Raw genomic sequence first — 57,671 nt, 5'->3', positions numbered from 1 at the left:
CTCGGGAGTATCACGATCGACCAGAGTGACACTTTTGCCGGCGCGCAGCAGTTCTAATGAGGTAACAATTCCGGCGATACCACCGCCGACCACTAACACGTCTGAGGTCAGAACATTGGAGGAGGGCACGTTAGCCATAATGACAGTCCTTGCGGTTATTCTTATTGCTTCACAGCTTACGGCAGGGTACCAGAGAAAGATTGACCAGAGGGGACGGAAGTTTTGACTCTGGGGGACGGTGTGTTTTGTCGCTTTTGGTTAGCCAATAAAAAAAAACCGACGTTTTCACGTCGAGGGTTCTTTGTGTGGTGGGATGGGGGGGGAACCCGTTTCTATGTGTTTCTATGTGGCGAAAAGTGCAAGAAGCCCAGCAATCATGAGGGTTTGAGCCACTTTTTTGCACATTGATTCACTGTTATGTAGTCACTTCGTAGACAATATGGATAGGCCTTCAAACTATATTGAATGAAATTAGTAATGGGGTATCTACAGTGAACTCAAGTAAGTTTTCATCCGATTGTCTGCCCAAGAAAAATACTTTCAGCCTCTTCTCCCCTTCGGAATCGATGACATTTCTGCGTGCTTTGTTGTAATCGTGCATAAAAGCTTCTTTAACAGTGTCTTTCCAACCTTTGGTATTGATGACTAAGAATAGGTTGCGCTTGCTCTTACTTTCATCAAGCGTGTACGCGTCAAAAAGAATTGTTATTGTGTCGGTGTTAACTTCTGGCTTGGCCCATTTCGCATTTGCAAAATAGATCTTGTTCTTCGGCTTTCTTAATGGGTTGTCAGAGTTTGTAAAAAGAGACTTAAAACAAGTCCAGTAGTTGTATCCATCAATGGACTCGGCAGTTAAAGGTAAAGATCTGTCATTAGGGTAATTTAGGTAGTGATTAACCAACAGTCTAAATGAAGAGGTTTTGTAGGGCCGGTCGTATTTTGCCTGTCTGCTTGAGTCAGAGTCCCCAGATACTCTTGGCCCATTATGTTTTTTGTCTAGAAGAGAGTTGGTTCTGGGCAAACCACTTGATGCTGGCAAGAGCTTAGGTAGTGCAAATTCACGAGGGTAATGACCTGGCTTCCCATCTTCGCTTCTTACCGTTGTACTTTTCTTACCTTTGCGGTTTAGATATGCCTCTGAAAGATAGAAGCACTCTTTATGCTCTGCTTGCTTTCGAAAATACGGTCTCCGTTTATTCACATCTTTATCATATGAGCAAGGTGACAAGCCGACGCCACACGAAATGCATTGATAGCTATAAGCTTCAACATCATCTATATACCATAGGTCTTCAGCGGTGATATTCTGATCTGATCCGCTAATTCTTGCGTCTTCCATTGTCATCCTCTCATCAAAATTACTGATTTGATGCTACTATTCTCCCCGTCAAATCCAAGAAGTTTATTTGGAAAAGTAGAGATAATTCAAAGATCCGTTTCGCACGCGAAACTACATAGTCGACCTACAGTTTTACTGCAACAACAATCACCCCTGATGTATATCCATAGCCGTATAAATGACAGGCTAAATAATACGTGAAAACCGAGTTTGGCAATCATGGGGTGTTACCACCCCCATACCGGAGCAAGCTCCGCCCCCAAGAGTTGTCTTGGTTAACTACCGACCAGATCCAGCATTTGCTGAAAGTAATTGCTCAATTCAGTCAAAATCCACACGTTCTTTCGTTAACTAAAATTTGTCTGGCAACTGGTGCGCGGTGGAGTGAGGTAGAAGGACTCAAATTACGGCATGTTCGAGACGGAAAGGTAAGCTTTCACGGGACAAAAAGCGGTAAGTCTCGGAGTATTTCCATTGCTGATGATTTATTTCAAGAAGTTAGCCAGCATTTAAAAGAATATAATGACTTCAGTTTTTCTTTGAGTGCTTTTCGTAGGGCGTTGGATGAATCAAAAGTTGAGCTGCCAAAAGGGCAGGCAGCTCATGTTTTACGTCATACGTTCGCAAGCCATTTTATGATGAATGGTGGAAATATTCTTACACTTCAAAAGATATTAGGGCACTCTAGCATCACCGTGACAATGAGATATGCTCACTTATCTCCAGATCACTTGAATGATGCTAAGCGATTTAATCCTTTAAGGTTATATCATTAAGAAACTATTTTACGAGCCTTAGGTTTGCCTTAGATTTGCTAGAGTGTTTAGAATTTTCTGAACTTAAAGAGGCAACACCAAAAAGAAGATTTGATACTTCTGATATTGGTAAGTTGAGATCGTCAGCAATAAACTTAATGTCAGAGCTAGCAGAGCCTTGTAAATCTTTCATAATGACTGGTATCAGCCCAGATTTTTCGTGCTCAATTCCATCGATTTCTTTTTTTCTTAATCCTAATTTACTAGCTTCAATTATTAAGTTTCGATACTGCCATTCTGATAAAATACCTACATTTTTTGAGTGAACTATTAATCCCATAGCAGAAACTTTCCATCGTGATTTGTATTCTATAATTTCATTAATGGAAAATATTTTCCCCCGGAAAGGCAGTATTGTAGATCTTGGCATTAAAAAGTTAGCAGCAAATTCGTCAGCTTCTTTCTCAGCATCACGACCTTGGGGCGAACCGTGTTTGTGTAGTAGTAAATGTCCCAGTTCATGTGCAGCATCAAATCGACTGCGTTCCCCAGATTTTTGGGTGTTTAAGAAAACATATGGAGTGTTTTCATTCCAAAACGAAAAAGCGTCAACGCTGACGGTATTTTCAGCTAATGTCAGTACTCTAACCCCATTCCTCTCAAGTAGGTGAATAACATTTGTTATGCTTAGAGAGCCAATATCCCAGAATTCTCTTATGAATTGTGCTGCTGATTGTGGTGACATTCCACGTAAATCGGGAATATTCGGTGTTGGTATAAAGTTGACTTTGGACTCGAAATATTCATAAAGCATTACGCCTAAGCTACCAGCAGAAATTGCAGCTTGCTCATCTTTAGCCCTCATACTCTTTAATGACCGAAAGGAAACTGAATCAGATGAGATTTGCTCGACATACTCTCGATCAGTTAAAAAAGATACTGGATAATTCAGAGCGTCTGATAGTGCTTTTAATGTTTCTGCTTTTGGAACGTAGTCGCAACTGTCATTCTCATAGGAGGAGATAATTCTCGTTGTCAGATTTGTTTTCTCTGATAACGCCTTAAGAGTCATTTTTCTTCGTGTTCGTGCAATCTTAAGGCGATTTGAGTTTATCTTGATAACCATGTTAACTGTACTACTCGTTTTTTATCAGGCTGTTAAAGTCAAAATCTTCTGAAAAGTGATTGTCTGGAGTGATCGGCATTTTTTCCGATATTGTGCCAGAATAATCTATGGGTGGAAGGATAATTCTTTTTTCCCATTCATCAATTGTCAGTTTCCCCTCGCTTTGGTGCATTCCTTTAGGAAGAGAGAGTTCAGAACGAATTTCGTGCTTTTGCTTGTTTATATAATACAAGAACACCCATGTTTCGTTTGGATCCGATTTTATTAAATCTTGGGTTTTAATATCAAAAGTAGGTTCTTCATCTAAGAAAAGGTCAGGAGTTGAGTTTCTTCCTACGTAGTCTAATGTTGACGACCCTTTTGCATTTTTAGTTTTGACTTTTCCTGTTGGCTCGCTAATCCCTGTGAAGCGGTTTCCAGTAGTAACGACTATGGAAATGCCGGATTCGGGGTGCATGGTTATTGAGAGTCCCTTTTCATGTTTGAACTGCCAACTACTATCTTCCGGAGACACAAGCTCTTCCCTGAGGCCTGCAACTGCCTCTTCCCAGAACCTAGATCCAGCAGTTGTAACGGGATGAAAGTGAGTCGTTCTTTTATACATATACAAACCAGCTTGAATAGCAGACTCGAATACATGCTGTGTTAGACCAAGTTGCTCAAGTTGAGATGCCACTTCGTCGAAAGTTGATACAGGAGAAAGGGTTTTTAGTAGAGCCATGGATGCGATGCGCCTCGTGTTGTGATGCTTCCTATTTTAACCTCAGTATTGAGGTTAAAACAAGAAGTGATTGGGCGAGTGAAATAGTCGTAGACACTGTGTAGACATTTCTCCTGATATTTTTCGGAGGCATAAAAAAACCCTAAGCAAATCAATTGCTTAGGGTTCTTTGTGTGGTGGGATGGGGGGATTTGAACCCGTGTCTATGTGTTTGTATGTGGCTGTATGTGGTTAAAGTCCTTATTTTTCAATAGGTTGAACCACAGAGAGCCACACTCAAACACAATGATATGGACACTATATGGACGTAACATCTCCTTAGACTAATCAGCTTGGATCAAGGTTTCAGATCATTAGATACCGTTTTTTGAGAAACGCCAAGCTGGCTTGCAATCTGATCCTGAGTCATGCCTTCATCACGAAGCTGCCTAGCAACCTTTTTTCTTTCTTCAATTGAAAGCTGATCGCATACGGTCATACTTTGCCTGCGGAAACCAGTTGATCGTTCAGACTGGCCGATATGAGTAGTCATCGTAACCTTGCGGCCTTGGTCGTCATATCCTTCGACTGTCCTCTTACCATTACGAATTGAGACAGATACATTATTAGGATCGAGAATACTTTCTTCATTCGCCGTCAAACCTGTTGACGGTAGAGATGTTTGTTTTGGAACTAATGCCATTAGTTGTTTCCTCTAGGTTCTTAATTTGGAAACAGGATACTAGTATTACTAGAACTACTAGTCAATGGTTTTGCAGATATCATCAAACAATTGATGCGATCACTATAACTCCGGATGTATATCCATACCCATAGCCGTATCCAACACCATTCTTGTAATTGTTGCCACCAGAGGTGACTGGCATCACCTGAGTGATTTGATAGCCTGAATCAACCAAACCGTTACATACAGTTTCAATTTGACGGGCTAATGCAGCTCCATCAACTTCATCTGTGGGCTTCTCTTTACCAAACATTCCTGACTTTGACTCTTGAGAAGAAGGAATGAAGACAGTTTTAACGTTCTCAGACATACACATATCCTTATAAATGACAGGCCAAATAATAACGTGAAAACCGAGTTTGGCAATCATGGGGCGTTACCACCCCCATACCGGAGCAAGCTCCGCCCCCGGTAGGCGCTCAATCGCCGCTTGGCTGGTTAATCAGGGAGTAAGTGTTCAATGTTTCGCGTGCGAAACAAGCGGCATATGGATAGCTTCTGGCTACCTGAAAGCAAGTTTCGCATGAGAAACTGGAATACAACGATAAAGAGGTGAGTTTAGGTAAGGTGGGTTTCGCGTGCGAAACAGATACTTGTAATACTTGGTGAGTGAGAAGTTTCGCATGAGAAACAGCGCCATGTAGACGCTATTCGCTACGCTCATTGCTTTCTACATTGGCTCTGTTTGAGCAGTGCTTGTAACCATTCCTTCGATCCAGCCTTGCTTACGTTCATCTGGCTTACACATGGCAAAACCTATCCAATCTGCTCCCTCGATTTTAACAAGGCACTGATTGATAGGAGTAAGGGCATACTGTAACCGAGCAAGTTCAGTGCTGGTCAGAACAGTTTTCATATCATCGAACTCAACTTGAAATTGATATTCAATTCTTGGATATCTGCCATTGTTGAATGAAATTGAGATCGAGTCAGCTCTGGCTAAGAACTCAACAGATGGCTTCCTTGGTGTAGCTGCTATAACCTCCTGAGGCCTCTTCTGGTGAGTAGATACAGGATCAGCCTGTTCGTTTGCAGCAAGGTCTTCTGTACCGCCACCGTAATATGAGGATAAGCTCCCCGCACCAAAATAGAGAGCAACTAAGCAGCCAAAAAAAACAGCGAACCCCAGTTTTATCTTTAAACCACCGAGTGCGTTAAAACGATTGTCAATGCGAGTCTCATTACCAGCTTCGCCAGTCACACTTTTAGTATGGCTCTGATAAAGCGCATAGGTGCTCTTTTTAAAAGATCCGTGTATCTCCCTATCTCTTTTTGAAATGGGCGGAGAAACACCAGTAACGGGGCCAAAATAAACGTCAACACGAAAACGTTTATTCATGCCAACTTTAGACAACTTAGTAACACGAAAGGTCGTTTCAACTAATGAGCGCGCAAAGTTTGCTATCTGGCTCAAATCTTGAGTAACGAAAATAACTTCTGTCGAGCGTCCATTTTCTCCAACTAGGTGTCGGTGTTCTGCTAAGAATGCTTTATCTTGATCCCGAGCATTTTTAGCGTTGAGACCTGAAGGCCACAGACGCCAAAGTTCATCGATAACAATGACAGCACCAGGGCTGAATACTTCAGACCACCAGTTCGGGTTTTCAATAATGTCTTCAGTTCTGAAAGGTGTGACCGTCATTCCGAATTGCTTAATGCACTCTTCTGATTGCATTGGAATATTGGTAAAGACTTCACGCTTATCTTTAAGAGCTGGCTTGATAACATTTTCAACCACTCCGTAGCTCTTGCCATGACCCGGTAGGCCTGTATATGCAGCAATTGTCATGTGTCACCCAATGATTGGAATACGGCGTAATATAAATCGTGCGATATAAGCTGATACGATAATTCCAGCGCCTATATCTAACTGAAAGGCACTTGCCGCCCAGCTAACTGATGGGGGAATGCTGTAAGCCTCTGCACTGGTTAAAAACTCTGGTGCCGGTATAGATTCAAAGATACCTGCGGCTGCACTGAGGGTAGAGTCTAAAACCCATACGCCAAATGCTTGTAATTCATCTCTAATCCACTCAAGAGAACATGATGGATCATACCAGTTACAATTGTTTGTTGTTTCACTCATAACTAAGAACTCGCAAAGACTCTAAAACCAACCCAGACGTAAACAACGAGCATTACGGAGCTAATGATTGGCTTTAATATCTCCATTATTTCGCAGTGTATTTGAGTCGATAAGACTTTATTGATAGGGGTTCCACGCAAGTCCATAGAAAATGTTGGGCATTGTGAGTTTTCACCATTAAATAGACTTTTCACTGAAGAAAATGACCTGACAATTTCTGAACTCTCTATCCGAGTATTAAAATTTTTAAAGGCTGCTTCAACTGTCTCAGCTCCTCCAGTTGTGCTATGGCTGGGGAGGTTGCTTGTTGGTGTGTTTAAACACTGATAATAGTCAGGCGAGTTAGGGTCACACGCTCCCGAATTTAGCGAACCATTGATTGCATCAAGCTTCTCACCAATGACGTCCATTTTGGCCGTTACGGAATTAGTATTATTTTCTGCTGAACTTATGCTTTCCTGTACGGATTTTTTGGTTGCATTTATCGCAGTTTCAAGTGTTTCGGTATTCACTTTGCTTTGGTCAATATCGTCACGAACGGCTCTCTCGACATTGCTGAAGTCATCAGATAATTTTTTGTCAATTAGATCTGCAAGAGAGTGGGGGTCAATGTTGCCGGTGCTTGGGCTAGAGCCATCGCCCTGAGATGGAGTATTAGGATCGTTATATGGGTTTCCATCTTCATTGCCACCGTTACCAGCATGGTCCGGGCTGTCAGGATCAATTTGAGTGCAGGTGAAATCATAATTTTCAGGGTCGGTATAATTAAACTCAAAGTAACTTGCACCAGCACAGCTTGAGTCACCCAAAGCATGATCGTAGCAGCTTGTGAAATCATTACACGCAGTAGTACAGATCCCCGTATCTGCTCTTACATAACTTCCGTCAGCACACTGTCGTAAATCTGGCCGGTCACAGTTCGTGTAACCTCCAGCCTCAATAGGGAATCCATCTTGACAAAGACCTGGGGGAGTATCGTCAAGACAGGCTTCTAAGTCGGTTATGTCGCATAACCCTGTTGTGATATTTAACTCATACCATTTGGGGCAAGTTTTAAGTAGGTAATCACCGTACATGCATTCAGTGCCCGTACCATAAGGCTCTAATAATCGGCAAGTTATTGGTGAAAGTCCCTCTTTGGATTTATTGATGGTAGGCTCTAAAGTCGTTACTTTTTCAACCTTCCAGTAAGACAAATATAACCCGTCTGATGGATTTGGATTCCCCTGATATTGATACACGCCATCGCCTTTAGCAGACAAAAAATCATTAGGGTTTGGCAGAGGCTCTGTAGGGTTTTCTTCAGTGTTTTTGATGGGTGGGCATTCGTTACTATAAGAGTAATTAATTTGTAGGAGCAAAAAAATAAGAAAAACTATTTTCATGCGATCACCAATTTGAAAAGCAAGAAAAGGATGTGGCGAAACCAGCGATAGAGAACGTCCAGTAATAGAGATCAAGCATATGAGGATATTCCCTTAATAAAAAATTGGGGGCATTTAGCCCCCGTGAAGTTGCTCGTATTAGCTACGAACCATGCCGAGAAGCATTCGAGCACCACGTGTTGCGACATAAATGAGACCAACCGCTGCTGCGACGGTACCAATGCCAGTTTGAATAGTGCTGAAATCAACAGCGCTAGTGATGGTTGCTACAGTTGCTGCATCCATAGTTATTACCTCAATAATTTAAACATTTGTGATATTCCCCAGGCGGATGTCCAGGGAACAATAAATAGGGCAAAACCTGCCCCAAACATAGCCGTTGCAACCTCTGGGTTGATTTGGCTAATGTCAAACGGAGCTGTTGATTGTTGAACCAACCACCCCGAAGGACAACGTGCGGTGCCATTGCTCGCTAAATTAACAGCACCATTGCATACGATTTGGTAAGCCATTTATTAGCTTGCCTTTGCAACATTTTTTGCTGCTGGAATCAGCTTTAATTCAAACGGATTCAATTCCAGATTTTTAAAACGACCAACTTGGAACGTTGAAATGTCAAGATCGTAATCGCCGATAGGCTTTCCTTCTGTTGGTGACTTAATAGGAATTTCTATTTGCTGAGGGAAAGCCCCGCCTAAATGTGCATATGCCTCTTGGTAGTAGCGAACACCGTTTTTTGTTTGGCGTTGTTGGACTAAGTGATGGCCTTCAATGATTGATATTTTTAACATAACTATCTCCGTTTATTAGCTAACTAATGAAAGTTTCGGGCGGCTCAAGCCAGACTCCGGTTCTTGGTAAGTAGCAGGGTGCTGTTTTCCATAATCCATTTTGATCAATTGAATGACCGGGACTACGTTTGACTTGATCTTGTGTAAGTTCTGTAAGTTGGCCAGAGGAATTCCAGCTTTCTTTAAATGGCCTATTTGTCTATAAAAAGTGCTACTTGGTGTTGTTGCATGTATCTCGTCATACCCCTCGCTTGCAATGGATCGGTAAAACCGGAATGCACGTAGAGCTACAGAGTGATTGAGAGAGCCATTTTTATTGATTTTTGAATGTTTTGATTTTAGTAAATCAAGAACGTGTTCGTCCGAATAATCCATGATCTGTCCACCTTCGAATGTTTTAAATAAATCTCGGAAGGCATCTTCATGTATTTGCTTCCAGATAGATCTTTTGTTTTCTTCAAAATAAGACTTTGCATATTTCCCTAATTTGAAAACTCCGACTGGTATTGCTCTTTCCATTAACCAGCGCTTCTTTATTGTGGCTTCAAATCTAATTAAACCGAGTGTGTAATCCAGTAAATCATTCGATGAATTTATTTTTATGGCTTCATCGTAGCTTCCATCTGAATTTTTCTTCTTGAGCTCTGATACGTAATTTTTCAGCTCGTAATGTTTGAGATAAATTTTTAATTTTTTATGTCGCGAATCTCTTTTTCCAAAATAAACCGTGGTCGGATACTGCTCTCGTGATTTAGTTTGCCCGGATCTCAGAGACGAACAGTATTTTATGAAGTGATCGGCGATTTGTTGGGTTGGTGCTTTTACCGAATAAGTAACGTCAAAACTTGAGATATGTCCCGACTCAACATTGAGCATTTGATTCAATTTGGGAAAAGAGACTGCAAGAAGCCCCAGCATCTCAAAAAGACATTTTTTATAATCTTCTGTGCCATAGACATTGTGGCCTTGAAGTAACTTTGCAGGACTTGCCTTCAGCTCCACATAAGGCCATGCATTTACTGGGCGGGTAAAAGACTTCACGGCCATACCTGACGCCCACGAGGGGATTGACTCGTATGGGTGATAGAGGTCTTCGACTTTGACTTCTCCTGAGGAGGTTCTATTGACGTTACGGCCGCCGATTGTTGCTTCTGTATTTAAGAGATGTGCAACATCCATAATTCCAGTGTCGTCGGAATCGCCATTGACGACGAACTTATCCTGAAATGGGATATGAATGACAAGGCGATCAATCATGCGTTATTCCCAATATGGGACAAGAGTCCACTATTAAAGTGTGTGGACACGCCGCTAGCGCGGCTTATTGCTAATGAGTGCATTAGAACTCCTCCTCAAGACATTGCTGAGTTAGAAGCGCAAGATTAATAAGACGTTGGCGACCCAGTTTGACTGTGGGAAGTAAACCTCTGTCGATCATTCCGCGAACGTGATCAGGAGTAAGGCCAGACATTTGAGCAAACAAAAATCGTGTCACAAGAGGGCCGAGCGGTTGAACCGCCGGAGCGTGAGAAACTAGCTTTGCCTCATGCATACAAAAATCCTGATAGACTGAGATTGGTTATGTATATCTTTACTCCCAAAGGAGTAGGTGTGAGTTTTAAAGGAGTATTTTCTTTATGTCAAATCTTTTGCCGGAAAAAATTCGATTGATAAGGGATTCGAACGGTATGAGTCGTCAGGCTTTTGCTGACGAAATAGGCGTTTCTGCAAGAACAATCGAAGGGATTGAAAATAAGGGGAAGACTCCTGGGGGGGATGTCTTACTTAAAGTAGCGAAGCGATGGCCAATGTATGCCCTGTGGTTATTGACTGATTCGGTGGAGCCGCCTTCTCAAGTGAAGCCGTTGATGGATGAGTTCAAAGTTATAAGGATCTGTGATCGCTTATGCCGCCCAAGGCCAGAAGAAACAAATTTCATGGTTAGCCCTGATTGGTTTGAAAAGGTTTTGTTTGTTCAAAGTATCTCTGATGCTTCGAGAATGGGGTGTCTGATTCTTCTTAAAACGGAGCCTCTACCAATGCTCAGGCAGGCTTTGATTGTTGATGATGACATGACTTGGCCAGATCAAGGGTCAGGAAGAAATGGGCTTAAACGGTTTGCAGGGTATCTTTCACATGTCGGGCGAAGTGATCTAGTAAGAACCAGTGAGCTAAAGGTCGTAGAGGATAAGTCCATTGATTTGATGTTTGAGAAGAGTGAAATCAGTGAACAAAAGTTGTATACGCCAGATATCGGAGAGTCGGCAGTTTTGAGAAAGATTTATCACAATTTCTCCGCGTGGAGACACCAAGGGGAAGACTATGAACCCAAATATGTCTGGCCGGATTTTAAATAATGGCTGTCAGAAAAACAGATGATAGCCGTTGGGTTGTCGATCTGCGGCCAAATGGTGTTGGTGGTAGACGTATTCGGAAGTTATTTGACACAAAAGCTGAGGCGAATCGATACGAAAAACTGGTTTTATCAAAGGTTTCAGGTGGTCAAGAGTGGAATGGTGGCAGGCGCAAAGACAGTCGTCATTTGTCGGATTTAATAGAGCTGTGGTGGCAAATTAAAGGCATTTATCTGAAAGATGGGCCAAAAAGGAGGCGATACCTTGGATATATTTGTGACTCACTCAATGACCCTGTTGCAGTAGAAATGAGACCTGCTTCTTTTGCTGACTATCGCGCCAGTAGGCTGGAAGGTGGTACGTCTGAAAAGACGCTAAACAACGAGCTTGGGTATCTGAAAGCTGTTTTTAATCAATTGGTGAAGGTTGGGGAGATTGAGTATCCAAATCCCATAGCTGGTGTCGATGCTATTCGGATAGACGAACAAGAGCTGGCTTGGTTGACGCATGACCAAATACGGCACTTATTAGATGTGCTTGATGGCTCGGACAACCCACATGTAAAGCTCCTTACAGAAATATGTTTATCGACGGGGGCTAGGTGGGGAGAGGCAGAGTCATTAAAACTTCGTCATGTGCGTGACGGAAAAGTGAGTTTTCATGGAACTAAGTCAGGTAAAAGCCGTAGTGTGCCTATATCCGATGGTTTGTTTTCACGCCTTCATAGTCATCTTAGTGAACATAAAGAATTTACCTTTTCACGAAGTGCATTCTCAAGAGCGCTAGATCGTTCGGAAATAGAATTGCCGAAAGGGCAGGCCGCGCATGTTTTACGCCATACTTTTGCAAGCCATTTCGTAATGAATGGCGGCAATATTTTAACTCTTCAAAAGATACTGGGTCATTCGTCTCTAACGATGACAATGCGCTATGCACACCTTTCGCCAGACCATTTACTGGATGCGGTCACTTTGAACCCTTTGAGCAAAGTTGCAGAGGGGTAGGTAGAAGTGGTGGACGATAAGTGGACGTTTTGAATTTTCTAGATATTTAAAAGTAAAAAACCCTAAGCAAATCAATCGCTTAGGGTTTTTTGTGTGGTGGGATGGGGTCGCTTGAACTAATTTTTTAAATATCTGATTTTATTGAATTAATTCGATTTTGATTTGGTTGGTGTTACTACCGGTGTTACTAAAAAGGATACTTAAAAGGGATATGATTCCCCGTCGGGTAGTACAAAAATTGAGCTTCCCATCATTCCTGCCGGGCTAGCTAATTTGCATCTGGCAGCCATGTGTCGAGGTAAAGCGCTATGTGTAATATAGCTTCTCAGTCGTTATTCTACTCGGATTGTAGTCTTTTCTTTCTTTGAATGCGTGGGCGTTTATTGGGAGTGTAGGGAGTATCATGCCGTGTGGGAGACGTGCGTTTATACTCCTCGGTTATCAGGTCTTCAATCAGTCTGTATTGGGGGGTTTTTCGTTCTTTTGAAATCTCACTGAGCATCTTCTTGGCCTCTGGCGATAGCTTCTTGCTTGGTCGTGCCTTTTTGGCCTTCTTTGACCGAGATTTTCTTACAGCTAAGTTGTTTTTGAAGATGTCGTTGAATTTTGCCCTTTGATCATCAGTGCAATCCCACAGGTAGAGCATTACTTCTAGAGCAGCCCTTGATGATTTTGTTTTTCGAGCGACCAGTTCATATGCGATCAGTATGCTGAGTTGGCATTCCCCAACCTCGCTAAATATGAAGTCTATTAGAAAACCAGCGGACCAAAGTTGCTCAGTGTGAGTTTTTGGGACAAGTTCGAAGCTATTTAGCCCTGTTCTTGGCTTAACTGCTTTTAAGCCTCTATTCCTTCTGGCTCTAGAGAATATCGATTGCTCTTTCTTCAGGAACTCCATGTGAAGGTGATGCAAGAGCTCTTTTTTAAATAGCCATTCCACTGGCAATTTATCAAGTGCAGTTAGCACATCTGTGGACTTGCTATCCAAACGAATATCCAGCCCACAGGCCATATCGGCGTCTGTAGGGTCCACCAGATATCTTTGGTAGTTTTGGAAAAAGTTTCTGGGTAATGGAAGGGTTTGGTCTTGATTTCGCTTGGATAAGACAACATTTCGATCAGTTTTGAACGTTCGTTCTCTGTAATCTGACCTGCGTTTGTAGAAATAAAATATGTCTTTGAGGTTCTCTAGGAGCTCAATATCTAAGCTATTTAACATACATATAACAAATGTTCTTTTAATCAGGCTATCTTCTAGCCAAGCGAAATCTTCTATGTTCCCAGAATTTCTTAGCTCGTTTGCAATAATTCTAGATGCAAAATATTCCCATTCAGGGTGAAATCTTGGATCAAAATCTGAGCCCATGTCGCAATCTTTGACAAGAATGCCGATCGCAGCTTCAGTGATTCTCTCCTTCCTTCTTTTATCCATAAAAAGTGCGTAATAATTAGTTAATTATAGAGGGGCTAATGTAGCATGATTGCGGGCTTTCTGTGCTATTTAACGGTGTATAACTCCAGAGCAGCATTCTGCTGCTCTGGAGTCGGAGCAAGGCCGCTGGTAGTGGGCTGTAAATTGGTCGAATTTGGCATAATTGATGTCGGTTATAACTAGTATTACTAGCTGACTTATACATAGCTGTTGAGGAGTAGGAGAGAGAAGAAATACACATTGGGTTGATGCCTTGTACTAGCACAACAAGGTAACTACCAATGACGAAACAATACGATTTATCAACCCCCTTCACTTCAGACAGCAGGCCGCCGGTTATGCAGAACCATGGTCCTATGAATGAACGCTATCTCGGCCAGGTCGAACGAACCATTGAGAAAGCGGTTAAATGCCACCCTCGCACAATGGCGGTAAGAGTGGATCTTAGGTTTCCAGCTTGTGCAGCCAGAACAGACGATGCGGTGATTTCGCGTTTTGTGGATTCACTGAAGGCGCAGATCAAAGCTGACCTTAAAACTAAAGGGAGAGCCGGTAAGCGGGTACATCCCTGCCACCTGCGTTACATATGGGTTAGAGAGCAGGATTCTGGAGCTCACCAGCACTATCACGTTCTTTTGTTGTTGAATCGCGACGCTTATCACTGCTTAGGACGCTACGATGCCGATGGAGGAAACCTGGCCCATCGAATCCGCTCTGCATGGGCGAGTGCCATTGATGTTCCGCTATGTAGGCTTGGTGGAGCAGTCCATATCCCGGTTAACCCGATCTATCACCTTAATATCAACTCTTCTGACTTCGGCGATAGTTTTGACGAGTTGTATTATCGAACCAGTTATTTTGCAAAACAGAAGACTAAGCAGTACGGGACGGGCACAAGGCACTTTGGCTGCAGTTTGAGATGAGGTTTTGAGATGAGGTTTTGAGATGAGGTTTTGAGATGAGGTTTTGAGTGGGGTGCCTTGCGAAGGCGGATGAAACATCGACGTTTATTACTAACTGACCAGATCGCATGTGTTAAGCCTACTAAGACTAAAAACCATGAAGATCTTAAAACTCAAAGAAGTAATGGACCGTACCGCACTGGGTCGCTCAACTATCTACAAGTACATAGCTGAAGATACTTTCCCTAAGCCTATACCGCTAGGCTCTCGTTCGGTGGGTTGGCTGGAGAGTGAGGTGGATGAATGGATTCTTGCCAGGATAGCGGAGAGGGATGAGGTAGCCTGATGTGAGAACACTATTTTGGCTACCGCAGAGAGGCATGTGAGGTTTCTTTGTAATAACACTGTTATCTATTTTGTAAATAATGGATAATCCTCACTATTCATCAGGAAATGCAGTGGAAGCTGAATCGAAGTTATGGAAGTGATTCGCTATTCAAATCAAGATTACTCTGAATGGGTAATCAGAAATGCTCTCTATTGGATGGGAGCTCATACAGAATGGAAGCTTGAGAAAGAAGGCCGTGAATGGGTAATTCACTTTGTCAAAAGAGACGAGTCTTTGCATTGTGAGTTCGACCGGCTTTTGAACGACTATGTGCTTCGAGAGAAGTTAATGAAGTCTACTCAAGCTGCTAGGGATGAAATAGCTCATGCCGTATTGAAAGGGATAGCCGATAGGTTATCTGCATGAAGTTATTGCCGTTCAATTTTGTGCCGGTGGATGACGAAGCCGTGTTTATTAGTAACACTGGTGGCTTCTCTGAATATCTAAGCAGGGATTCATTCTTGGAGTTTGTGGAAGATCGTAGCATCAAGGATGAAACCTTGAAGCAGGTGCTTACGTCCAAGTTATTCGTCTCCGATGACGAGAATTACTCTACGGCTAAAATTGCTTTGGCTTCGAGTACCAGTAAGAGGCTCACTTCAGAGCTCAGATTTAACCCAATCTTTATGATTGTTCCAACACTTCGCTGTGATCATACCTGTACCTACTGCCAAGTAAGTAGAGCAAATGTAGGGGCTTCTGAATTTGACTTGGATTCATCATTAGTCCCAAAGATTGTCTCCACAATTCGTGACCTGGGAACTGCTCCTTACAAAATAGAAATCCAAGGGGGAGAGCCGCTTCTCCGATTTGACATCATTCAAGACATCTATGGATCGGCATTACAGATCTTGGGAAGTGATTCCTTCGAACTAGTAATTGCTACTAGCTTATCGCTACTTAATGAAGAGATCTTAGAGTGGGCTAATAGTCGTCATGTGCACTTTTCTACATCTTTAGATGGAACTAAAGAAATTCATGATAAGAACAGAATTTTACCTAAGGAAAGCTCGTATTCGCAGCTGAAGCGTGGTGTGGAAGCCATTCAATCACGTTTGGGTAATGACAAAGTCTCTGCTGTAACGACGGTTACAGATAGCCTACTGAGTATGCCTGATAAGCTAATTGAGGCACACCTCGATTTGGGGTTGAAAGACCTGTTTGTTCGACCAATTAGTCCCTACGGCTTTGCAAATAAAGGGCAACTCAATAATTACTCTACTTCGGAGTATATGAGATTTTATGAAAAACTCTTCGATGAGTTGCTTATACAATGGAGCCGGGGGAATACTCTTATTGAGCACTCTGCCTCTATTCACCTAAAGAGAATCTTTACACCTGGCTTTAATAGTTACGCTGACTTGAAGTCTCCCAGCGGGGTTCTGCTAAATAGCTTGCTATTTAATTATGACGGGAGAATTTATGGTAGTGATGAACTAAGGATGTTGCAGAGAATCCACGGAGACCAGGACTTCTCTTTAGGGCATGTGAACGCACCTGATTTTGTATCCTCTGAACTTTACGGTCAAATAATCTCCAGTTCGTTCAATAGTGTTCTCCCAGGATGTAATACATGTGCTTATCAGCCATTTTGTGGAGCAGACCCATGCAATGAAATCAGCATACAAGGTGAATATATAGGGGATAAGACTCGTTCAAGATTTTGTGGTTACCACAAAGGCATGTTCGACTTTCTTGTTAAGCGTTGGTTCGAGTGCAGTGATAGCCGCTCAATGCTTGAGGAGTGGGTAAATGCATAATGCGATCAGAAAAGATAAGTTCGAAATTAGCGAACTTAGGGGTCTTCCTTCTGGATATTATATTTTGCGAAAACAAGGAAGTTACCTACAGAGTCGAGGATTGCTTGAGACGTTAACTATTACTGATATACCTCTCCACGCTGAGTCATCGTCTCTGACTTTTTTCCACCCTGAAGCTATGAAATTCTTTGAATGTGGAGATATCGCCTTCGTTTCGCCTAAAGGCGTGCTTCGCGTGGTCTTATCGAAGCTTGCTAATCACAACACCTTATTGGTTACTGAGAGATGCGATAACTTATGTTTATTCTGCTCTCAGCCTCCGAAGGATAATGATGATAGCTGGCTATTAAGTCAGGCTGCTATGGCTGCCATCGAGTTTGATTCAAATGAAAGCCTTGGGATTAGTGGTGGGGAGCCTCTTATTTATGGCCAGTCTTTCATAAAATTTTTAGACACATTAATAGATTATAAATGTGATAAGTCATTGCACATATTGAGTAATGGCAGAAAATTTTCTGACACTAAATTTACGCTTGAGCTGGCTAAGAGAAGGAAGGATATCGACTTAACATTTGGTATACCCCTTTACTCTTCAGTTCCTCATATTCACGACATGCTTGTCGGCTCCATTGGAGCGTTTAGAGATACCATGCAAGGGTTAATCAATGCAGGAAATGCTGGCATTAAGATTGAGCTGAGGATCATCCCAACGAAGGAAAACATTGACACGCTTTCCCAAACAGTCGAATTAGTTAGTCGAAGTATTTCAAACGTAGTTCAGTTTTCCATTATGAATATGGAAGCAACAGGTTGGGCGAGAAAAAACTGGAAGCAACTTTATATCGATCCAATAAAGTATGCTGAAGAACTGGAAAAATCAGTTTTGGTCGCACATAGCGCTGGATTACCAGCTTTTCTATTTAACTACCCTCTGTGTCACATAAAGGCTGAACTTGAGCCATTAGCATTAAAATCAATTTCAGATTGGAAAAATTTTTATCCCGAAGAATGTAGTGACTGTTCAAAAAAATATCAGTGTTCAGGCTTTTTCACTTCATCTAAAGGGATTTTTCATGAAGCTCCAAGGAGGATTGTATGAAGAAGAAATTTAGTTTGGCCGCTCTTTTGCCAGGCTTTTTGTCTCTCAACAGTACAGAGGCTGTAACCACTGCTGAGCAGGCTAAAACGCCGACAGAGTTAGATGATGTTGTTATTGCACCACTGAATGCGGCAACTCCGCTGTACTTAGCTGGTCATCGGAGTCACGCTTCCCATAGTAGCCATAGCTCCCATAGATCGAGTTCCGGTGGTGGAGGGTACTCTCGCTCGTATCCAACTTACACTCCTCCTGCTCGGAAATCTCAACCACTTAGTCAGCCGTCGAATCCAAGTTATACAGCGCCCGCTAAGCAAGAAGATAAGCAGAAGGACAAATACAATCGCGAAACAACGATAATGAGGGTTCAGCTAGCTCTCAAAATTGAAGGTTATTACAACGATGCTATCGATGGGAAAATGGGCCCTAATACTCGTAAAGCAATAAAGCAGTACAGGAAGGATCATTTTTTGCCATCTGCCGAGAATATCGATGTTCGGCTTTTGAATGCACTTGGGATTGCTGCTCCATGATTGTTATTGTATATCGAAGCATCGTTACTTTGTTTTGTATTTTATGGATTGGGAAACAGGTTGTATTGCCAGGGTATGGTTATCTGGCATACAAAGATACTTTCATGGACCTCTCTTCAAAATGTGGAACTGCAATGGATGAATCCTGGTTTATCTCTAATTCTGGCAGTAAAAAGCTAGATAAATCGGCTGATGTTCACCTCTTGGTTTGCCATGACTATGACAAGGTAAGAAAAATAATGCTTGCTTTTGGTGTGCCTGAGAATGCTTTGTCCTTTCTGGGATTGGAATCATTAGAAATTCATCAAAGAACAGTTTCAGAAATCGCAGATCCACATCGTTTTACAGAGCGGTAAAAATTTCAGACGGCGAAGTATTAATGAAATACCTTTTATCTCTAATGTTACTTGGGTCTATGCAGGTTGCTGCGCTTAATTTAGATGAAAAGCTTGCCCTGATATTAGATTTGTATGCTCTCTCTCCTAAATCATGCTCTCAGTCTGGCGATTCATCTTTGGCGGCCTTCAGAGACGCTGGAGACATATTGTTCAATAGCTCTGTGCTTAGTGGAGATAGTGATACTTCATGTTCAGTTTGTCATCTCGACGATAAGCACTTGGCAGATGGATTGCCTATCGCTGCGGGAATTGGTCGAAATCCTGAACTTGAAAATGCAATAACAGAAGATACCGTTCTAGTTCCTAGGAATGCGTTCACACTCTTTGGAAGATCAGACCCGGAATATAAAGTCTTTTTTTGGGATGGGAAGGTTGTCGAGAAAGAAGGACAGATATTCTCGCCTATGGGCAATGGGTATGCCTTAGGTTTTAAGTCACCATTAGCGGTTGCAGCGGTATTGCCTTTGCTTGCACGAGATGAGTTTTTGGGGCGGCACAGCTACTTCGACTCAACTGAACACTTCGATACAATTAATACGCAGCACTACAGGGCAAAATATGACGCTGCGAATAAAGTGATAGCATCGGTTCTTAAAAAAGCCAACTCTTCTGATGCAAAAAAGCTTAAGCAAGCTTTTATAAAGGCTGGAGTTAAGAATCCAACTCTTGCAGATGTCGGGAATGCACTTGCTTCGTTTATTGATGAATTAAATGAAAGGTGTATTAGCTCTGCTTGGGATGAGTATCTTAAAGGTAATACAGCTGCTTTGACTGAGCAGCAGAAGGAAGGGGCAGTATTGTTCTATGGCAAAGGGCGATGCGCTGGTTGCCATTCAGGGAGCTTATTTAGCGACTTTGAATATCATTCACTGGCCGTACCGCAGGGGAATTTTGGAACATATATTCACAGTCAGGATATCGGGCGAGCTTCTGTAACGTACCAAGATAACGATCGTTATCAGTTTAGAACTCCATCGTTAATAGGTGTATCCAAGACAGAGCCATACGGGCATAACGGAGTGTTTCCCAATATCGATAGCGTCGTTAGATTTCATCTGAACCCAATTCCATTCCTAAGTGGATACAAGTGGACTAGTGAAAGAGAAAGGCTTACCTACGGTAAAACTCTGAATTCTAGAAGTGAGTTGCTAGGTTATATCACAATTGAGACCGAGGAAGAATTGACCGCCCTTATATCTTTTTTAGATGTTTTATAGCTGAAAAAATTAATCAAGATGTACCTGGTAGGTATCAGCTGAAAATAGGCGAACGCCATGAACCATTATAATTGATGTAAATTCCCCCTCACTACTTTTGTAGTGAGGGGGGCGCTTTATAAATTTTGATGGCTTGAATACCACTTTGAGCCACGCTGGATAAAGAACAGTCTGCCCTCTACTAGCTGTGGAGCATATATGTCACGGCCAAAGTATTCTTTGAACCCCTTTGCTTCAAACTTTGCTACATCTTCATCGCTTAGATAATAGGTGATAGCGTATTCGATGACGGTGTACTCCTCGTTTTCGATATCCTGGCTGTATTCATTGGTTACTTCCCATTTGTCTACAACATACCCTTGATCCATTTTCTTGGATTTGCTGAGCATATGGGTTTCTAAAACTTCGTTTGGAATACTGCTACCACAGGCTGCCATGAGTGCAGATAAAAATAGGGCGGAGATTACTTTTAGTACCATTGGTGGCTTGTTCATTTGATGTCTGTCCTTAAGTTGGATGAGATGTAATACCTGGCCAGTCGTCTTTTTAGGTCGACTCCCTATAGATATTCGCATCATTATGTTGATTTTAGTTGTTTGATTCAACAGATCTGTTCGTTTTTGATGGTGACTCCCGGACTTATATTGCGAGTATGGAAACTCTCAATGACAGTACCGACGACAAACGACTTCGAAACCAGGCTTTTGGGAAGCGCCTTAAGGCGCTACGCCAGGCCTCTGGATTCACTCAGGATCAACTTGCAGAGCAGGTTGGCAAGTCATCTGAAACTATTAGCAAACTTGAACGTGGGCTGATTTACCCTGGCGTTGATATGCTGATCTTGTTAGCAGAGAAACTAGATAGTTCGTTAGATGAGCTGGTGGGGGTGACCCAGAGCCGAGGGCTTTCCGGCAAGCAAGTTACTCTGCTATCTGAAGCACATATCGCGTTAAAGCAGATGGATGAAGAGTTGCTTAGTGTTGCACTCAAGCAATTGCAGGCGTTGAATTCTTTAAGTACGCGTTGAATGAATCTGGTTCGTCAGGCCACCAGCGCAAGTGCTGCATCGAGTGCCTTTTTCTTCGTGGTTGCTCCATGTCCGAACCAGGCTGAGTCAATACGGTGTTCCGCACTGATAGCTCGCTTCTCGTGATCAACGAACTCCGTAATGGAATTCAGCAACCCGTAAGCGGTATGGCGTGCAGATTCTAGTTGTGAGCCTCTGCCGTTACCTTCAAACAAGTTGATGGCTTTTGCGATAGAGTGTTTTCCAGCTGATTCTACTCCTGCATATTGAGGTGGAATAAGAACCTTATGGTAGAAATCCCTTGCCTCTTTTAAAGAAACCTTTCGCTCGCTCAGCGTTTTCATTTCATACATAAAGTTATCCCAGGCAGAGACCGATATTCCTAGCTGCTTCTTCACAGCTTCTGGATCGAATTTTGTACTGTGGGGAATTTTGACTGCGCTTTCTTTATCTTGAGATAGAGAAATTGCCAGTGTGTTGTTACATACAACTCGAACGCTGGTGAATTGAGCTGTGGTGGCCATCGTACCGTCGCACGCAGTAGCTAATAGAACATAGCCATTGGTAATGTCATTGCCCTTTAGGCTGGTGGATTGCCCTGTACGAGCTAATGCCCAGATTTTCTTTCCTCCTTTGAGTACTCCGGCTGTTTCCAACTCAAAGCCAGAAACTTCTGTTAGATCCCTATAAAACTCCAGAATTTCTTGTGGTTGTACGACGTTATACCGTTGTCCTACGACTGATAGAGCTTCGCCTGTATCAGAGCGGTATAAAACCGATTTATCTTCGAATGGCGAGGGTGTGTTTCCGTTTCCTGTGTCGAACAGTACAGGGCTACGATTAATTTCCCAGTCTAACCCGGCTTTGTTTGCCCATATTTCAATCGGCATTCCCTTCTCCAGGCGCGATCCAAGTTTGTGCCACGGCATTTCACCAACGTACGCCATGCTTTCTACTAAATGAGACATATTAGTTTCCTCTAATGTATGGTTTTATGCGCAGGTGCTGAATTCATATCCGCAAGAATTGCAGAGATAATTATCGAGTACTTTTTCGTCGATAGTTTTACCGACAGCAGCTCCTGTGGTCCCACCGGTAGCGGCACCAAGTAGAGCTCCGATAATGGCACCACTAATACCTCCGATTACTGGCCCACCAGGGCCTGCGATCACGCCCACTTTCATTCCTATTTGGACTCCGGTGTAAGAAGCTTTGGCACCTCCTATAGCACCAGCAGCAGTACCGATCTTTCCTGCAATTTTACGAGCGGTGTTTTTTGTATAAACAGAATCTGATTTGCACTTAGGGCATTGGATCATGTGATGTTTCTCCATATTTACCGAGGGTAGAGGCTAATTCCTCTACTCGGGTTAGTAATATGGAAGCGAAATTTTATAGGAAACGGTTGTGAATAGAGTAATAGCTCTAGCTCCTGATGTGATGTTTAATTAGATCATTAGTTATGTTTTTTCAATAGATATTTCAGAGCCAGCTATTTTTTATGAGACCAAACTTCTTGAAGGACTGGCAGGAAGCTTTAGCTTATTGAGCTAGTTTGGAGAGTTGTGAGAATACTTGTTTGGTAGAAGCTAGCCCCTATTCGAAATATAGATTGCGAGGTTCAATGAGTATTACTGAAAAGCATAATCCGTTAAGCCTTGCATATGTTGTTAAAGTAAGATTAAAAAATGGGTCGATTATCGTTGTAGTACTCCGCTGACTCGCCCAGGTTTTTCTATATTACATCGCTAGGCATGTACAGTTTTTCCAGAAAGTAACCTGATAAAACTCATGTAGAATCGCTTTATGGAGGCGTTCGCAGATACCATTGGTTTACGGAGATTTTACTCTCCTCTTGTGTGATCTATATCGTTGATTGCTAAGTAAGACAGGTAATAATTCTGCTCAGGCTTGCCGCAGTATTCCGTCTTTCTGCCCGTTAAAATTTTCAGCATAGGTAGATCCTGAGCGGCGAAGAACAGCAGCACATAGTTGTTCTGTACATTAGCTGCTGTAATTGGCGTTTTAGTAGTTGTGCTGAGCTTGGTGAGAGCGACTTTGCTGTAGGTATGAACGAACATTTACAGGTAGGTAAGACCAAAAGCTTTCAGATTACCGACAAAGGAAGTGTCTTGGGAAACCAGGTGGTCTAGGAGGTACGTTTCTATTTCGCTACCGCCTTTATCATCCAGTTTCTTTCACTCAAGTGCGGCACCTTGATTATCCAATAACAAGATTATGCCTTTTTCACCCTCTTTACCTTTCAGAGCTTTCAGGTGTTTCTTAAAGTTTTCCTGACAATGCCTTAGCCCCACAGAGAGAATCCCGCTAGCTGTGATACAAAACGCGCTTTCATAGCTCATTCCTGACTTGAACCTGTGTTTAGTCAGGTGATTCAATTGCGTATGTAATAACGGCTTTTCAATGATCAGGATCAAAACAGTTCCTGAGATTAGGCACTTAACAATTTTTATTAATAATAGCGTTGACTCTAACCTATTCAGCTGATTGCTGTTGGCGATAAAATTTATCGCTGGTTTCGTCAATTTCATTTAATGATTGGACTGGAATATTCAGTATAGGGAGTTTCCTTTATGTAGGTATTAATTCAACACTAATATAAAAACGGGAAGCTCTCTTATCTTTAAATCTAAGCGCAAGATTCGATAGACTAATCCAATTTAGGTACCATAGGCGGCTGCTTCTATACTTTTTTCCATAATAGTGTTTAGCGGAAAAAAATTCCTCCATGATTTTTCAATGTCGATATACATAATAGTTATCTTGCAGCCGTCATCCATGGTTTTGGTGTTGGACAGCTTTTTTATCTCCATCCCTCGTCGTTTCAGTAATGCGAACATAGATGAGTGAGTGATGATGACAAATCCTTTTTTATTTTCCTTGTAGTGATGAGCCAGCACCCCTGACAGAAGTAGGTCCAGTGCAGATATATTTTGGTCGATAAACTTATTTCGATAGTCGGATTTTATACACAGCCTTGAGACTTCGACAATTCCTGGATTTTTTATTGCCTCTGCCTGTGTTGAGAAAGCGTTCTCGTAGCAATTGGTTGCCATCCAGTCGAAATCGTGATCCGTCGATCTGATTGTGGCTACAGTATCCCCCGCCCTATCTTTGATCGAAAAGTGAGTTGAAAAGGTGTCGAATTCATCTATTTCAATGGCATTCTGGCCCTTTGCCCATGCGTATTCGTCAACGTAGATGCTTCTTCTCAATACTAGGCTTTTATAGCGGTCTTTTCCGGAGCTTATTTTGGTAAATCTATATCCTTGAAAGTCGATATCACTATAACTTTCTACTTTGTTTTTGAAATTTTCCTTAATCATTTTTCTAATCCTTCGTTTTTGAGCGACGGGGGATTCTAGTGGTCAGGTATTTTCATGAAACCTGTACTAAGGGACAGGTAAATACATTTGGTGATTGATGTTTGGTTATTGGTGGTGGTGGGATCCCTATATATAGTGATTTTCTCTCCTAAACAAAATTGAGGTGATTTTTATGTTTGTCGATTTATTAGACCATATCTGTGATGAGCAGATTGTGGAGAAAAAGAAAGCAGGAGAGGTAGGGAGCTATAAATTGTGTTCTTTTCGAGAACGGGATTATATTGATTTGTATGAAGGAAAAATCGTGAAGAATATTTCAATCGAGCTCTTAGCCGCTGTTGTTGAGAAAATATCTTGCGTAATTTCTTCGAGACCAGGATCTTTTGGCTTTACGGTTTTTATTGCAGAAATAGAGTGTAATATGTGCCTGTCATTGCAGCGAGTTTTCTCAGGCGTGGAAAAAATCAGTGTATCTGCTCTGCCTTTGAACTGTTTGCTGAAGTCTTTGGGTTGTTATATAGGGGTAGGCGAGATAAGGATTGTAGTGCTAAACAATGAATTGTTCTGGTTGCAGAAACAGCTATAGCGAAATAATTCCGTAACTCATAGCTCTGGCAACTGCCTGCGCTTTGTTTAGTACGTCAAGTTTTGAAAAAATATTTTTCATGTGAAACTTGACGGTTCTTTCAGATACGCCGAGTATTGTGCCGAGCTCCCAATAACTCTTACCTACTGCGCACCACTTTAATACTTCCAACTCTTTTGAGGTGAGATTTGGTGGCGAGCTGAGTGTGTTTCGTGCTGGAATTTCTGCTATATGAGGTAGTATTTGTTGCAGTATTATCGACTGTACTTTGTCTAGGGAACGGTTTTTTGAGCCTGCAGAAACAGCATTTACTGATGATATTAGTGATTGGTTAGTCTTTATGAAACTAATGCCATCAGACAGTTGAAAGTCACGGGAGTGTTGAATAAATTCCAGGCATTCGTTGCCTGCGTTTGCATAGGCATGTTGCCATAGAATTGGTGAGTTTGACGATAGGGCTGCTTTGACAATAGGGTCCAAGGTAATATATTGCCTTTCTCTGTAAATTGTCTGCCACTCGTCACTGATTCCATAGAAATAATAATTGTAGTTTTTTAGATTAATGTCTGAGTGGCCAACCAGCAAAAAATCAATACCAAGATCTGACTGTAGCGTTGAGTGAAGGGAGTTTAACTCTTGCTTCGTATTTGTCTCAAGGCAGCGGTTGATTAGGTTTATAGTATTAATGAGATCCTTCTTAGGTAGCATATTCTTTAGCTCAACTTCCTTGTCAATAGCGAAGCAATCAGAGTTGCTTCATCATAATTGGCGCGGATAATAACAATAATAATAATAAAAGCTAGTGATTTTTAATGGATTGCTTTTTTTGGGGGGCGGGATTTTGTGTTTTTCATCCAAGTGGTGCGCTATTTTGGGGCGTCGTTTTTATTTAACCTATGCTATGGTGTTCTGAATGTCATAAATCGATTGCCTGTAGGCTTTGCGATAATGAGTTTGTCAATGGTGCTTTTAATAGCGATTACTGTCTGTAAGAGGATAATAATTAATAGCTGATTTTTCCCTAAAACCAGACTTATTCATGTTTATGTTGAAATTTCCTCATATGCTACCGATAGATCAGTGATCTACCCCAGAGTGCAGCCGCGATTATTGTGGAGGTCATTAGACGGAAGAGCTATAGTGTGCCTAGATTCATTTGTCGTTTTAAGTTCTAGTTTATGTATCAATTCGGCTTTCAGAGGATGAAAGGGTGATTCTATAATGTACGCTTTTCATTATTTTTTCTGGGTGCGCTGATTCTGTGTTCGGTACTGCGATTAGTATGTAGTATTGAAAGCTTTGGAAGCTTTCGCTTGCGGATTGCGTTTAGCAACGTTATTCCGAGTGGCCACTGTTGGTTTTTTCATGCCTGGGCTTTTAATGATAATTATTTTCGAATAAGGATCATGATTGAGGGCGAGCAATACCAGCGGCCTTTAGCTATGGGGAGCACGTTATATTAGCAATCTATGCTATGATTTTTAGCTAGGAGCTTCCCATTCTAGCTTAAGGTTTGTGCCTTAAGTTAGAGTGTAACTCGTGACTGGTGCCCGATAATTTACACTTGTGGTTCTGGCAATGTGCTCAATTATTTCGTAGACCGGGCTATACGTTTCTCGCTGGCATGGATTCTCAGTTTGTGCATTGCTCTTAAAGATGCGTTAACAGCTATGTCGTCTTTCATCTTGAGTCCATATTTTTGATTCCTCCTAGAGCTGATCATCTCTAAAGTCTCGTGCAGATGACTCGCAATCAATCAGTGGTAATGACTGCACTTTGATATGCCAATTCATTCGCAAGCTCGTCGACTCTTAATCTTTTCCAGATTTCTTGATGAATTGACATCTTATGGTATTTCTCTGCCATAAAGCGCTGCCACTTTTGTTGCGTCAAGATCCTGTTTGGTTTTCTTGTTTTTTGCTTCAACGCTTTGAACTTTTGAGATCTCTTTTTCTAATTACTTTCTGTGTGGCCTCTGTTTTCCTCGGATATTCGAGGTGCTTCTGTCGGTTGTAATAATAGATTGAATATACCTGTACTTAAGTTCAGGTGTTGTATGTGGGTGAGTGATTGTATCGTGCTGCGCGAAATCAGTTTGTAGTTGTGTTGGCAGCTTGTGGCAACGATTGGAAGTGGAGTGAGAAATATGAGTAGAAATATAAAGAGTTTTATTGGCTATTTGATTTTGGCTGTTTCAGTAGCGTCCTGTTCGCTGCTAGATAGTGGGTCGGATCTAGCGGATGTGCGATCTGCCTCGTTAGAATCCTCTTCGCCAAGTCTTGAGCATTGTTCTGGCGACCCAGTTTGTTTATTTGACCCCACATCGAAGGGCATATTTCCTGTCGGTAAACGTTACAAAACTTATAGACATGAAGTTAATGGCGACGTTCGCGAGCTGAACTCCATTATTTGGTTTCCTGCCAAGCACCTTGTTGACCGGTCGCCTGCAGAGGGTGTTTTTCCTGTTGTTGTTTACACTCATGGTTTTCCCTCTAGTAAAGAAGAGGCAACTTATATCTATGAGAATCTAGCTAGTCACGGTTTTATAGTGGTGAGCTATGACGGGCCTAAAAGCAGTATGTACAGTGATGTTCAGGATTCTCAAGATATCATCAATGCGCCACTGGATATCAAATTTCTTATCAGTCAGTTGGAGCAGCTGTCAGATGATAGCCAAGGCGACTTCTATGGTCGAGTAAACAAGCAGCAAATCGGTGTCTTTGGTATTTCATATGGCGCGGTTATCTCTTTATTGTCCGCCTATGTTCCTCCATTTGTAGATGAGCGTATCAGCTTCGCGGTGCTGGTGGCACCGGGTCCATTTCCAGGTATTACAACTGCTGACTTCGGGGCTGATCGGGATATTCCTCTTTTATATGTGCAGGGTACTAATGACAAGTTGGTTAGCTATGAGGGGGTTTCACAGGTAACGTTCAAAAACGCGCCTGCGCCGAAAACCTTTGTGGGAATTAATGGTGGTACGCACCTTGGTTATGTTGAGGAAACAAAAGATCTGATGGGCTTTGCGGTGAATGGTCACATTGATGCGATTCTGTGTGCATTGCTGGAAGAGGAGGAGGACTTTGATCAGACAGGTTGTGCAGTGTTTGAGCCTTCAATGAGCCCATCTCAACAGCAGGACCTGTTGCTAAAAATCTCTTCGAGCTTCCTGCGGATGAATTTTGGTGTGTTTAAAGAAGATCAGGCCAATGCGAAGCAATACTTTGATCGTGTGCTCTTGAATAGCAATAAAGAACTGTTTCGATTGTAGTTTGCGTAGCTTACCTGGACTTGGGGTGGTCGAATCGCTAGGGATTTGAAGGCGTCGACGTGTCGCCTTACTTGGCAGTATATCTCGGTTGCTCAGGTTATAAACAAGAATTATCCGCGCCTGGGCTGGCGTGACTTCGACTTACCTGGTGGGAAAATGAGCGGTATAAGAAATCTGGTTGATGCGATAACAAGTAGAGGATTGAATACACCGGATAAGCCTCTTTATACATTTCTGAAATCTGGTGATGTCGATGGTGAGGCCGTCACAATCAGCTATGGTGAAATGCTGCAAGCTTCTTCAGATATTGCTTGTCATCTCCGCCATCTCGGTTTTAAGGATGATGACAGAGTCATGATGTTGTACCCGCCTGGGCTGGAGTTCATCAAGGCTTTTCTGGGATGTTTGCTGGTTGGTGTTATTCCGGTGCCTGTTTATCCGCCTAGCATGGGGAAGATTTTCAAAAGCGAAGATCGACTGAGGAAAATATCTGTTGATGCGGGCATTGCCGGCGTGATGACCTGCGGCGAATGGTTGAAAATGCAGAGTGAACTCAGTGATCTGTCGTCGCCGGTGGCGGATTTGCCGTGGATTGCATCCGACCGAATTGAACGGCAAGTTACTGGTAAGAAAGAAGGTAGTTGGGAAGCTGTTGAATTTGATGGCAGTAAGGTGGCCTATCTACAGTACACTTCCGGTTCTACAGGGGCGCCAAAAGGTGTTGTGGTTACCCATGGCAGCTTGGCGCATACTCTGGCGGACCTGAGTGTAGATTGGCTGCACGATAGTGATAGTTGCATGATTTCCTGGCTGCCCTGTTTTCACGATCTCGGCTTAATCTATGGTGTCTTACATCCTCTGTTTGTCGGTTATCAGGCGGTTTTGATGGCGCCGGCGGCTTTTGTGCAAAAGCCTAGGCGCTGGCTTCAGGCGGTCAGCCGGTTTAGGGGGACGCATACTGCCGCTCCGAATTTCGCCTACGAGCTGTGCCTAAATAAAGTCACTGATGCGGAGCGCGATGCCCTAGATCTTCGCAGTTTAAAGATCATGATGAACGCCGCTGAGCCGATTCGTGTTGCTACCCTCAAGCGATTCAACGAACGCTTTGTCAGTTGTGGTCTTGGAGAGAATGTGCTGTCCCCCTCCTATGGCATGGCTGAGGCGAGCCTGAAAGCCTCGACTCCCCGTGCTGATGAGGCGATTACCCTGCTGTATGTGGCAGCCGGACCTTGGGGGGAAGGCAGGGTTGAGGAGGTCGACGAAAGTAATCCCCGTGCCAAGGCTATCGTGGGATGCGGGAGGTGTGCGCTGGGCATGGAGGCCAGGATTGTCGATCCTGATAGCTGTACTGAGTTGCCAGACGGTCGCGTCGGTGAGATCTGGTTGGCGGGTAAAAGTATTGCGGCAGGGTATTGGCAGAACGAAGAAAAAACCAAGGAAATATTTGGTGCCCATATCCACGGCACTGGAGAGGGACCTTATCTTAGAACTGGTGATCTGGGGTTTATAAAAGATAAACAGATCTTTTTCGCCACCCGTGAGAAGGATCTTATTATTGTTCGCGGGAGAAACCACTATCCACAAGATATCGAGCTGTGTGTCGAGCGAAGCAGTGAGCTGATAGTTTCCGGTGGTAGTGCTGCCTTTGAGCTTGATGCTGATTTGCAGACAGTATGTGTTGTCGCCGAAGTGAATGCCGTAAAAGATCCTGCCAATAGCGAATCGAAAGACGATGTTTATCGGCTCTTGTGTGAGAAAATTCGACGCGATGTGTTGAGTGAACACGGTATCGATCTCAGTAATATTGTACTGATCCGCTCCAAAACTATTGCGAAAACCTCCAGTGGAAAGATCCAGCGAAAGGCAGCCAAGGCGGAATACTTAGGTAACAGACTTAGAGTTTGCTATGAGTGGCAAAGCTGTGAGGGCATCGCTACGAAGAATTCGCTCCTAGGGCTATCTATCAAGGATCAGGGGGCTCGGAAGCCGTTTGCCCAGCAGTTGAGTGTCGCGACAAGCATCACTGCCGTCGAGATTCAGGCACTGATCAAGGCTGAAATCCAGGCCGTTCACCGCGACGGCGAGAAACTTTTCATTGATCCAGATTTGCCGTTTTCCGACTACGGACTCGATTCAAAATTATCGGTGGGAGTTAGTGGTGACCTCTCTGAGAAGCTTGGGATCGACCTTGCTCCCACAGTGCTGTATGACTATCCCTGTTTGAGTCAGCTTGCAGACTATTTGGTGGAGCGGCTAGATGGGCCAGCCGCTCCTAGAGATAGTGCAGTCAATATCGGTGAAGCCGGGAGCGATGTGGATCCTGTTGCCAATAGTCAGATGGGTGACAATGCTGAAGGGCGGGTCGCGATTATTGGTATTGGTTGCCGCTATCCGGGGGGGGTCTTAGGGCTTGATGATTTCTGGTCGCTATTAGAAGGTTGCGGCGATGGGGTCGGTGATATTCCGCTATCGCGTTGGGATAACCAAAAGTACTACGATCCAAAGCCCTCGACACCTGGCAAGACCTATGCGGGCTGCGGCGGCTTTATCGAGGATGTCGACCGTTTTGATGCAGCTTTTTTTGGTATTTCTCCTGTTGAGGCGGCCTCTATGGATCCCCAGCAAAGGCTTGTCATGGAAGTCGCATGGGAGGCGCTGGAAAATGCTGGTATTGATCCGGACACCTTGAAAAACACAGATACTGGTGTGTTTATCGGAGTTAGTCACAGTGATTACGAACACCGCACTCTGGCCAGCGGCGATAGCCGCCTTGTCGATGCCTACAGTGCCTCGGGTATTGCTCGCAGTGTCTTCGCTGGTCGCCTGTCGTATTTTATGGATCTGAAAGGGCCGTCGTTGACGATAGATACGGCCTGCTCCTCCTCCCTCGTTGCCATTATTACCGCAGCAGAAAACATTCGCGATGGGAAATGCAGTGTTGCGATTGCCGGTGGAGTCAATCTGATACTGTCGCCGAGTTTACAGATTTATTTCAGCCAGATTGGCGCGTTGGCCAGCGATGGGCGGTGTAAAACCTTTGCGGATAATGCCGATGGTTATGTTCGTAGTGAAGGCTGTGGTGTGCTGATTCTGAAAAAGCTTTCGGAGGCTGAGCGCGATGGTGATCGTGTTCTGGCTGTCATCGAAGGGGGAGCAGTTAACCAGGATGGCAAAACTCATGGCTTGACAGCGCCGAGCAGGGACTCCCAGGCTGAGCTTATCGGCACGGCGCTGGCCAATAGCGGTTTGAAGCCAGACGATATTCAATATGTCGAGGCGCACGGTACAGGAACACCCTTGGGGGATAGCGTGGAGCTGTCCGCCTTGGATGATGTATTCACCGGCGGCCGACCGGATAATTCGCCGTTGTATGTTGGTTCGGTGAAGACAAATATCGGCCACTGTGAAGCGGCTGCAGGTGTTGCTGGGGTAATCAAAACCGTGTTGATGCTGCGCAATAGGAAGATCGTCCAGAGCATTAACCGGCAGCGTGATACCAAAACCTTTGCGTGGGGTGACTCAAGTCTGGCTTTGAACCGCGAGCTGGTGGACTGGCCGCTCGTGGAAGATAGATCCTATGCTGGTGTCAGTGCATTTGGGTTTAGTGGTACGAATGCACATCTTATTCTCAGCGATTACCGGGAGGCTTTGCCAGCTGCAAGTGTTTGGTCTGGGCGCGGCGAGCTTTTATTGCCGCTGTCTGCGGCATCGAAGCAGGCGCTGGCTGGTCAAGTTGAGGCCTACATCGACTATCTGGACAACGCTCTGGAGGTCGAGGCTTCAATTGCAGATACCTGTGTTTCCGGGTTCTACAATCGCAAACAGCACAGGCACCGCCTAGCTGTGGTGGGAGAAAGTCAGGCCGATATTATGGCGGCGTTAGCCGATTTTAAAGAGGAAGGCGCTTCACCTAATGTGCTGTGTGGTGAAGCTCTTCAGGCTGACAACCCAGTTGTATTTGTGTTTCCGGGGCAGGGGCATCAGTGGATTGGAATGGCCCGGGATCTGATCAAACGTAACCAGGTGTTTCGCGAAACAATCAACCGGTGTCATGAGGCGCTGAAAGCGCATGTATCTTGGTCGCTGCTGGCTGAACTGGATGCAGGGCAAGAGCAAGCCCTTTTAAAGCGAGTCGATGTCGTCCAGCCTGTGATTTTTTCCGTACAGGTTGCTCTAGCCCGCGTCTGGGAGTCCTGGGGGATCAAGGCTGATGCAGTCGTGGGACACAGTCTGGGGGAGATTGCTGCAGCGCATATCGCGGGGGCGTTATCTCTGGAAGATGCGGTGAAAATTGTTTGCATCAGGAGTCGCCTGATCTCGACTCTCGACGGTGCTATGGCTTTGATTGGCCTGGATCAGGAGGGAGTCAAAGAAATATGTCGGGCGGGGAGTGGGTTGGAGATTTCTGCCTATAACGGAACGGAAGCCATCGTTGTCTCTGGTACCAATGACTCGATCAGCCGCTTAGTTGCGGAGTGCGAGCGGGAAGATATTTTCTGCAAACGGGTCGATGTTGATTTTGCGTCTCATTCTCGATATGTCGAGCCCGTAATTGCAGCGCTGGTTCAGGAATTGCACGATATTCGCCCGGGGCAGGCTGCTGTTCCTATTATTTCTTCTGTGTGCTCGGATATCGTCGACGGGCAGGAGATGGGGGCGCAATACTGGGGAGATAATCTTCGCCGTCCAGTGCGTTTTGCACAGAGCATCGACAAGGCCCTCGAAGCCGGTTACAGCGCATTTGTTGAAGTAAGCGGGCATCCGACGTTATTAGATGGTATTGACAGCGTCGCCGCTTCGCAGGGGAAATCGGTTAAGTTGTTTAACAGCCTTAAGCGTGACGAAGATGGCAATATCACTATGTTGCGTTCTCTTGCGAATCTGCATTGCTGCGGCTTTCAAGTTCGCCTAGATAAGCTGGTAGCGGGCAGCGCTATCGATTACAGGCTGCCTTTATATTGCTGGGACAGGAGCCACTTTTGGCTGGAAGCGGCTCCTGACAGCTCTAAGGCGATGGGCTCTGATTCGCGGGGTCATGGCGTGCTTGGTTGCTATACAGAGGTTCTGTCAAGCCATCCTTGTCACGCCTGGGCAATTGATGTGGAGTCGGGTCTGCTCGATATCTTCAACGATCATCAGGTGGGTTGCATGGCTTTGCTGCCCGCTACCGCTTATGTCGATACTGTACTGGCCGCGTTCCGAGATGCCGGATTGGGGAACTCCCCGTCACTGAGCTTGATCAACTTCTCGCAGCTGATAACCCTGAAAAATCTTCCGGTCACGCCGCTCCAGTTAGTGATTGAGAATGTGGGAGGGATGGAGTATCGCTTTGCGTTTAAAAGCAAATGTGCAGATTCCGGGGAAGTCACACTTTACTGTCACGGCCTTATTAATAATGAAGGCGGTGCGGCCGGCAAGCTCCCGAGTTTCCCTGAAAGCATGGTATTAACAGATTTTTGTAAAGAAGATATTTACGCCTATTTCGACCGAATGAATCTGAATTACGGTCGTCGCTTCCAGGGGCTGGAAAAAATTTCTTTCAGCGACAATGGCATACTTGGGGAAGTAGTCAATAGAGATCCCTCAGGCTTCAGGGGGCAGGGCTTTATTGTGAACCCCGTCGTATTCGATATGGCGCTGCACGCGATGGTCGCGGAGGACCTGGTTTCGGGAACCGACCCTGTATGCCGTATCCCAATCAGTTTTGATCGCGTCAATGTGTACGGGGCGCTGGGTGAACGCTGCTTCGTTCACGTGACCAAAGGGTGCAAGAAAACCGGGTCGGATGCCAGAGTAATGGTAAGGGATGTCGCCATTTATGACGAACAGCAGGAGTTGCTGGTTGAGGTCTCAGGGGTAAGCCTGTTGGAAACAGAGTTGGACCTGTTTGGCGCTCAGAATGGTGCCAGTCTGCTGGACATTAGTTGGGAGGATGCTGTTGCTGGTGATCAGCCGAAGCACGCTGCTGCGGCTGGGGATCTTCTGGTTGTTCATGATGCGGATGAAGAACACCCACTTGTCGGAGCAGTTTCTGCTTTTCGGACTGGTGCAAAGCAGGTTCGCATGAAAGCTATTATCGACGGCAGTGATGATGCCCTGACATCGTCAATCGAGCATATTGTGGTTGTTGTTGGCGATACCGAAGAGACTATAGCACCCGCTAATGTCGCTAGAGATAGTGTTGTAAAGTTGATGCGACTATTTCCGCTGCTCACTGGGCTCGCAAGCAATCGCAATCTTACGCTGAGCTTTGTCTTTAATGCTGCTTTTACCGAAACGGGAAGCGACGGTGGCTCGATTAACATGGCATCCCGCTCCACTTGGGGCTTTGTCGCTGCAGCGGCTTCTGAATACCCGCAGTTGAATATAAAACTGATCAACACCCACGGAGCTGAACGTCGAGACTGGGAGCTTGTATCAAAGAATATAGGGCAGTGTCACAGGGAGCAGTTTGTATGGATCGAGGCTGGGAAAAAACGTGTTGCTGCACTGTTGGCCCGCCCAGTACCTACCCGTATCAATGCCTTTGAGTGGCGAGAAGGGAAATCTCAGGCGTGGTTTGAGAATCACACCCACCTGATTTCGGGGGGCACCGGGGGGCTGGGTTTAAGTCTTGCTCGACACCTGCTACGCAGCGGCGCAAAAAATATCGCACTGCTGAGTCGCTCCTCTGAAGCGGGGAGTGCGCTCTCAGATTCTCTGCGAGAAATCCATGATCAGGCCAATATCAAAATTTATACCTGCGATGTTTCCGACGCCGAAGCTCTGGAACGTGTAGCCGTAGAGGTATCTAAGCAGTTGGCGCCGATAGGCGGTATCTACCATCTAGCGGGCGGGATTGTGGATTCGTCCGTTGAGACTATGAGTCAGGGTGATATCGAAGCAGTGTTTAATGGCAAGGTATTTGGCGCCTGGAATCTACATCGACTCGCCCTGAAGGTAAACCCGCAACGATTTGTGCTTTTTTCCTCGGCGGCGGTACTGATGAACTCCGGTAACCAGGCAAATTATGTCGCGGCGAACAGCTTTCTGGATGCGCTATCAGCGTATCGACAGGCTCATGGGCAACCTGCTACCTCAATCAACTTTGGTTTGTTTACTGAGGTTGGGATTTTGAGTAAGCAGGAGGGCTTAAAGTTTGTACTGGATCTACAGGGTATCAGAGGGCTGGTGGTCAACGATGCATTAAAAGTCATGGATTGCTTTATCGAGGACGGTGTTGTCAGTGGGGGGTATGTCAATATCGATTTTGACAAATACCTCGCTATGAATCAGGAAAAAACCGCCAGCCATTACTGGACGAGGTTGGGATCTTCCAAAGGTATGCAAGTAGCTTTCGAGTCTCGCTATAACGCTTCTCTGGCGCTGGAAAATATCTCTAAGTTAAAGCCCAGAAAGCGGGAAAAAATGCTGTCAGATTTCGTCAAAGCACAAGTGTCGAAGTTGACAGGAATGAAACCGTCAACCGTTGATAACAGCCAGCCCTTTAGTGATATGGGGATGGATTCTATAACCAGCTTGAAATTACAAAAATCCCTGGAAGAGGCTATTGGTATCAAGGTTTCTTCAACCTTGATCTGGAAGTACGCCTATCTCGATGAGCTGGTCAGGGCAATCAGTGATCAGTGTGCCAGCGACAGTAATGATCGCTCCGTTATGGTTGATTGTGACAATGTCGATGTGGCAAATCGCTATGGAGATCATAGCGAGTCAGATAAGGACGATGGCGGCGGTGTTGAAGATGACCTGGTCGGCCAGCTGCTCGCCGAAGTGCAAAAACACTAATCTGCCCATTATGAGCAGCTGCGCGAATTACCCAATAACCTATGAAAGCAACTTGGATTTTAGATGAGCGACTCGAAAAATAAAGAAGCTCTGGCAATGGCTTTAGAAACGTTACAGAAATCCCGTAAGAGGATTGCAACACTTGAAAGCCGAATACAAGAGCCTGTGGCCATTATTGGTATGGCCTGCAGGTTTCCTGGGGATGCTAACTCGCCGGATGAATATTGGCACAACCTATATCACGGTGTTAATTCGATCCAGGAAATTCCCGATCAGCGCTGGCAGGGGGACGCTTCTAAAGCGCATCCGGGATCGCGGTGGGCGGGATTGATCCGGCACCCGGATAAATTTGATGCGGAGTTTTTTAACATCTCTCCTCGAGAGGCGGAGTCTCTCGATCCTCAGCAGCGCCTGTTACTAGAGGTGGCCTGGGAATCATTGGAAAATGCCGGTATCGCTGCAGATAGTCTTGCGGGTTCCGACACTGGGGTCTATGTTGGCTCTTCCTATCTCGATTATCAAAATGCGGTATTGCAATCCGATAACCGGACGGAAGCCTACGCAGCTACTGGTAACTCCCTGTGTTTTAACGCCGGTCGAATCTCCTATTTTCTCGGTCTTCGTGGGCCGTCAATGACTCTGGATACAGCATGCTCCTCCGCGTTAGTGGCCCTTCATAATGCCTCCAACAGTTTGCGTCTGGGAGAGTCATCACTCGCGATAGCGGGTGGTGTCAATCTGATTTTGTCACCCAATACGATGCAGCTTATCTCGCAGACGGAAGCGCTCTCTGCCGATGGTACCTGCAGAACATTCGACGCTGACGCAAACGGTTTCGTGCGCGGAGAGGGTTGCGGGTTGTTCGTGCTTAAAAGGTTGTCGGATGCGGAGCGAGACAATGACAGGATACACGCCGTCATACGTGGCAGTGCTGTGAATCACGATGGCAAATCCAATGGCTTAACCGCTCCAAGTTCTGAGGCTCAGCAGGAGCTGATGCGCAAGGCCCTCACTCAGGCACAAGTGGACGCGCATCAGGTGACATTCATCGAGACTCATGGCACAGGTACCTCCTTAGGAGATCCGATTGAAGTTGAAGCCATTAGTGCTGTCTACGGCGAGAGGCGATCCACTGAGCGGCCCTGTTATCTCGGTGCACTTAAAACCAATTTGGGGCATCTGGAATCTGCTGCTGGAGCCGCCAGTGTGATGAAACTGGTTATGTCGATGAAGAACCGCCAGGTGCCTGGAAACCTGAATTTTAACCGACTCAATCCAAAAATTGACCTCGATCCGTCGCTTTTTATTATCCCGCAGTCCTGCAGAGAATGGCCAGAGGAAAATAACAGCCGGTTTGGCGCGACCAGTGGCTTTAGTATGAGTGGTACCAACTGCCACCTGATCCTTGAAGCCTATGAAGGCAGAGATCGTAGTACTGAAAACGCCCGCCAGGAGATGTTTCAACACCCGCTCGTTTTTCCTGTATCGTCCAACAGCCGTCAGGGCTTAAAACGCCAGGCAGAATCTCTGTTGGCTCACCTGCGAGATAATCATTACGATAAAGCGGCACTGAAAAGTGCGGCGTACGCGGCGAGTGTAGGGCGTGCCAAACTGGCGTACGCTGTGAGTTTTATTGAGGATTCCGTTGCTAGTATTGAAGACGTGCTGGAGGATTATATTCGCCGTACCGAGCGCTTTAAGGACAATATCAGCACCCGACCGATCCACAATATTGTTGATGATGGTCTAGTGTTTGTTTTCTCCGGTCACGGATCGCACTGGATTGATATGGCCGGAGATCTACTCGAAGACTTTCCAGTATTTAACGCCGCCTTTGAACGTTGCGATAAGGAAATTGCCAGGGTTGCCGGTTGGTCGGTTAAGGAAAAAATCACCTCTGGCGATGAAGGGGTCTTCAATTCAGTGGAATTTGTGCAGCCGATGATCTTTGCGGTGCAGGTTTCACTGTTTGAAGCACTGGCTGCTCATGGAGTGAATCCCGCCGCGGTTGTTGGTCACAGTATGGGGGAGGTGGCCGCGGCCTATGCTGCTGGCAGTTTGAGTCTGTCTGATGCGGCCCTAGTCATTGTATCAAGAAGCCGGCTGATGGCTAGGGTTGATGGCGAAGGTGCGATGTTAGTCGCTGCGCTGGCCGTGGAGGATGCTCTCCCCTATCTGGAACAATCCGCCGGTGATATCGGCATAGCTGTCGTCAATGCCGATCGCTCCCTAGTGTTTTCGGGAAGCCCCAAGAGTATTGCAGCACTCTCCGGGTTGTTAACGGCATCGGGTGTCTACAATCAAGCAGTTAAGAGCGGTGTTGCCTTTCACAGCTCACAGATGGACCCACTGCTGGATGATCTAGGTAGGGAAACCCTGGAAGTTGTCGCAAGAGAGGCGCAGATACCCATTTATTCCACAGTTACCTCCGGTCTCGTCGAAGGCTGTCAGCTTAATAGCGCCTATTGGGTGAGGAATTTGCGCGAGCGGGTGCGGCTCAACGAAGCGATCGCATGTTGTATTGAGGATGGCTACTCAAACTTTTTGGAGTTGAGTCCTCACGGTGTTTTACAAGCCAGTATTGCAGAGCTGCTTTCTGGAAGTGGGTTAGAGGGTAATTGTGAGTTTTCCTTGCGCCGAGGAAAGCGTGGTCTTACAGAATTTTCGGCCTTGCTCGCGCGCCTCAGCATGGCAGGTTACCCGGTCGACTGGCACCATTATTACGCCGGGGGGGATCGGGATTTTTCCCTGCCAGTTTACAGCTGGGATCATAAATCTTTCTGGCTGAGGCCGCAGCGGGACAATCTTCGTTTGGATGAGTCGGTCAACATCCTGGATGGTAATGCTGATGATTTTCCCGGTCTCTTTAGTAATCGCTGGGAATGTGTCGGCGATACAGTCGATTGCTTTTCAGACCGGGTGCCTGGCGAGGGTGAACGGCTTCTTGTTATTGCTGAGAGCGAAGCGCTGCGTAGTTCCCTCGAAGATTGGCTGGGTGACACTGAAACAGTGATTGCAGTTGTGGCCGCCACTTCGCTTGTTTCTGAAAAGGCTGTTGTTCAGTGCTTGGATGGCTCTTTTGATCAGGGAGCGATTTTAGGTCGGATCGTTATGGTAACGGAAGAGAGCAATCGGGTGTTGGCACCTTTGGATTCAGTGCCTGAAAAAACCGCGTTGCCTGAATTTTATAAGTTGATTTTCGCCGCTATTCAGTCGCTGGTTTGGCGAAATGTTCCTGCGCTGCAGTGGGTGAATGTCGCAACTGTAACGGGGAAAGAATCTGGACAAAGTTTTGAGAGTGAGGCGTTTGCTGCTGTCGCTTCGCAGGCATGGGCACAATTCGGCTTGCAGGGCAGATTAAACAGTGATGTCAAAAGTGGCAGGTTTCTTTTGCAGTCTCCATCTTTGGAGGAAGCTAGACCTCAACTCATCGACGCTATTTGCAAGTCCCCTGTCGATAGTGACGTGCTTGTGAAAGATGGCAGGGTCTACCGAGAGGTGCTGGTGGGCCAGGTGTCGGACGGCGGCAGTGTTGCGAAGCGTTTTAAACACTGTGTGATCGTCAATGCAGACAGCCGCAGGGGGATAAGCTGTTTGAATTATCTGCTTGAGGCGGGGGTGGAGAAAATTACGCTAGTCAATGCTGCGTCAGAACCCTCTGCGGAGCTTGCCCGTTTCATCGATGGAAAAACTGTAGAACTATCCCATTTCGTATTGAATAGCGAAGTTCACAGAGATGTTGATTTGCTGCAAGCCTCGGGTCTAGAGGGCATTGACCTCCTTATCGTTGCAGACGATATCCGCGGGGAAACGGGGGGGGGAGTCAGCTCGGTCGATAGTGTGTCAGAGTCCAGGATATGCCTGGAGCAGTTAGCAGTCTTTGCCTGGAAACGGGCTGTGAATCGCTTTGTCATTACTGGCGCCGCAACGACCTCAATGCGTGGTAGAAACTGCGAAGCCAATATGATTAGAGACGTTGCTGGACAAGCTGTTATCGAAAGACTGCGCGGGGCTGGAGTCACGGCCAGCCAGATATATTTTGGGCCAGTGGGAGCAGAAGACGAATTGCCCGACGCTGACAAAGAACTGTTTCGGGGATACGGCATACTGTCTGATCAACAGGCGAAGGCGGCATTTTATGCAGCCCTTTTGTCCAATGAATCGCAGTTGTCTATCGCTGATTTCGATGCCCGGCGTTGGATGGATATCTATCCTAGTGACCGATCGTCGCCATTTTTTGCTCCGCTGCTCCAGTCTCAGGCAAATCGTCAGAGTGAGGACCCGGACGAACACAGCTTCGTTATTGCATTGCGCAATACCGCAGAGGATAAACGCCTTGAAAAACTGCAGAGCTTGATCCGCAAAGAAGCTGCAAAAGTTTTCAAGATTGAAGAATCCAAAATTGGCAAGTTTACACCGTTGCTGAACTTGGGGCTTGACTCTCTGATGGGAGTTGAAATCAAAAATAATCTTGAGCAAAAGCTCGGTCTGATTCTGTCCCCTTCACTGGTTTTTAGCTATCCGCACCTTGTTGGTTTGTCAAAGTTCTTACTAGAAGAGCTGGGAGACAAGATCAACGAACAGTCTTTTGATCCAAAATACAACGCCACTGCAGATATTTCGCAAAACCGGGCTAATGACAAGTCTGAAAGTGAAGAGAATGCTTCACCGCTGGCACGAGTACAGCATTCGGAGCTCAGTGCGGAGCAGCGGCTTAAATCGAAACTGGAGTCGCTTAATCGCAGACTCGCCTAGTTATTTGAAAATTATTACAGTATTTCAAGGATTACGCTAAATGGCTGACAATTCGGGTAAAGCCGGCATCGATTTAAATGAAAACGCTTCGACGGTAGAAGTTGCTTCGGAAAATGCCACGGTTGAATTAATGGCACTCGCAGAAAATCTGGAGCGAAGGCTGGATCAAGAGGAGCAAAAAAAGAGCGAAGCTATTGCGATAGTAGGTTTTGATTGCCGTTTCCCAGGCGGGGCGAATGATCCAGATAAATACTGGCAATTGCTGCTGGATGGACGCGATGCGGTAGCCGATTTGTCAGACTCACGGTGGAAGGTCGGCGATGCGGAGTCGGTGGAAGAATTTTTGGGGAGTCATCCCGGTACCCGTTGGGCGGGGCTGATCGATGGTATAGAAGACTTCGATCCTGCATTTTTTGATATCACACCCAGAGAAGCAGTTAGCCTAGATCCCCAGCAGCGCTTGGTACTTGCTGTGGCCTGGCATGCTCTCGAGCACGCCGGCATTATTCCTGGCTCGCTGGTGGATTCCAATACTGGTGTCTTCATGGGGATTACCTCCATGGACCATCAGCAACGCATCACCTCGGGTGACTTGCGCTATACCGACGCTTATACCGTTAGTGGCAACACTCATTGCTTTGCTGCCGGCAGATTGTCCTACATGCTGGGCTTGCAAGGCCCTTCTATGGCTGTGGATACCGCTTGCTCAGCATCCCTGGTCACCGTTGACCTAGCGTGCAAGAGCTTGCGTTCTGGTGAGACTGACCTGGCGCTCGCGGGGGGCGTCAACGCCATCTTGTCACCGTTGAGTATGTCGCTTATGGCGAAAACCCAGGCGCTTTCCCCCGACGGTCGCTGCAAGACTTTCGATGCAAAAGCCAATGGTTATGTGCGTGGCGAAGGCTGTGGCGTCGTAGTGCTTAAGCGTCTTTCAGATGCCGTGAAAGATGGGGATAAAATCTGGGGGCTGGTTAGAGGGAGTGATGTCAATCAGGATGGTCGTTCAGCCGCGTTAACTGCCCCGAATACTGCGGCACAGATTAAAGTTATCAGAAACTCTTTGAAAAAAGCCAATATTAAGGCCGAGCAGGTGAGCTATGTCGAGGCTCACGGCACAGGAACCCCGCTGGGGGACCCGATAGAGATTGAGGCGATAAAACAGGTATATGGACGGGGGGGGCAAGATAACCCGTGTTATGTCGGCTCTGTTAAAACTAATATCGGTCATCTTGAAGCGGCAGCCGGTGTTGCGGGGCTGATTAAAATCCTGCTGTCTTTAAACAGCAACACCCTGCCAAAGAGCCTGCATTTAGATACGGTGAATCCTCGTATTTCTATCGACGACTCCCGCCTGCGGTTTGTTAGGTCTCAGATCCCCTGGGATGGTGATGGGGAAAAATATGCCGCTATCAGCTCGTTTGGAATCAGTGGCACGAATAGCCACGTTATTTTGTCCTCTTATAATGGCGATTTCGACCAGCTTTCTCAGTACCAGAGTGCCAGTGAACATCGAGATGCCGCGCTGGGATTGATTGTGTCTGCAAAAAGCCAGACTTCTCTGCAGCAGTACGCGGCTACTATACGAGATTCGCTGGAGCAGCTTCCGGATAGTGATGTGGGTGAATTTTGCGCCGCTTTCAATATGTACCGGACAAAGTTCGCGTTATCGAAAGTTTTTGTTGCAGATTCCAGAGCTGAATTGATAACGCGGTTGTCGCACTTTGTCGATAGCGATGAGAACAATGCTTCGCAACTGATCGAGCGAGATGAAGGGGCGGGAGAGCTAGCGTTTTTGTTCACCGGCCAGGGATCACAATATGTGGGTATGGCGAAGGGTATCTATCACCGCTACCCTGTTTTTCGCGATGCGATCGCTGAATGCCAGGCAGCCTTGTCTGGGGCCTTTGAGATCGATTTGCTCGACTTGATTTATAACGACGCGAATATCGATCGCATCAATGAAACCGGCAATACTCAGCCAGTGTTGTTTGCGGTGGAATATGCCTTGGCAAAGTTGTGGATGGACCTGGGACTACGGCCCTCCTATTTGATGGGACACAGTGTAGGCGAATACGTAGCCGCCTGTCTCTCCGGTGTTTTTTCAGTGGCGGATGCTATTTGTCTTATAGCAAAGCGGGCAGAGCTTATGCAGAGCCTGCCACTGAATGGGGCTATGGCGACGGTTTGGACCGACAGCGATCTGCTTGACCGGGTCAAAGTCTATCCCGATTTGAATGTGGCGGCCTATAACTCTGCCGAGACCCAGGTTGTCTCGGGGTTACAATCCAGTGTCGACCGTTTTTGTCGGGACCTAGAGGCGCAGGGTTACCGGACAAAGCCTTTGCAGGTGTCTCACGCATTCCACTCTTCTCTCATGGAGCCTATTCTGGATGAATTCCGTCAATATCTTGAGAAGGTCTCATTTGGCAAGCCCTCGATACCTGTCGTGTCAAACCTTACCGGTGAGCTAATTGAAGACGAGCTGATTTGCACTGCAGAATATTGGGTTCAGCATTTGATAAATCCAGTTCGTTTTGCTGATGGTATTGAGGTCCTCAGGCAAATCGGTGATGTGGACTGCATCGAGATTGGACCGCGTTCTGTATTGACCAGCCTGGCAATGGCGCCGCTAGGTGTTAACCGTTGTGTGGCAACAATCGACAGCAAATTTGATAGCGATCTGCAGAGCCTGGTCAATGCGGCGGCGATATTGTCACTGAGAGGATACGAGATTGACTGGTCGCGGCTTTCTAGGGTCTCAGTAGATCGACGCAGGGTGGACCTACCCAATTACCCCTTTGACAATAAAAAATTCTTGGTCGATATACTCAAGCCGGTAGCCGAGGAGAGATCAGCGCATAAGCTGCTTGGCATACACCGCCCGGTGGTGGGGAATGAAGGTATTCATACTTGGCGTGGCCTCTTACCGAAAAGTGAAATGCGTTATCTCGCTGATCATAAAATTGAAAACACGGTGGTTTATCCCGGGCCCGCCTATACCGAAATGGCTGTGGAAGCAGCCAGTCAGTTATTTGGCAGCAAGTGCCTGGCGTTTAAACAGGTTGTTTTTCAACAGGCGCTGATAATCCCGGAGGGAAGTACTGTCGAACTGCAGGCGAAAGTTGTCACGAGCGCGACCGGTGATCATTATTTTGATGTACACAGTCGGACGAGTGCTGCGGCTGATTTTACCGACAGCGACGCGTGGAGTCAGAATGTTACTGGGATCGTGAATCCAATAGCAGATGTCGATATATCCAGTGCCAGTATTGACATCGAGCGGGAAAAGGCCTCTTTCGAGAGACTTATGTCGGGGGATCAGTTTTATGAAATATGGTCTGAGCGCGGCAATCAATGGGGGCCAAACCATCAGGGGATAGAGTGTATCTGGCACTCTGATAGGGAAGCGCTGGCGGAAGTACTGGTGCCTAATAGCTTGCTCAATAGTGTGGATGACTTCTTTGTCCATCCTTCGGTGTTGGATGCCTGCGTCCAGGTGTTGGCCGTGATGGTTCCGGAGGAGTGCGGTGGTGCCTTTGTCGGACGGTCTGCGGATGTGTTTAAAACTTATCGGCCGATGAATAGCCCCCGCTATTGGACCAAAGTTTATCTGCGAGAGGCTAATATCGAGAATCGTCTGATCAAGGGGGATGTATTTATCTATGACGAAAATGGCCTCGTGATTGGCGAGATGCTCGGTTTATCCTTCGAGTTTATCGACCAAACGGCGGTGTCAGAAAAAGCACCGGTTGTTTCTCATTATGTTGTTAACTGGCTGCCTGTAGACAATTCACCTGTAGAGGAGCTGTCTTCGGGTAATCGTGTCTCGTCCGCCAATATGTTGCTGGTCGCTGATCATCAAAACTCCCTGGCTTGCGCAGAGGCATCGATCGGGGAAAGCGCTGCTTCCTATCAGGCACTAACACTGGAGCAGTTGCAGTCCCAGGCTGACACCTTGTCGGGGGAGTATTTTGATCAAATACTTTATGTACTGCCCCCCCGGGTAGAAGCTGAAGTGTCAACAAATCCCCTGGAGCTGCCAGACCTGAACGCCAGTGTTCTCGCTGTCCAGTCTTTGAGCGATTTGGCTGTTTCCCTTGAGTGGTCTGATCGGGGAACCAAGCTCTGGCTGGTTATTCCAGAGGACTTTTCCGTTGTTGATAAACGTGATTCTGTGTCGGGTATCGCACCACTTTTATCTTGCCAGTCACACACTTTCCTCGGCCTGGTGAGAACATTGTCTGCTGAGTGTCCCGAATTGTGGGGAGGCGCAGGCTGGATAAGAAACTCAGTGAAAGCCTGGCGTCAATTTTACCGAGAGTTGGAAAATAGGAGCGCTGAGACGCAGTTACTCATTGATGACGAGCAGGTTTTTGTACCGCGTTTAAGTCCGCTGCGAGTAAAGGATCACCCGGCCGCACCTGGCTTTTCGGTTGACCGCAGTTATCTGGTTACCGGTGGTATGGGCGGGCTGGGACTCGAGGTCGCAAAGTCTCTTGCCGCTGCCGGAGCGCGCAGAATTATCCTTATGGGGCGCAGCCCGTTACCCGAGCGGAGCGAGTGGCGGGAATTTAGCGGCGACAAGGTTGTCGCTGACAAAATCGCCGGGATTATGGCCATAGAATCCCTTGGTGCCCAAGTGTTTACTGCCAATGTTGATGTTTGTGACAGCGAAGCGTTGGAGCGCTGGTTGGAGCGCTATCGTAGAGAGGGTTGGCCGGATATATCCGGTGTTATCCATGCTGCTGGCAATGCGGATACGCAGGCTTTTTCTGAATTGTCGGAGGAACGTTTCAAACAGGTTTTTGGTGCCAAAGCTTTGGGTGCTGTGAATCTGCATAACGCTTTTCTTGAAAAGAAGCTGGATTTCTTTGTGATGTTTTCATCGGTTTCTTCTGTGCTGAGTTCTCCCGGGTTAGCCAGCTATGCCACTGCCAATGCTCTGCTGGATGGCCTGGCGCATTACCGGCGTTCGCAGGGCTTAACTGCGACCAGTATCGGTTGGGGTCCTTGGAGTGAAATCGGAATGATGAAAGATGCAGATTCCGATGCGGCGAGAAACTCTGTCAAGCTGATGGGGGGTATAGAGACCGAGGCTGGAGTCGGTGCATTTATGCAGTTGCTGACAAGTCCTGAAGCGCATGTCCTTGCCTTGGCGACGGATTGGGGCTTATGGGCAAAACAGTACCCCCAAGGATTGGCGCAGCCGCTGCTGAGTGCTATTGCTGAAAAACAGAAGGCCAGAAGTCAATCGGTTGCTTTCGACTGGAGAGCCTATGGCGAGCTGAGCAATGCCGAGCAAACTACTTATCTGCAGGACTGGTTGGTCGAGGTGATCAAATCGGTATTAATGATAAGCGATGAAAGTTTTGATACTGGCATTGCTATTACCTCAATGGGGGTGGACTCGCTGATTGCGTTGGAATTGAAGACTAATCTAGAACAGGATCTATCGCTCTCCATTCCTATGGTGGAGCTGGTTAAAGGCCCTAGTGTTGCCGAACTCGCCCGAGTATTAGTGAAACTTGTCGATGACCGCGACGGTGGAGCTGCCCATGTTTCGCCTGTTGCTGAAGAGGATGACAGAACTGCATTTCCACTATCTTATGGTCAGCGGTCGCTTTGGTTCCTGCAGCAGTTTAACCCTGAAAGTTATGCTTACAATGTGGGTTACGGCGTCCGAGTTATCAGTGATATTGACAAGGATATACTTTCTGAGGCTTTCCGTGAGTTAGTTAGCAGGCATACATCGCTGGCGATTGCTATTCCCAGATTAGGTGAAGATGTCGATGCCTCGGATGAGCTATTGCAATTGCGCCGGACTGACAGTTTTGAGGTGCTGAGTTTCGTTGACGCAGAGGGTGTCGGCGCTGCCCAGTTGGAAAAAATGGTGGAAGATCAGTACCAAAAAACCTTTGACCTCTCTACCGATCCTCTCATTAGGTCACATTTATATCATTGCGGGCCCGCGGACTATGTGCTTGTGATAACAGTTCACCACATTGTTTGTGATGGCTTCTCTCTCTGGATTTTACTGGATGAGCTGTGGGCTATCTACGAATCTTTGTTGAGAGGAGAAAGACCAGCGTTATCTGAGTTGGTCTTTTCCTATCGCGATTTCTCCCGCTGGCAGAGCCGCTACTTGGAGTCAGCCAGAGGAGGGAGCAGCAGGGAATATTGGCGGGATGTTATTGCCAGTGCCGATAATTACCTGAATTTACCGACCGATTTTCCCCGGCCGGCCAAGCAGACTGCAAATGGTTCCTCTGTTGAGTTGGAGTTGAATGAGAAATTGACTGGGCAGCTTCGAGCCTATTGTCGAGCGCAGAATGTGACATTATTTCACGCCCTGTTGGCTGGCTTTGCTGCGATGATGAATCGCTATTCCGGCCAATCTGAGTTCTTTGTCGGTGTTCCTTCTGCTGGGCGTTCTGAGCAGGAGTTTATGGATATTATTGGCCATTTTATGAATACACTGCCAATAGACTTTCACTTTTCCGATGAGTTGTCTTATTCGGACTTAGTTGCCCACACTAAATCGCGGATGTTGGGAGCTATGGAACACGAAAACTATCCATTTTCATTGATGGTTGAAGAGACGAATAGCCAGCGCGATGCTTCTTACTCTCCGGTATATCAGGTCATGTTTTCCCTGCAGAAGGCTCACCGAGATGGTGGCGTTATGGAGTTGTTAACCGATCTGGAAGGGAACCGAAGTATTGTAAAAAACGGCCTCACCATGAAAGCCTTTAATGTAACGCAGCAAGAAGGCCAGTTTGATCTGACGCTTGAGATGGCAGAAACCGAGGAAAGTGTCAGAGGAGTTTTCAAATATAATACGGACCTGTTTTCCAGGCAGACTATTGAGGTAATGGTTGGGGTCTTTACCAAATTGCTCAATCAGATGCTTGAGTCAGCACACCTGAGTATCTCTTCGTTGCCTTTGGCCGAGGGAGAGGATCAACAGGATGTGGTATCCGTTATTTCCGGCAGGGAAGTCCCCTTCGCTGTTGAAAACACCTTTTTGACAGCCCTAGAACGTTGGGTTTCAGAATGTCCGAATCGGCAGGCCGTGTCGGACATCAATGGGCACTTGTCATTTGCCGAGCTTGACCGGGCTTCCTCTAATCTAGCAGCTGCCATGCATTCAAACGGCGTTGAGTCCGGTGCTAGAGTAGCCATTTGCCTGAACCGTTCAAATACCTTTGTTATATCGATTATCGCCTGTTGGAAACTGGGTTGTGCCTATGTGCCTATAGACCCCACTTATCCCCATGAGCGCATTCAGTATATTACGGACGACTCGGGCGCTGGAGCTATGATTTTTGATGATTCGACAGCAGCGGTCTCCGATTACTGCTCTGTGAATATCAGTGTAAATGTCGACAAGGTTCCATTAGATGAGGATGTCACGATTGGCTTTGAGTATAAGATCAGTGGTGATGATCTTGCTTATCTGATCTATACCTCAGGCTCGACGGGGTTGCCAAAAGGCGTGATGGTAGAGCATTCGTCGCTAATGAATCTATATCTCGGTCTAACCACCGATATTTATCAAGAGCTAGCGGATGAATTTCTGACTGTGGCTTTGAACGCGTCTTTCTCGTTTGACGCATCAGTTAAACAACTGGTGATGTTGGCCGGGGGGCACAGTGTTGCCATTCTTCCTGACGATGTGAAAACAAGCCCCCGGAAAACCTGTCGCTGGATCCAACAGAACGACATCGATGTATTTGACTGCACACCGAGTCAGTTGCTACTGATGGATGAAAATGGTTTTTTTGCGGACCTCGAAGGCACGCCTCTACTGCTGATCGGTGGCGAACAGATGCCCGAAAGTTTATGGCACAGAATTAATTCGCTTGGTGTCCATGCGGTTAATGTTTATGGCCCCACTGAATGTACGGTCGATGCTGTGGTTTGTAAGGTTGATGCAATGGGTTCTCGACGCAGTATTGGTCGTCCACTTCCTAATACGGTGGCGCTAATCGTGGGGAGTGATGGCAAGCCGGTACCTAGGGGGATGGTCGGTGAGCTTTGTATTGCTGGAGCTGGGGTTGCAAAGGGCTACTTTGAAAAAAGGGAGCTGACTCAGCAAAAGTTTGTTGCTGCTGAACCGGAGTATCAACTCGCGTTTAAACGCATGTATAAAACCGGCGACTACTGTCGCGTAGGGCACGGTGGTCAAATTGAATTTTTCGGAAGGCGTGATGAGCAAGTAAAATTGCGGGGTTATCGAATTGAACTGGGTGAAATATCCAGTGCGATATCCAGGCACTGTGCGGTCTCAAAATCCGTCGTGACTGTTGCGGATAATGGTTTTGATGACCATTCGCTGGTTGCATATTTCGTCCCTGATGAAGGAGCATCTATTGTTGGTAGCGAACTAGCTGATTGGCTGAAGTCCTCCCTTCCCTCCTTCATGGTTCCAAGCCACTTTGTGGAACTCACTGCAATACCTTTAACTCCTAATGGGAAAGTGGACAAAAAGAATCTACCAGCTGTTGACTTCGCCGCAAAGAAATACGGGTGCATAGCACCGGAAACTGATACTGAGGTTCGTTTACACAATCTCTGGTCCGACCTGTTGGGTAATGATGAATTCGGGGTAACGGACAGTTTCTTTGAGATTGGTGGCCACTCCCTGAAAGCAATTCGTTTATTAACCCGTATCACGGATGTGATGAAGGTTGAGGTCAGCCTAGCGCAGTTTTTCAATTTCGATACCGTAAGAGGCCTGGCCTCCGTAATTGATGGCAGTGCTGGTGAAAATTCTGTGTTAGTACCCCTAAATGATTGCGATAAGCAGAAAATACTTTACTGCATTCATCCTATCGGTGGGGGCGTTCACTGTTATAAAGAGCTGGCCAGCAGTCTTAACGAAGAGTTTTCAGTCTACGGAATTCAGTCCGCCAACTTCATTGAAGAGCGTTGCACGAACACAATTGATGAACTGGCCGATTATTACGTTCAGGAGATTATACGCCACCAAACCGATTCCCTGAATATGGATAAATATACTGAAATAAATCTGATGGGCTGGTCTATGGGAGGGGTTGTTGCGCTGGAAATTTCCCGCAAGCTGGAAGAATGCGGCCAGAACATCGGTGGCCTTTACATCATCGACAGCAGGGCTCCTATCCGTTTGACTCGCGGAGATGGAAGCAGTTACAGGCAGCGGGTCGGCCAGTTTATGGATGATATTTATAGGATGCTTGACCTGCCTGTTTTGCCCCTTGGCAATATTTCAGCGCAGGATGAATCCCTTCTTGAGGCCGTGGTGCAGCGGGCGATCGATGACAAGGTTTTCCCGAGTGATATCAATGTTAATTTGGTCTCGGGTCAGTTCGATGCTTTTAATGCACATATGGATGCTGTCGAAAGTCATGTTGCTGATAAAGCGATTGAAACCTCAATTTCATTTGTCTGTCCAGACAGAGAAGGTATTTGTAGCAGTATAGGGTGGAGAGACCTGACAAATGGTAACTTCAAAAAATCAACTATTGGTGAACATCACTACGATATTCTGACGGAAGCGCATGTTTCGAAACTGAAAGACGTTGTACTTTCATAAGGTTGTCGTCGGATGTTTGTCTGAGACTGGGGGTTGAACGATAGGATAGCAATAAAATACTTGTGCACATGAGAATATTTGTACATAAAAAATATTCGTGCATAAAAAATATTCGTACATAAAAAATATTCGTATATTGAAAAATATTAGTGTCTTAGGAGTTTCTATTTCCTAGGGTTATTAGTGTCTTGAACTTTATTTTAATTTTGGATGGAATGGATTAATTATGTCTGACAATAAATTTTTAGAAGAGCTGAATCAGGTTGTTGCTGAAGGCTGGGCTGGAATTAAAGAAGGTATCTTTTGGAAGACTGTGACTGAAGAAGGTTGGACCAAGGAGCTATGGAGGACGGTAATGGTAGAGGTCTATCACTACGTGAAGCACAATTCAAAGCACCAGGCGATGGCTGTTCAAAGTATTGATCACACCGATACAAAATTTGTCGGTTGGGCCATTCGTCACGCCGGCGAAGAGTTGGGTCATGAGAATATGATTGTTCGTGACCTGGCCAGTATTGGTCTGGATGACTTTTCTCAGTTTGAGAAGCCGCCTCTCGGTGGAGCTGCGGCTTTAAATGGTTACCTTTATAACGTTGCGAAAACTTATGGAGCTGTTGCTCGTCTCGGTTATAGCTATTGGGCTGAGAATTCCTACGAGCATCTTTGGGGTCTTATCGAGCAAGCACAGGAACAGTTAAATTTTGAAGAAAAGAACCTGACCTTCTATATCGAACACGCAAAAATCGATGAAAAACATGCGGCGGAAGTTAAACGCGTAGTGCTGGAAAAGGCTGTCACTGATGAGGATCGACGCCAGATTCTCGAAGTTGCCCGTGTAACCTTGTTGCTCTCTGGAGAGGTTGTCAACGATGCTATGCGTGACTATCTAGCGCGCACAAAGGTAGCGGCATAAATTTTCTTAAAATTGGCTTAAGTGCTCTTTTGGTAACGAAAGAGCACTTATTGAAGTAGGTTTAAAGCATGAAGTTCTCTCTTTTTTTTGAAATGCAAATGTCTCGTCCTAATAAAGCAAAGGAGATCGAGATATTTCGTTCAAGTGTAGATCAGGCCGTTTTAGCAGATAAGCTGGGATATAGTACCGTTTGGGCTGTGGAGCATCACGGTTTATACGAATACTCTCACTGCTCAGCTCCGGAAGTGTTTTTGTCATATGTAGCTGCTTTGACGAAGAATATCCGTTTAGGGCATGGCATTACTCTAACACCCTACCGATACAATCATCCCATCCGTATTGCTGAGCGTATCGCTACCCTTGATATTCTTTCCGGAGGCCGTGTGAACTGGGGCTCTGGCAAAGGTGCGACATTAGTTGAGAAGGGGGCTTTTGGTTGTGATATCGAATCGCTGCACAGTCAGTGGTTGGAGTCCCTGCACATGATTCCAAAAATGTGGCGAGACGATATCTTTGAGTGGGAGGGAGAGCACGTGACAGTACCGCCAACGCAAGTTATCCCTAAGCCTGTTCAGACACCTAATCCTCCTATCTTTGGGGCTTGTTCCAGAAAAGAGGCTGTTATGGAAATGGCCGAGCTGGGAATTGGTGCACTGGATTTTGCCAGCGGCACTTTTGATACACTCTCTGAAAAAATTGCTGCTTATAAAGAAACTTTTAAAAATAGCAATAATACTCGTTGGAAGACTAATAATCACTATGCCTGTGTGCCTACGTCGCTTGTTTTAAAGGACGATAAAAAAGCCTGTGAACTTGGCTTTCAGGCAGCTCGCTACTTTGCAGGTAGTCTTAGTTATTATACTTTGGCTAAAGATCGCCCTGTAGGGGAGATGGTCGGTGTGAATAGAGACGCAATGGAAGCTGAAGAGCTTGAATGGATGATGAGCCAGCGAAATCAACCTGATACACCTATGATTCATGTGATTGGTGACCCTGTGGCAGCAAGAGAATCAGTTAGCCGCTTTGTCGATGCAGGTGTTGACGAATTGATATTGCTTATGCAAATAGGAACCACCCCTAATGATCTGGTATACGAGTCGATTAAAACGTTCGGCGAGGAAGTGATACCGTACTTTTCGTGACTTTGGTAGTGCTGGATAAATAATATGATTAATTTGTTTTGCTTTCCATTTGCCGGGGGCGCTAGCAACATCTATCGGACTTGGGAGGGGAACCTCCCCAAGGACGTCCGGGTTGTTGCTTTGGATCTGCCGGGGCGCGGGAGGTATTTCGGAAAACCGCTATTGTCGACGATGGACGAGGTAGTGAACCATTTTATCTGTGAGGTAAAAAGTCAATCAGGTGATGGAATTAATGTATTTTTTGGACACAGTATGGGGGCTATAGTCGCTTACGAAGTGGCCAAAAAACTGCAGTCAACCGATGACTTTTATATAGATTCGATGATTGTTTCTGGTCACCACTCTCCTTTTGTTGTTAGGAATAATAAGGGGTTTCATAAAATGACGGATAAAGCTTTGATTGCTGAACTTCGCCGTTTGGGTGGGACCCCGGAGGCGGTATTGAAGGATAGAGATTTGTTAGAACTTTTTCTACCCAATATCCGGGCGGATTTCAAAGTTCTGGAAAACTATCTATGTGATGAAAAAGTTACGTTGGATATTCCTTTGTTTGTCTGCAGGGGAGAGCAGGATCCAGAGATGTCGAAAGATCAAATGAAAGGCTGGGAAGATGTGACCAGCGCGAATGTCAGTTACCGGGAGTTCTCTGGTGATCATTTTTATCTAACAAAACAAGATGAACAGCTGTTTGATTGGATTTATAAATGTCTGAGTTTGGGTAGGCAGCCTGATGTAGAACTTAGTATAGAAAGTACTGTAGCTTAATGAAAATAGGGTCGTGATGGATATAGATTTTAATATTAGTGAGAAAGACGTTGTCAACTCAGTCGAGAAACTTAGGGAAATTATTGACTTCCCAAAACCTGTATTTGTAGATAAAGAAAAGGAAAAACTTGATCTTTATACTAGGCAATATATTCAGTTGTCGCCTTATATGGTCATGTCGTCTTCTGATGGCAAAGGAATGTCAGATAGTTCTCCAAGGGGAGGAGAGCCTGGTTTTGTCTCGGTCGTTAATGACCATACCTTGGCCATTCCCGATCGGCCGGGGAATAATCGGGTTGATACTTTAGAAAATATCATTCACTACTCCTCGGTTGGTTTGTTATTTCTCATTCCCGGTTTTTCAGAATGCCTTCGGGTTAATGGCGATGCAGTTATATCTACCAATCAGGCCTTGATTGACAGTTTTGAATTTGATGGAAAAAAACCTAGTGTCGTTATATTAATCGATATTAAACAAGTCTACTTTCATTGCTCAAAAGCAATCATCCGATCAAGGTTGTGGCAGCCAGATTCTATAGTCGATAGATCAATTATGCCCTCTCTCGGTGAAATGCTACTAAATCAGGATGGCCCTGGCGTTTCGCAGGAAGAAGTTGAAAGTCTGGAAAAACTTATCGAAAGTCGAATTAAGACTACGCTCTATTAAAGATTGTGAGTTTTTATTTGATTGTTTTAAAGGCTGTTTCGATTTTTTCTGGGCAGCTTTTTCTTTCAGTTTGGTCGCTCCTGACTAGGCCGACTCTTGTGAATTTTAATTTCTTTGTTTTGGGGGTTAACCATCCCTGGCCTTGATTATAGCTCATCGGAAAAAGATCATTCTATTAATAGTGTGTTTGAAAGAATTTCTTCTTGTCTGTATGGAGTGCTCTTGATCGGTAAGTATCTATTTAGGCTGAATGTTAGTATGGCCAGTGCTAGCTTTTAAGTTTTTATCTGTGGCTTACAGTTGGGGATTACTTTGATATATACAAGTCAGCACACGACTTCGCTCGAAGTGGAAACGACCGTATAGACATAATCCAGAGGTAAAGTCTGTCGATAGATCTTTAGTCAGCTGTAGGGATATAGACCTGGTTTCAAAGCATACTTTTGTCAATTTTGCTGTATCGAAATCAAAATAATAGCCAACAGAAGGGTGCAGTGCTTTGAACAGGCTTTCTTTGGCGGAGAAAGCCAGTGTCAGTGCATGTTCAAAACTAATCGGTAGTGTTTTCAGTAACGAGGCCTCTTGAGTATCAACGATATTCGCTTTTAATTTATTCGCTACAGCTGCTGTTAAAACGTTCTCCAGATCAATCCCTAGATACAATAAATTCTTACTCAATGCCACCGCGCACACTGCTGCTGTATTGGTATGAGTAATGCTCGCGACGACTCCCTCAGGCCAAACTGGTGCTCTATTGGTACCGGTAGGCACTTCGTCAGCTGCTATGCGCATGGCGCTGAGAGCCTTTCGGGCCGCATAGCGACCTGCGAGAAACTCGGCCTGTCGTTTTTCTACTGCGTTAGTTAAAGCGGTAGGGAAAGGAATGTTAAGCAACTCAAAAAAATATTTTTTGTAAGCACTAATGTCATAGTTGCAAGAGAAAAATTGAGCATTTCTAATGCCTAAGGTATTCGATAAGCTATTTTCCTGGAGAAAGTTATTCATCATCTGATTGTTGTTTTTTCTTGGTTGCATAAGATCATTATTATTTTTAATCATGGTTTTGTTTGGATGGGAATAGAATATTTTGCTGTTATTGGCTGAAGGCTATCCTGCTGTTGATGATATCACTTTTTAGAGGTCTTTCTAATTTTGGTTTTGTGATAAATGGGTTTAAGTCTATGCGCTCTTTTTTACGGTCATTGAAAAGAAATATTTGAATGGCAAATTTTATTTGTTTGTAGTTTTGGTGGCTATATAATACACAGTATGAAGTTGATTTGACATTGTTGTTGATCAATTAGGCTTGTGGTGTTTTGATGTTCGTTTCGAGAATTAGGCAGCCTGCGGTTTTTAATGAATCTGGCTGCTTTCATTCGTGGTCAGAGTTGCTGACTTGGGTATGAGTATTTGGTGCTTGGTTCGTTAAAGTTTTTATGTTGTTTGTATTTTATATTCATAAACCCGGATAGAGTAGCAAGGTAAGTATCTTTTGTAGTGGGGTAGTATTTTAAAGGACAGTAATAGGTTGAGTGAGGTTTTGCACGCCCCTGCTCCTTTCTCTTCTTTCCCTGATTTTTTGTTATGCCTATATTCTTTGTGGGTGTTAGGATGGGCTATTGGAAGGGCTGAATATGTATTGAGGAATGTGTCGTATTTACGGTAATCGTGCGGGGTTTAACTATGTGGTCTCATTCTTTTTTTGGGGGGAACTCTTTTCTTTTGTTACTTTAGAATCTATTTTAACTTCACTTATTTTTATCCTGCACTTTTCTTTTTAATAGACGTAGAAAAATTAGTTTCCGAAAGACTCTTTAAACTACTCTAGACTGAAGAGTCTGGTTTAATCTTCTAGCTCTGGGGTTGTGGCGAATTGTTTTTACAATCAGTCAAAGCGTTCAAGTCATTTATTTTCTCGTATCTGAGCTGAACGAAGCAATGTTTGTTGCACACTTTTCAATGTGCTCAGACCACCATTCCATCATTGGAATTCGGCGTTGAATATAGTCAGAGCGGTTGTAAGCAGCTCTGACTTCATTTTTATCCACATGGGCAAGGGCGGCTTCAATTAAGTCGTAGTCGAACCCTTGTTCGTTCAGTGTTGTACTACCTAGAGCGCGTAGTCCATGAGCCACCAGCTTTTTCTCATATCCCATACGTTTTATTGCCATATTAGCTGTTTGTGCGTTTATGTGGGTTCTAGGGTTTCTGTCCGATGGGAAAAGGTATTCTCGATGCCCACTGATTGGTTTGAGCTCTTCTAAAATAGCCAAGGTTTGCGGTGTTAAAGGAATGCTGTGGAGACGGCGTTTCTTCATCCGCTCTGCAGGGATAACCCAAAGCTTTTCTTCAAAATCTATTTCTTCCCATCTTGCTCCAGCGGCTTCGCTGGGGCGAGATAGAGTATGTAACTGCCACTCGATCAAGCAGCGAGTAACGAACTTAATACTGGCTCGGTTGATGGAGCGCATCAAGCCTGGCAATTCCTCTGGCCTGATGGTTGTCATATTTTTCTTCTTTGGTGTTGAAAATGCCTTGTTGATTCCGGCAAGGTCATTTTGTCGAATCAGTCCAATATTGACGGCGTAAATCATTACTTCATTGATGCGCTGGCAGAGGCGGCGAATCGTTTCAAAGTTGCCTTTTGCGGCAAGTGGTTTGAGTACTGAAATAACTTTAGGTGCAGTCAGTTTTTGTATTGGGTAGTTGCCTAGCTGAGGGAATAAATGGAGCTTCATTGAGTTCCAGGTGCTATCAGCATGGCCTTTGGTAATGCTTGGCCTTTTAATATCTAACCACTCAGCTGTTATCTTCTCGAACGTGTTTGATAGGGCTTCTTTTTGTTCCTGGTGCTGCTGTTCGCGGTGCTCCTTGGGATCTATATTCTGAGCAAGTAGCTTACGCATTTCATCTTTTTGTTGGCGGGCCTGGGATAGGCTCACTTCTGGGTACGCGCCCAAGCTGATATTTTTGCGGTTTTTGCTGTAAGGCTGGTAGTAGTTGAATATCCAAGCTTTGGAGCCGGTTGGTTTAACCCTAAGCGATAGGCCTTCACCGTCGGAAAGGTTGTACTCCTTTTCTTTGGTCTTTGCATTTTTGATTTCAGTGTTGCTAAGTGGAAGAGTTTTTCTGGGCATTCGTAGTAACACCGTTATTTGCTTAGTGAGGCTGTGTTACTACAAGTGTTACTAAAAGGCGTGGATTTCGCAAGACGTTCGTGGACTTAGACAGACACAAAAAAGGCCCTTAACCGCTTGGCTAAGGGCCTTTTAGGAAGTCCGTGGACTTGCTTGGACTTCAATATGGTGGAGATGGGGGGATTTGAACCCCCGTCCGCCAATCCTCCACTAGAGAATCTACATGCTTAGCCGTCTCTATTCATTTAACTCATCACGACCCGAGGGGCAGGGTGTTTAGAGCTGTCTCGATTAAAGTTTAACCTGTTGGACTACGAGCGAAGTCCGCGAGGCGAGGCTATAAGACGATGCCACCGTCCCCCGGCTATAGCCACCCGAGTTCTGGTGTAAGCGGGCTTATGCCGCTAGTGCGTAGTTTTCGTCGTTTGCGACTATAACTAATGTACAGCGTTTATTTACGAGATCACCGTACGCTCTCGACATGCATCCATAGCTTTGTAATCAACGTCGAATCCTAATCATCCCCGAATTCTTGTGCTTACCAGCATGGTTGTCATCAGTCTCTAACCTGACGACATACTACTTAAATGGTGACGAGATGAATAAATTCAACCCATAATCCACTCAGTAGTGAAAAACGCCTTAGATATTAGCACGTTAGCGTACTGAATGCTTCATCAGGCGTTCTTTT

The 57,671-nt window shown here is 45.4% G+C and carries 44 protein-coding genes and 1 other RNA gene (2 of these 45 running past the window's edge); 21 read left to right on the top strand and 24 right to left on the bottom strand.

Going from position 1 to position 57,671, the window contains the following annotated elements; genetic code table 11:
• Both ACOQOZ_RS10020 and ACOQOZ_RS10015 read right to left on the bottom strand, forming a co-directional pair.
• Window positions 1-138, bottom strand: partial view of an FAD-dependent oxidoreductase gene (locus ACOQOZ_RS10020; RefSeq protein WP_420592130.1) — the 5' end (the start) only. It extends 1,491 nt beyond the left edge of the window; only the first 138 of its 1,629 coding nucleotides appear in the window; its start codon is at window positions 136-138; its stop codon lies off the left edge, out of view.
• 313 nt (window positions 139-451) lie between these two features.
• Window positions 452-1,339, bottom strand: a complete 888-nt coding sequence (locus tag ACOQOZ_RS10015; RefSeq protein ID WP_420592129.1) for a hypothetical protein — start codon at window positions 1,337-1,339, stop codon at window positions 452-454.
• A 197-nt stretch (window positions 1,340-1,536) separates the two neighbouring features.
• Here ACOQOZ_RS10015 and ACOQOZ_RS10010 point away from each other — a divergent pair, with 197 nt between their 5' ends.
• Window positions 1,537-2,115, top strand: coding sequence for a tyrosine-type recombinase/integrase (locus ACOQOZ_RS10010; protein WP_420592128.1), 579 nt, complete (start codon window positions 1,537-1,539; stop codon window positions 2,113-2,115).
• Window positions 2,116-2,119: 4 nt separating this feature from the next.
• Here ACOQOZ_RS10010 and ACOQOZ_RS10005 read toward each other — a convergent pair whose 3' ends face one another.
• The 11 genes from ACOQOZ_RS10005 to ACOQOZ_RS09955 all read right to left on the bottom strand — a co-directional run bounded on the left by ACOQOZ_RS10005 (window position 2,120) and on the right by ACOQOZ_RS09955 (window position 10,184).
• Window positions 2,120-3,220 carry a helix-turn-helix domain-containing protein gene (locus ACOQOZ_RS10005; protein WP_420592127.1) on the bottom strand — a complete coding sequence of 367 codons (1,101 nt, stop codon included), beginning with the start codon at window positions 3,218-3,220 and terminating at the stop codon, window positions 2,120-2,122.
• A gap of 10 nt (window positions 3,221-3,230) precedes the next feature.
• A complete protein-coding gene (locus tag ACOQOZ_RS10000) occupies window positions 3,231-3,941 on the bottom strand; it encodes a hypothetical protein (RefSeq protein WP_420592126.1) in 711 nt (236 codons plus the stop codon).
• Between the two features lie 337 nt (window positions 3,942-4,278).
• Window positions 4,279-4,623, bottom strand: a complete 345-nt coding sequence (locus tag ACOQOZ_RS09995) for a helix-turn-helix domain-containing protein (protein WP_420592125.1) — start codon at window positions 4,621-4,623, stop codon at window positions 4,279-4,281.
• Window positions 4,624-4,705: 82 nt separating this feature from the next.
• Window positions 4,706-4,975: a hypothetical protein gene (locus ACOQOZ_RS09990; RefSeq protein ID WP_420592124.1), complete on the bottom strand. Its 270-nt coding sequence runs from the start codon at window positions 4,973-4,975 to the stop codon at window positions 4,706-4,708.
• A gap of 360 nt (window positions 4,976-5,335) precedes the next feature.
• Window positions 5,336-6,454: a zonular occludens toxin domain-containing protein gene (locus tag ACOQOZ_RS09985; protein WP_420592123.1), complete on the bottom strand. Its 1,119-nt coding sequence runs from the start codon at window positions 6,452-6,454 to the stop codon at window positions 5,336-5,338.
• A 3-nt stretch (window positions 6,455-6,457) separates the two neighbouring features.
• The gene (locus ACOQOZ_RS09980; protein ID WP_420592122.1) at window positions 6,458-6,751 is read right to left on the bottom strand and encodes a hypothetical protein; all 294 of its coding nucleotides are present in this window, start codon (window positions 6,749-6,751) and stop codon (window positions 6,458-6,460) included.
• A 2-nt stretch (window positions 6,752-6,753) separates the two neighbouring features.
• Window positions 6,754-8,136, bottom strand: coding sequence for a hypothetical protein (locus ACOQOZ_RS09975; protein ID WP_420592121.1), 1,383 nt, complete (start codon window positions 8,134-8,136; stop codon window positions 6,754-6,756).
• A 138-nt stretch (window positions 8,137-8,274) separates the two neighbouring features.
• Complete coding sequence (locus ACOQOZ_RS09970; protein ID WP_420592120.1) at window positions 8,275-8,421, bottom strand: hypothetical protein; 147 nt, start codon at window positions 8,419-8,421, stop codon at window positions 8,275-8,277.
• 5 nt (window positions 8,422-8,426) lie between these two features.
• Window positions 8,427-8,648, bottom strand: coding sequence for a hypothetical protein (locus tag ACOQOZ_RS09965; protein WP_420592119.1), 222 nt, complete (start codon window positions 8,646-8,648; stop codon window positions 8,427-8,429).
• Window positions 8,649-8,651: 3 nt separating this feature from the next.
• Window positions 8,652-8,927 carry a single-stranded DNA-binding protein gene (locus ACOQOZ_RS09960; protein ID WP_420592118.1) on the bottom strand — a complete coding sequence of 92 codons (276 nt, stop codon included), beginning with the start codon at window positions 8,925-8,927 and terminating at the stop codon, window positions 8,652-8,654.
• 15 nt (window positions 8,928-8,942) lie between these two features.
• Window positions 8,943-10,184 (bottom strand): phage/plasmid replication protein, II/X family, encoded by a 1,242-nt coding sequence (locus tag ACOQOZ_RS09955; protein WP_420592117.1) that lies wholly within the window; start codon window positions 10,182-10,184, stop codon window positions 8,943-8,945.
• 380 nt (window positions 10,185-10,564) lie between these two features.
• Here ACOQOZ_RS09955 and ACOQOZ_RS09950 point away from each other — a divergent pair, with 380 nt between their 5' ends.
• Together ACOQOZ_RS09950 and ACOQOZ_RS09945 are read left to right on the top strand one after the other, a co-directional pair.
• Window positions 10,565-11,284, top strand: a complete 720-nt coding sequence (locus ACOQOZ_RS09950) for a helix-turn-helix transcriptional regulator (protein ID WP_420592116.1) — start codon at window positions 10,565-10,567, stop codon at window positions 11,282-11,284.
• Window positions 11,284-12,285 (top strand): phage integrase, encoded by a 1,002-nt coding sequence (locus ACOQOZ_RS09945; protein ID WP_420592115.1) that lies wholly within the window; start codon window positions 11,284-11,286, stop codon window positions 12,283-12,285. The genes ACOQOZ_RS09950 and ACOQOZ_RS09945 overlap by 1 nt, the downstream gene beginning before the upstream one ends.
• Before the next feature lie 337 nt (window positions 12,286-12,622).
• Here ACOQOZ_RS09945 and ACOQOZ_RS09940 read toward each other — a convergent pair whose 3' ends face one another.
• Window positions 12,623-13,717: a hypothetical protein gene (locus ACOQOZ_RS09940; RefSeq protein ID WP_420592114.1), complete on the bottom strand. Its 1,095-nt coding sequence runs from the start codon at window positions 13,715-13,717 to the stop codon at window positions 12,623-12,625.
• A 281-nt stretch (window positions 13,718-13,998) separates the two neighbouring features.
• Between ACOQOZ_RS09940 and ACOQOZ_RS09935 the strand changes: the two genes are divergently transcribed.
• The 8 genes from ACOQOZ_RS09935 to ACOQOZ_RS09900 all read left to right on the top strand — a co-directional run bounded on the left by ACOQOZ_RS09935 (window position 13,999) and on the right by ACOQOZ_RS09900 (window position 20,011).
• On the top strand, window positions 13,999-14,640 hold the full coding sequence (locus ACOQOZ_RS09935; protein WP_420592113.1) for an inovirus Gp2 family protein: 642 nt from the start codon (window positions 13,999-14,001) through the stop codon (window positions 14,638-14,640).
• A gap of 136 nt (window positions 14,641-14,776) precedes the next feature.
• Window positions 14,777-14,965, top strand: a complete 189-nt coding sequence (locus ACOQOZ_RS09930) for a helix-turn-helix transcriptional regulator (RefSeq protein WP_420592112.1) — start codon at window positions 14,777-14,779, stop codon at window positions 14,963-14,965.
• 132 nt (window positions 14,966-15,097) lie between these two features.
• Window positions 15,098-15,373, top strand: coding sequence for a His-Xaa-Ser system protein HxsD (hxsD, locus tag ACOQOZ_RS09925; protein WP_420592111.1), 276 nt, complete (start codon window positions 15,098-15,100; stop codon window positions 15,371-15,373).
• Window positions 15,370-16,767 (top strand): His-Xaa-Ser system radical SAM maturase HxsB, encoded by a 1,398-nt coding sequence (gene hxsB / locus ACOQOZ_RS09920; protein ID WP_420592110.1) that lies wholly within the window; start codon window positions 15,370-15,372, stop codon window positions 16,765-16,767. The genes hxsD and hxsB overlap by 4 nt, the downstream gene beginning before the upstream one ends.
• Window positions 16,760-17,866 carry a His-Xaa-Ser system radical SAM maturase HxsC gene (hxsC, locus tag ACOQOZ_RS09915; protein WP_420592109.1) on the top strand — a complete coding sequence of 369 codons (1,107 nt, stop codon included), beginning with the start codon at window positions 16,760-16,762 and terminating at the stop codon, window positions 17,864-17,866. The genes hxsB and hxsC overlap by 8 nt, the downstream gene beginning before the upstream one ends.
• Entirely contained in the window at window positions 17,863-18,396 is a 534-nt protein-coding gene (gene hxsA / locus ACOQOZ_RS09910; RefSeq protein WP_420592108.1) for a His-Xaa-Ser repeat protein HxsA, read from the top strand. Before hxsC ends, hxsA begins: the two co-directional genes overlap by 4 nt.
• Complete coding sequence (locus ACOQOZ_RS09905; protein ID WP_420592107.1) at window positions 18,393-18,752, top strand: TIGR03982 family His-Xaa-Ser system protein; 360 nt, start codon at window positions 18,393-18,395, stop codon at window positions 18,750-18,752. Before hxsA ends, ACOQOZ_RS09905 begins: the two co-directional genes overlap by 4 nt.
• Window positions 18,753-18,775: 23 nt before the next feature.
• Entirely contained in the window at window positions 18,776-20,011 is a 1,236-nt protein-coding gene (locus tag ACOQOZ_RS09900; protein ID WP_420592106.1) for a His-Xaa-Ser system-associated MauG-like protein, read from the top strand.
• A 116-nt stretch (window positions 20,012-20,127) separates the two neighbouring features.
• On the opposite strand, the gene ACOQOZ_RS09895 is transcribed toward ACOQOZ_RS09900, so the two are convergent.
• Entirely contained in the window at window positions 20,128-20,505 is a 378-nt protein-coding gene (locus ACOQOZ_RS09895; protein ID WP_420592105.1) for a hypothetical protein, read from the bottom strand.
• Window positions 20,506-20,663: 158 nt separating this feature from the next.
• Here ACOQOZ_RS09895 and ACOQOZ_RS09890 point away from each other — a divergent pair, with 158 nt between their 5' ends.
• Window positions 20,664-21,038, top strand: coding sequence for a helix-turn-helix domain-containing protein (locus ACOQOZ_RS09890; protein WP_420592104.1), 375 nt, complete (start codon window positions 20,664-20,666; stop codon window positions 21,036-21,038).
• 14 nt (window positions 21,039-21,052) lie between these two features.
• Here ACOQOZ_RS09890 and ACOQOZ_RS09885 read toward each other — a convergent pair whose 3' ends face one another.
• The 4 genes from ACOQOZ_RS09885 to ACOQOZ_RS09870 form a co-directional block, all read right to left on the bottom strand.
• Window positions 21,053-22,006, bottom strand: coding sequence for a DUF932 domain-containing protein (locus ACOQOZ_RS09885; RefSeq protein ID WP_420592103.1), 954 nt, complete (start codon window positions 22,004-22,006; stop codon window positions 21,053-21,055).
• 24 nt (window positions 22,007-22,030) lie between these two features.
• Entirely contained in the window at window positions 22,031-22,357 is a 327-nt protein-coding gene (locus ACOQOZ_RS09880) for a hypothetical protein (RefSeq protein ID WP_420592102.1), read from the bottom strand.
• Window positions 22,358-23,236: 879 nt separating this feature from the next.
• Window positions 23,237-23,476, bottom strand: a complete 240-nt coding sequence (locus ACOQOZ_RS09875) for a hypothetical protein (RefSeq protein WP_420592101.1) — start codon at window positions 23,474-23,476, stop codon at window positions 23,237-23,239.
• A gap of 243 nt (window positions 23,477-23,719) precedes the next feature.
• Entirely contained in the window at window positions 23,720-24,385 is a 666-nt protein-coding gene (locus ACOQOZ_RS09870; protein WP_420592100.1) for a GNAT family N-acyltransferase, read from the bottom strand.
• 172 nt (window positions 24,386-24,557) lie between these two features.
• On the opposite strand from ACOQOZ_RS09870, the gene ACOQOZ_RS09865 reads away from it, so the two are divergent.
• A complete protein-coding gene (locus tag ACOQOZ_RS09865) occupies window positions 24,558-24,971 on the top strand; it encodes a hypothetical protein (RefSeq protein WP_420592099.1) in 414 nt (137 codons plus the stop codon).
• Here the strand turns inward: ACOQOZ_RS09865 and ACOQOZ_RS09860 are convergent.
• A complete protein-coding gene (locus ACOQOZ_RS09860) occupies window positions 24,966-25,679 on the bottom strand; it encodes a LuxR C-terminal-related transcriptional regulator (protein WP_420592098.1) in 714 nt (237 codons plus the stop codon). The genes ACOQOZ_RS09865 and ACOQOZ_RS09860 overlap by 6 nt on opposite strands.
• Before the next feature lie 1,438 nt (window positions 25,680-27,117).
• Between ACOQOZ_RS09860 and ACOQOZ_RS09855 the strand changes: the two genes are divergently transcribed.
• The 8 genes from ACOQOZ_RS09855 to ACOQOZ_RS09820 all read left to right on the top strand — a co-directional run bounded on the left by ACOQOZ_RS09855 (window position 27,118) and on the right by ACOQOZ_RS09820 (window position 53,843).
• Entirely contained in the window at window positions 27,118-28,242 is a 1,125-nt protein-coding gene (locus ACOQOZ_RS09855) for an alpha/beta hydrolase family protein (RefSeq protein WP_420592097.1), read from the top strand.
• Window positions 28,243-28,398: 156 nt separating this feature from the next.
• A complete protein-coding gene (locus tag ACOQOZ_RS09850) occupies window positions 28,399-36,027 on the top strand; it encodes an SDR family NAD(P)-dependent oxidoreductase (RefSeq protein WP_420592096.1) in 7,629 nt (2,542 codons plus the stop codon).
• Window positions 36,028-36,090: 63 nt separating this feature from the next.
• On the top strand, window positions 36,091-40,782 hold the full coding sequence (locus ACOQOZ_RS09845; RefSeq protein WP_420592095.1) for a type I polyketide synthase: 4,692 nt from the start codon (window positions 36,091-36,093) through the stop codon (window positions 40,780-40,782).
• Between the two features lie 40 nt (window positions 40,783-40,822).
• Window positions 40,823-50,356 (top strand): amino acid adenylation domain-containing protein, encoded by a 9,534-nt coding sequence (locus tag ACOQOZ_RS09840; protein WP_420592094.1) that lies wholly within the window; start codon window positions 40,823-40,825, stop codon window positions 50,354-50,356.
• A 226-nt stretch (window positions 50,357-50,582) separates the two neighbouring features.
• The gene (locus tag ACOQOZ_RS09835) at window positions 50,583-51,269 is read left to right on the top strand and encodes an iron-containing redox enzyme family protein (protein ID WP_420592093.1); all 687 of its coding nucleotides are present in this window, start codon (window positions 50,583-50,585) and stop codon (window positions 51,267-51,269) included.
• Between the two features lie 68 nt (window positions 51,270-51,337).
• Window positions 51,338-52,411: an LLM class flavin-dependent oxidoreductase gene (locus tag ACOQOZ_RS09830; RefSeq protein ID WP_420592092.1), complete on the top strand. Its 1,074-nt coding sequence runs from the start codon at window positions 51,338-51,340 to the stop codon at window positions 52,409-52,411.
• 24 nt (window positions 52,412-52,435) lie between these two features.
• Window positions 52,436-53,176: a thioesterase II family protein gene (locus ACOQOZ_RS09825; protein WP_420592091.1), complete on the top strand. Its 741-nt coding sequence runs from the start codon at window positions 52,436-52,438 to the stop codon at window positions 53,174-53,176.
• A gap of 16 nt (window positions 53,177-53,192) precedes the next feature.
• Window positions 53,193-53,843 carry an MSMEG_1061 family FMN-dependent PPOX-type flavoprotein gene (locus ACOQOZ_RS09820; RefSeq protein ID WP_420592090.1) on the top strand — a complete coding sequence of 217 codons (651 nt, stop codon included), beginning with the start codon at window positions 53,193-53,195 and terminating at the stop codon, window positions 53,841-53,843.
• A gap of 294 nt (window positions 53,844-54,137) precedes the next feature.
• On the opposite strand, the gene ACOQOZ_RS09815 is transcribed toward ACOQOZ_RS09820, so the two are convergent.
• The 4 genes from ACOQOZ_RS09815 to smpB form a co-directional block, all read right to left on the bottom strand.
• Window positions 54,138-54,902 carry a 4'-phosphopantetheinyl transferase family protein gene (locus tag ACOQOZ_RS09815; RefSeq protein ID WP_420592089.1) on the bottom strand — a complete coding sequence of 255 codons (765 nt, stop codon included), beginning with the start codon at window positions 54,900-54,902 and terminating at the stop codon, window positions 54,138-54,140.
• A gap of 848 nt (window positions 54,903-55,750) precedes the next feature.
• A complete protein-coding gene (locus tag ACOQOZ_RS09810) occupies window positions 55,751-56,980 on the bottom strand; it encodes an integrase domain-containing protein (RefSeq protein ID WP_420592088.1) in 1,230 nt (409 codons plus the stop codon).
• Window positions 56,981-57,146: 166 nt separating this feature from the next.
• Window positions 57,147-57,506, bottom strand: a transfer-messenger RNA (tmRNA) gene (gene ssrA / locus ACOQOZ_RS09805).
• Between the two features lie 131 nt (window positions 57,507-57,637).
• Window positions 57,638-57,671 carry the end of an SsrA-binding protein SmpB gene (smpB, locus tag ACOQOZ_RS09800; RefSeq protein ID WP_420592087.1) on the bottom strand. The gene runs 446 nt beyond the window's last position, so 34 of the gene's 480 nt are visible here — the last part of the coding sequence; its start codon lies off the right edge, out of view; the stop codon is at window positions 57,638-57,640.

Origin of the sequence: Bacterioplanoides sp. (genome assembly GCF_965219715.1) — a bacterium.
GTDB lineage: Bacteria > Pseudomonadota > Gammaproteobacteria > Pseudomonadales > Oceanobacteraceae > Bacterioplanoides.
Note: the sequence above shows the minus strand (reverse complement) of the source record. Positions and strands in the feature narration are given on the sequence as shown.

Excerpts from the sequence above, each read along its gene's own strand:
- ACOQOZ_RS09865 (WP_420592099.1), top strand. The coding sequence starts at position 24,558 with ATGTTTGTCGATTTATTAGACCATATCTGTGATGAGCAGATTGTGGAG.
- ACOQOZ_RS09975 (WP_420592121.1), bottom strand. The coding sequence starts at position 8,136 with ATGAAAATAGTTTTTCTTATTTTTTTGCTCCTACAAATTAATTACTCT.
- ACOQOZ_RS09885 (WP_420592103.1), bottom strand. The coding sequence starts at position 22,006 with ATGTCTCATTTAGTAGAAAGCATGGCGTACGTTGGTGAAATGCCGTGG.
- ACOQOZ_RS09810 (WP_420592088.1), bottom strand. The coding sequence starts at position 56,980 with ATGCCCAGAAAAACTCTTCCACTTAGCAACACTGAAATCAAAAATGCA.
- ACOQOZ_RS09930 (WP_420592112.1), top strand. The coding sequence starts at position 14,777 with ATGAAGATCTTAAAACTCAAAGAAGTAATGGACCGTACCGCACTGGGT.
- ACOQOZ_RS09900 (WP_420592106.1), top strand. The coding sequence starts at position 18,776 with ATGAAATACCTTTTATCTCTAATGTTACTTGGGTCTATGCAGGTTGCT.
- hxsC (WP_420592109.1), top strand. The coding sequence starts at position 16,760 with ATGCATAATGCGATCAGAAAAGATAAGTTCGAAATTAGCGAACTTAGG.
- ACOQOZ_RS09860 (WP_420592098.1), bottom strand. The coding sequence starts at position 25,679 with ATGCTACCTAAGAAGGATCTCATTAATACTATAAACCTAATCAACCGC.
- ACOQOZ_RS09935 (WP_420592113.1), top strand. The coding sequence starts at position 13,999 with ATGACGAAACAATACGATTTATCAACCCCCTTCACTTCAGACAGCAGG.
- ACOQOZ_RS09985 (WP_420592123.1), bottom strand. The coding sequence starts at position 6,454 with ATGACAATTGCTGCATATACAGGCCTACCGGGTCATGGCAAGAGCTAC.
- ACOQOZ_RS09940 (WP_420592114.1), bottom strand. The coding sequence starts at position 13,717 with ATGGATAAAAGAAGGAAGGAGAGAATCACTGAAGCTGCGATCGGCATT.
- ACOQOZ_RS09855 (WP_420592097.1), top strand. The coding sequence starts at position 27,118 with ATGAGTAGAAATATAAAGAGTTTTATTGGCTATTTGATTTTGGCTGTT.
- ACOQOZ_RS09955 (WP_420592117.1), bottom strand. The coding sequence starts at position 10,184 with ATGATTGATCGCCTTGTCATTCATATCCCATTTCAGGATAAGTTCGTC.
- ACOQOZ_RS09820 (WP_420592090.1), top strand. The coding sequence starts at position 53,193 with ATGGATATAGATTTTAATATTAGTGAGAAAGACGTTGTCAACTCAGTC.
- ACOQOZ_RS09970 (WP_420592120.1), bottom strand. The coding sequence starts at position 8,421 with ATGGATGCAGCAACTGTAGCAACCATCACTAGCGCTGTTGATTTCAGC.
- hxsA (WP_420592108.1), top strand. The coding sequence starts at position 17,863 with ATGAAGAAGAAATTTAGTTTGGCCGCTCTTTTGCCAGGCTTTTTGTCT.
- ACOQOZ_RS09815 (WP_420592089.1), bottom strand. The coding sequence starts at position 54,902 with ATGATTAAAAATAATAATGATCTTATGCAACCAAGAAAAAACAACAAT.
- hxsB (WP_420592110.1), top strand. The coding sequence starts at position 15,370 with ATGAAGTTATTGCCGTTCAATTTTGTGCCGGTGGATGACGAAGCCGTG.
- ACOQOZ_RS09825 (WP_420592091.1), top strand. The coding sequence starts at position 52,436 with ATGATTAATTTGTTTTGCTTTCCATTTGCCGGGGGCGCTAGCAACATC.
- ACOQOZ_RS10005 (WP_420592127.1), bottom strand. The coding sequence starts at position 3,220 with ATGGTTATCAAGATAAACTCAAATCGCCTTAAGATTGCACGAACACGA.
- ACOQOZ_RS09990 (WP_420592124.1), bottom strand. The coding sequence starts at position 4,975 with ATGTCTGAGAACGTTAAAACTGTCTTCATTCCTTCTTCTCAAGAGTCA.
- ACOQOZ_RS09870 (WP_420592100.1), bottom strand. The coding sequence starts at position 24,385 with ATGATTAAGGAAAATTTCAAAAACAAAGTAGAAAGTTATAGTGATATC.
- ACOQOZ_RS09980 (WP_420592122.1), bottom strand. The coding sequence starts at position 6,751 with ATGAGTGAAACAACAAACAATTGTAACTGGTATGATCCATCATGTTCT.
- ACOQOZ_RS09835 (WP_420592093.1), top strand. The coding sequence starts at position 50,583 with ATGTCTGACAATAAATTTTTAGAAGAGCTGAATCAGGTTGTTGCTGAA.
- ACOQOZ_RS09960 (WP_420592118.1), bottom strand. The coding sequence starts at position 8,927 with ATGTTAAAAATATCAATCATTGAAGGCCATCACTTAGTCCAACAACGC.
- ACOQOZ_RS09830 (WP_420592092.1), top strand. The coding sequence starts at position 51,338 with ATGAAGTTCTCTCTTTTTTTTGAAATGCAAATGTCTCGTCCTAATAAA.
- ACOQOZ_RS09950 (WP_420592116.1), top strand. The coding sequence starts at position 10,565 with ATGTCAAATCTTTTGCCGGAAAAAATTCGATTGATAAGGGATTCGAAC.
- ACOQOZ_RS09850 (WP_420592096.1), top strand. The coding sequence starts at position 28,399 with ATGAGCGGTATAAGAAATCTGGTTGATGCGATAACAAGTAGAGGATTG.
- ACOQOZ_RS09890 (WP_420592104.1), top strand. The coding sequence starts at position 20,664 with ATGGAAACTCTCAATGACAGTACCGACGACAAACGACTTCGAAACCAG.
- ACOQOZ_RS10015 (WP_420592129.1), bottom strand. The coding sequence starts at position 1,339 with ATGGAAGACGCAAGAATTAGCGGATCAGATCAGAATATCACCGCTGAA.
- ACOQOZ_RS09845 (WP_420592095.1), top strand. The coding sequence starts at position 36,091 with ATGAGCGACTCGAAAAATAAAGAAGCTCTGGCAATGGCTTTAGAAACG.
- ACOQOZ_RS09995 (WP_420592125.1), bottom strand. The coding sequence starts at position 4,623 with ATGGCATTAGTTCCAAAACAAACATCTCTACCGTCAACAGGTTTGACG.
- ACOQOZ_RS09965 (WP_420592119.1), bottom strand. The coding sequence starts at position 8,648 with ATGGCTTACCAAATCGTATGCAATGGTGCTGTTAATTTAGCGAGCAAT.
- ACOQOZ_RS10000 (WP_420592126.1), bottom strand. The coding sequence starts at position 3,941 with ATGGCTCTACTAAAAACCCTTTCTCCTGTATCAACTTTCGACGAAGTG.
- ACOQOZ_RS09840 (WP_420592094.1), top strand. The coding sequence starts at position 40,823 with ATGGCTGACAATTCGGGTAAAGCCGGCATCGATTTAAATGAAAACGCT.
- ACOQOZ_RS09905 (WP_420592107.1), top strand. The coding sequence starts at position 18,393 with ATGATTGTTATTGTATATCGAAGCATCGTTACTTTGTTTTGTATTTTA.
- ACOQOZ_RS09945 (WP_420592115.1), top strand. The coding sequence starts at position 11,284 with ATGGCTGTCAGAAAAACAGATGATAGCCGTTGGGTTGTCGATCTGCGG.
- ACOQOZ_RS09880 (WP_420592102.1), bottom strand. The coding sequence starts at position 22,357 with ATGATCCAATGCCCTAAGTGCAAATCAGATTCTGTTTATACAAAAAAC.
- ACOQOZ_RS09895 (WP_420592105.1), bottom strand. The coding sequence starts at position 20,505 with ATGAACAAGCCACCAATGGTACTAAAAGTAATCTCCGCCCTATTTTTA.
- hxsD (WP_420592111.1), top strand. The coding sequence starts at position 15,098 with ATGGAAGTGATTCGCTATTCAAATCAAGATTACTCTGAATGGGTAATC.